Origin of the sequence: Butyrivibrio sp. NC3005 (assembly GCF_000424545.1) — a bacterium.
Classification (GTDB): Bacteria; Bacillota; Clostridia; order Lachnospirales; family Lachnospiraceae; genus Butyrivibrio.
Genome location: NZ_AUKC01000023.1, coordinates 6648 through 60528, shown reverse-complemented (window position 1 = coordinate 60528; position 53881 = coordinate 6648). Strand labels below are relative to the sequence as shown.

At 34.6% G+C, this 53881-nt stretch carries 42 protein-coding genes and 1 riboswitch; of the genes, 40 read left to right on the top strand and 2 right to left on the bottom strand.

The features are described 5' to 3' along the window. The first annotated feature begins 255 nt into the window (after window positions 1–255). The 4 genes from G634_RS0107580 to G634_RS0107560 all read left to right on the top strand — a co-directional run bounded on the left by G634_RS0107580 (window position 256) and on the right by G634_RS0107560 (window position 5358). On the top strand, window positions 256–1992 hold the full coding sequence (locus tag G634_RS0107580; RefSeq protein ID WP_026504790.1) for an ABC transporter ATP-binding protein: 1737 nt from the start codon (window positions 256–258) through the stop codon (window positions 1990–1992). A 53-nt stretch (window positions 1993–2045) separates the two neighbouring features. After that, window positions 2046–3173, top strand: coding sequence for an aldo/keto reductase (locus G634_RS0107575; protein WP_026504789.1), 1128 nt, complete (start codon window positions 2046–2048; stop codon window positions 3171–3173). A gap of 75 nt (window positions 3174–3248) precedes the next feature. Further along, window positions 3249–3710, top strand: coding sequence for a large conductance mechanosensitive channel protein MscL (gene mscL / locus G634_RS0107570; RefSeq protein WP_330364790.1), 462 nt, complete (start codon window positions 3249–3251; stop codon window positions 3708–3710). Window positions 3711–4083: 373 nt separating this feature from the next. After that, window positions 4084–5358, top strand: a complete 1275-nt coding sequence (locus G634_RS0107560) for a serpin family protein (RefSeq protein WP_026504787.1) — start codon at window positions 4084–4086, stop codon at window positions 5356–5358. Window positions 5359–5505: 147 nt separating this feature from the next. On the opposite strand, the gene G634_RS0107555 is transcribed toward G634_RS0107560, so the two are convergent. Next, complete coding sequence (locus tag G634_RS0107555; RefSeq protein WP_026504786.1) at window positions 5506–7620, bottom strand: Crp/Fnr family transcriptional regulator; 2115 nt, start codon at window positions 7618–7620, stop codon at window positions 5506–5508. A 71-nt stretch (window positions 7621–7691) separates the two neighbouring features. On the opposite strand from G634_RS0107555, the gene G634_RS0107550 reads away from it, so the two are divergent. The 19 genes from G634_RS0107550 (at window position 7692) to G634_RS0107460 (ending at window position 28471) form a co-directional block, all read left to right on the top strand. Beyond that, window positions 7692–8543, top strand: coding sequence for a LicD family protein (locus tag G634_RS0107550; RefSeq protein ID WP_026504785.1), 852 nt, complete (start codon window positions 7692–7694; stop codon window positions 8541–8543). A 20-nt stretch (window positions 8544–8563) separates the two neighbouring features. Next, window positions 8564–9571: an NAD(P)-dependent oxidoreductase gene (locus G634_RS0107545; protein WP_026504784.1), complete on the top strand. Its 1008-nt coding sequence runs from the start codon at window positions 8564–8566 to the stop codon at window positions 9569–9571. Then, the gene (locus G634_RS0107540) at window positions 9571–10311 is read left to right on the top strand and encodes a 2-C-methyl-D-erythritol 4-phosphate cytidylyltransferase (protein ID WP_026504783.1); all 741 of its coding nucleotides are present in this window, start codon (window positions 9571–9573) and stop codon (window positions 10309–10311) included. The genes G634_RS0107545 and G634_RS0107540 overlap by 1 nt, the downstream gene beginning before the upstream one ends. A 97-nt stretch (window positions 10312–10408) precedes the next feature. Continuing rightward, window positions 10409–11485 carry an ABC transporter ATP-binding protein gene (locus G634_RS0107535; protein ID WP_026504782.1) on the top strand — a complete coding sequence of 359 codons (1077 nt, stop codon included), beginning with the start codon at window positions 10409–10411 and terminating at the stop codon, window positions 11483–11485. Beyond that, window positions 11478–12299, top strand: coding sequence for an ABC transporter permease (locus G634_RS0107530; protein ID WP_026504781.1), 822 nt, complete (start codon window positions 11478–11480; stop codon window positions 12297–12299). The genes G634_RS0107535 and G634_RS0107530 overlap by 8 nt, the downstream gene beginning before the upstream one ends. Continuing rightward, the gene (locus G634_RS0107525; RefSeq protein WP_026504780.1) at window positions 12300–14177 is read left to right on the top strand and encodes an extracellular solute-binding protein; all 1878 of its coding nucleotides are present in this window, start codon (window positions 12300–12302) and stop codon (window positions 14175–14177) included. An 83-nt stretch (window positions 14178–14260) separates the two neighbouring features. Then, complete coding sequence (locus G634_RS0107520; RefSeq protein WP_026504779.1) at window positions 14261–14716, top strand: hypothetical protein; 456 nt, start codon at window positions 14261–14263, stop codon at window positions 14714–14716. Further along, the gene (locus tag G634_RS0107515) at window positions 14694–15530 is read left to right on the top strand and encodes a DNA-3-methyladenine glycosylase family protein (RefSeq protein ID WP_026504778.1); all 837 of its coding nucleotides are present in this window, start codon (window positions 14694–14696) and stop codon (window positions 15528–15530) included. Before G634_RS0107520 ends, G634_RS0107515 begins: the two co-directional genes overlap by 23 nt. Further along, window positions 15520–15849, top strand: coding sequence for an anti-sigma factor family protein (locus G634_RS0107510; protein WP_026504777.1), 330 nt, complete (start codon window positions 15520–15522; stop codon window positions 15847–15849). Before G634_RS0107515 ends, G634_RS0107510 begins: the two co-directional genes overlap by 11 nt. Before the next feature lie 37 nt (window positions 15850–15886). Then, window positions 15887–18838: a DNA polymerase I gene (polA, locus tag G634_RS0107505; protein WP_026504776.1), complete on the top strand. Its 2952-nt coding sequence runs from the start codon at window positions 15887–15889 to the stop codon at window positions 18836–18838. Between the two features lie 8 nt (window positions 18839–18846). Continuing rightward, entirely contained in the window at window positions 18847–19440 is a 594-nt protein-coding gene (coaE, locus tag G634_RS0107500; protein ID WP_026504775.1) for a dephospho-CoA kinase, read from the top strand. Window positions 19441–19515: 75 nt separating this feature from the next. Beyond that, window positions 19516–21648 (top strand): cell division protein FtsA, encoded by a 2133-nt coding sequence (locus G634_RS0107495; protein WP_026504774.1) that lies wholly within the window; start codon window positions 19516–19518, stop codon window positions 21646–21648. Window positions 21649–21806: 158 nt separating this feature from the next. Beyond that, window positions 21807–22604 carry an MBL fold metallo-hydrolase gene (locus tag G634_RS0107490; RefSeq protein WP_026504773.1) on the top strand — a complete coding sequence of 266 codons (798 nt, stop codon included), beginning with the start codon at window positions 21807–21809 and terminating at the stop codon, window positions 22602–22604. 37 nt (window positions 22605–22641) lie between these two features. Beyond that, the gene (locus tag G634_RS0107485; protein WP_026504772.1) at window positions 22642–22914 is read left to right on the top strand and encodes an ACT domain-containing protein; all 273 of its coding nucleotides are present in this window, start codon (window positions 22642–22644) and stop codon (window positions 22912–22914) included. A gap of 15 nt (window positions 22915–22929) precedes the next feature. Continuing rightward, on the top strand, window positions 22930–24294 hold the full coding sequence (locus G634_RS0107480) for a PFL family protein (protein ID WP_026504771.1): 1365 nt from the start codon (window positions 22930–22932) through the stop codon (window positions 24292–24294). A 303-nt stretch (window positions 24295–24597) separates the two neighbouring features. Then, window positions 24598–25449 (top strand): hypothetical protein, encoded by an 852-nt coding sequence (locus G634_RS0107475; RefSeq protein ID WP_026504770.1) that lies wholly within the window; start codon window positions 24598–24600, stop codon window positions 25447–25449. 327 nt (window positions 25450–25776) lie between these two features. After that, window positions 25777–27033 (top strand): GTP-binding protein, encoded by a 1257-nt coding sequence (locus G634_RS0107470; protein WP_026504769.1) that lies wholly within the window; start codon window positions 25777–25779, stop codon window positions 27031–27033. Between the two features lie 24 nt (window positions 27034–27057). Beyond that, window positions 27058–28008: a TIGR03943 family putative permease subunit gene (locus G634_RS0107465; RefSeq protein WP_026504768.1), complete on the top strand. Its 951-nt coding sequence runs from the start codon at window positions 27058–27060 to the stop codon at window positions 28006–28008. Between the two features lie 208 nt (window positions 28009–28216). Then, window positions 28217–28471, top strand: a complete 255-nt coding sequence (locus G634_RS0107460; RefSeq protein WP_026504767.1) for a hypothetical protein — start codon at window positions 28217–28219, stop codon at window positions 28469–28471. A 97-nt stretch (window positions 28472–28568) separates the two neighbouring features. Here G634_RS0107460 and rpsT read toward each other — a convergent pair whose 3' ends face one another. Next, window positions 28569–28829 carry a 30S ribosomal protein S20 gene (gene rpsT, locus G634_RS0107455; RefSeq protein WP_026504766.1) on the bottom strand — a complete coding sequence of 87 codons (261 nt, stop codon included), beginning with the start codon at window positions 28827–28829 and terminating at the stop codon, window positions 28569–28571. Window positions 28830–29169: 340 nt separating this feature from the next. On the opposite strand from rpsT, the gene lepA reads away from it, so the two are divergent. From lepA to G634_RS0107370, 17 genes are all read left to right on the top strand, one after another. Further along, on the top strand, window positions 29170–30987 hold the full coding sequence (gene lepA, locus G634_RS0107450; RefSeq protein ID WP_026504765.1) for a translation elongation factor 4: 1818 nt from the start codon (window positions 29170–29172) through the stop codon (window positions 30985–30987). 52 nt (window positions 30988–31039) lie between these two features. Beyond that, complete coding sequence (gene hemW / locus G634_RS0107445) at window positions 31040–32359, top strand: radical SAM family heme chaperone HemW (protein WP_242826786.1); 1320 nt, start codon at window positions 31040–31042, stop codon at window positions 32357–32359. 166 nt (window positions 32360–32525) lie between these two features. After that, complete coding sequence (gene argC, locus G634_RS0107440; protein WP_026504763.1) at window positions 32526–33458, top strand: N-acetyl-gamma-glutamyl-phosphate reductase; 933 nt, start codon at window positions 32526–32528, stop codon at window positions 33456–33458. 24 nt (window positions 33459–33482) lie between these two features. Further along, on the top strand, window positions 33483–35201 hold the full coding sequence (locus G634_RS18410; protein ID WP_035799318.1) for a hypothetical protein: 1719 nt from the start codon (window positions 33483–33485) through the stop codon (window positions 35199–35201). Next, window positions 35188–37083, top strand: a complete 1896-nt coding sequence (locus G634_RS0107430) for a sensor histidine kinase (RefSeq protein WP_026504762.1) — start codon at window positions 35188–35190, stop codon at window positions 37081–37083. The genes G634_RS18410 and G634_RS0107430 overlap by 14 nt, the downstream gene beginning before the upstream one ends. A gap of 5 nt (window positions 37084–37088) precedes the next feature. Further along, window positions 37089–38627, top strand: a complete 1539-nt coding sequence (locus G634_RS0107425) for a response regulator transcription factor (RefSeq protein WP_026504761.1) — start codon at window positions 37089–37091, stop codon at window positions 38625–38627. 840 nt (window positions 38628–39467) lie between these two features. Continuing rightward, window positions 39468–40406 (top strand): ABC transporter permease, encoded by a 939-nt coding sequence (locus G634_RS0107420; RefSeq protein WP_026504760.1) that lies wholly within the window; start codon window positions 39468–39470, stop codon window positions 40404–40406. Between the two features lie 46 nt (window positions 40407–40452). Next, a complete protein-coding gene (locus G634_RS0107415) occupies window positions 40453–41367 on the top strand; it encodes a carbohydrate ABC transporter permease (RefSeq protein WP_242826785.1) in 915 nt (304 codons plus the stop codon). Window positions 41368–41412: 45 nt separating this feature from the next. Beyond that, window positions 41413–43068, top strand: coding sequence for an extracellular solute-binding protein (locus G634_RS0107410; protein WP_026504758.1), 1656 nt, complete (start codon window positions 41413–41415; stop codon window positions 43066–43068). Window positions 43069–43262: 194 nt separating this feature from the next. Beyond that, a riboswitch (NiCo riboswitch) is annotated at window positions 43263–43367 on the top strand. A 67-nt stretch (window positions 43368–43434) separates the two neighbouring features. After that, on the top strand, window positions 43435–44307 hold the full coding sequence (locus G634_RS0107405) for a cation diffusion facilitator family transporter (RefSeq protein WP_026504757.1): 873 nt from the start codon (window positions 43435–43437) through the stop codon (window positions 44305–44307). A gap of 272 nt (window positions 44308–44579) precedes the next feature. After that, window positions 44580–46214, top strand: a complete 1635-nt coding sequence (locus G634_RS0107400) for an MBOAT family O-acyltransferase (protein ID WP_051233757.1) — start codon at window positions 44580–44582, stop codon at window positions 46212–46214. A 44-nt stretch (window positions 46215–46258) separates the two neighbouring features. After that, window positions 46259–47263, top strand: coding sequence for a hypothetical protein (locus G634_RS0107395; RefSeq protein ID WP_026504755.1), 1005 nt, complete (start codon window positions 46259–46261; stop codon window positions 47261–47263). Next, window positions 47229–48749 (top strand): amino acid adenylation domain-containing protein, encoded by a 1521-nt coding sequence (locus tag G634_RS0107390; RefSeq protein ID WP_026504754.1) that lies wholly within the window; start codon window positions 47229–47231, stop codon window positions 48747–48749. Before G634_RS0107395 ends, G634_RS0107390 begins: the two co-directional genes overlap by 35 nt. A 30-nt stretch (window positions 48750–48779) precedes the next feature. Next, on the top strand, window positions 48780–49007 hold the full coding sequence (locus G634_RS0107385) for a phosphopantetheine-binding protein (protein ID WP_026504753.1): 228 nt from the start codon (window positions 48780–48782) through the stop codon (window positions 49005–49007). A 166-nt stretch (window positions 49008–49173) separates the two neighbouring features. After that, entirely contained in the window at window positions 49174–50454 is a 1281-nt protein-coding gene (locus G634_RS0107380) for an O-acetylhomoserine aminocarboxypropyltransferase/cysteine synthase family protein (protein ID WP_026504752.1), read from the top strand. 156 nt (window positions 50455–50610) lie between these two features. Beyond that, a complete protein-coding gene (locus tag G634_RS0107375) occupies window positions 50611–51669 on the top strand; it encodes a hypothetical protein (RefSeq protein ID WP_026504751.1) in 1059 nt (352 codons plus the stop codon). A gap of 24 nt (window positions 51670–51693) precedes the next feature. Continuing rightward, window positions 51694–53676, top strand: a complete 1983-nt coding sequence (locus G634_RS0107370) for a hypothetical protein (RefSeq protein ID WP_026504750.1) — start codon at window positions 51694–51696, stop codon at window positions 53674–53676. Window positions 53677–53881: the final 205 nt, after the last annotated feature.

Genomic DNA, 53881 nt, shown 5'->3' with positions numbered 1-53881 from the left:
TGCGAGTTTCGTGAGAACAAAAGTCAAGCGGCAAACTGGTCCAAGGCGAAGCCTTTTTAAATGGCCAGTTTGCGTGGTTTTTGGAACGCAGTGACAAAAATCTATAATTTGTTGAGAATTAGGATAATCATCAGCAAGAATCCTTTTTTGCAGACCAAAATTCTATTGGAAAAACAGATTATATTTGAATAATAATCACCTATACATTGCAGATGTGATAAAATATAATTGTTTTGAGATAAAATGGAGGAAAATATGATTTTGTTAAAAAAATTTGTCAAGTACTATAAACCATATCTTAATGTATTTATCTTTGATCTTATATGTGCGACGATTATATCAATTGTTGATTTGGCATATCCGCAGATTTTAAGGAATTTAACCAGAACACTTTTTACTAAAAACAGCGATATTATAATGTCAAAGCTACCTATTATTGCAGGTATACTTTTAGCAGCATATATTGTTCAGGCTTTATGTAAGTATTATGTATCATGTCAGGGACATATAATGGGTGCTAAAATGGAAAGGGATATGCGAAAAGAACTTTTTGACCATTACCAGGCTTTGTCTTTTTCATACTATGATCAGAATAATACTGGTAGAATGATGAGTAGAATGGTTTCTGATTTGTTTGATATCTCTGAGATGGCTCATCATGGACCGGAAAATTTGTTTATTTCGGTTGTGAAAATAATTGGTTCATTTTTCTTTTTGTTTAGAATACAAAACAAATTGGCATCAATATTGTTGGTGGTAGTTGTTTTTATGGCACTGTTTTCATTCAAACAGAATAAAAGGATGAGAGCAACTTTTGCAGATAACAGAAAAAAAATCGGGGATATAAATGCAACATTAAATGATTCATTTTCTGGTATTCGCGTTGTTCAGGCTTTTGCAAATGAAGAGCTTGAAAGAGAAAAATTCAGAATAGGAAATGAAGCATTTCTTGAATCTAAAAAAGATAATTATAGGGCAATGGGAACATTTCAGGGTGGTAACACCTTTTTTCAGGGATTTATGTATTTGCTGACGCTTGTAGCAGGAGGCTTTTTTGTTGCTAAGGGCGAAATGACATCATCTGATCTTGCTATGTATGCTCTTTATATAGGGATATTTATTAGTCCTATTCAAATCTTGGTAGAGCTTACAGAAATGCTCCAAAAAGGTTTTTCCGGATTTGCCAGATTTAATGAAATCATGGAAACAGAGTCTGATATAGTAGATGATAATGATGCTGAGAATTTTAAAAATCCGGAAGGAGATATTCTGTTTAACAACGTTTCATTTTGTTACAAAGATGACATGGAAAATGAAGTGTTAAGTGATGTATCTTTTAAAGTTAGAAGCGGTGAGTCAATTGCTTTTGTAGGGCCTTCTGGAGGAGGAAAGACGACAATTTGCTCTCTTCTTCCAAGATTTTACGATGTTACAAGTGGTAGAATCACAATAGGAGGTCAGGACATAAGAAAAATAAAGCTCTCCGAGCTCAGAAAATACATTGGAATTGTTCAGCAGGATGTATATCTTTTTGATGGAACCATACGAGACAATATTGCCTATGGTAATCCGAATGCAACAGATAAAGAAATAGAAGACGCAGCGAAAAAGGCACATATGGATGAGTTTATTAATTCACTTCCAGACGGCCTAGATACTTTAGTTGGAGAAAGAGGAACAAGACTTTCTGGTGGTCAAAAACAACGAATTTCGATTGCTAGAATTTTTTTGAAAAATCCGGCAATTCTTTTGCTGGATGAAGCAACTTCTGCCCTTGACAATGAAAGTGAGCAGTATATTCAGGAAAGTCTTGAAGAATTAAGTAAGAACAGAACTACTATAACCATAGCTCATAGGTTATCAACAATTCGCGGTGCTGAAGAAATTCTGGTAATTGATGAGGGAGGCATAAAAGAACGTGGCTGTCATGAAGAACTTATGAAAAAGCAAGGCATTTATTCAAAGTATTATTCTTTATCGGTAGCAAGATAATTATTTAAAAAATGGCTATTGTCAGGGCCACTAAGAAATGGAGGGTTACGATTATGAAAGAGATTAAAAAGCTGGGTTTTGGTCTTATGAGACTTCCGCAGATTGATGACAAACACATTGATTTGCCACAGGTTAGTAAAATGGTAGATGCATTTATGGCAGCGGGATGCACCTATTTTGATACTGCGTATGTTTATGGGGGCGGTTTATCTGAAGAAGCTGCTCGAGAGACACTTGTTAAAAGATATCCAAGAGATAAATTTACACTTGCAACAAAACTTAATGCAAGTGTAGCTAAAAGCGAAGAGGATGCAAAGAATCAGTTTAATGTTTCGCTTGAAAGAACTAAGGCTTCATATTTTGACTTTTATCTTCTTCATGCATTATCCAAAGGAAATATAGATAAGTATGATTCTTATCATATCTGGGATTATGCTAAACAACTAAAAGAAGAGGGAAAAATAAAGCATTATGGATTTTCTTTTCATGATCAGCCAGAATTTTTGGATGAACTATTGAATAAACATCCAGATGTTGATTTTGTGCAATTGCAAATAAACTATGCTGACTGGGATAATCCAAATGTTGCTTCAAGAGCCAATTATGAGGTGGCAAGAAAACACAATAAGCCTATTGTTGTAATGGAACCTGTCAAAGGAGGAACTTTGGCTACACCGCCTAAGGCAGTTGCAAATATATTAAAGCAGGCAAATCCTGAGGTTTCTTTCCCATCCTGGGCGATAAGATTTGTTGCTTCACTTCCGGGAATATATACTGTTTTGTCAGGAATGTCGAACATGGAGCAGATGGAAGATAATCTTTCATACATGACAGATTTTGTTCCACTTGATGAAAAAGAAAAGAATGTTATAGAAGATGTAAAAAAGATTATTAACTCTTTTGACACAATTCCATGTACATCATGTAGATATTGTACGCCGGGGTGTCCGAAGCATATAAATATTCCTGAGATATTCAAGGCAAGGAATAACCTGACTATGTATGAGGATGTAGAAAAGTCAAAGAAAATGTATGAACTTGCAACTAGAGATAATGGAGGAAAGGCAAAGGACTGCATTACATGTGGGCAGTGCGAGAGACAATGTCCTCAGCATATCGAAATAATCAAGAATCTTGCACAATTATCAGAAATCTTTGATGCTGATGTTGAAAATAATTAAGCAAAAGATTAAAATTATGTAGTCGTAACAACTTTGGATTTTTTTGTAAAATTTTATTTTGTTGAGGAGGGAATTATGGCGGAAAAAAAGAAGATGATTTCCGAGTTTCGTGAGTTTGTAATGCGCGGAAATGTAATGGACTTGGCTGTCGGTGTTATTATAGGTGGTGCTTTTCAGGGAATTATTAATTCTTTGGTAAATGATATTCTGATGCCGGTTATCAGTGTTATTACAGGTGGTATTGACTTTTCAAACTGGTTTATATCACTTGATGGAAAGAGCTACGCAACACTTGCAAAGGCACAGGAGGCTGGAGCAGCAACACTTAATTATGGTGTATTTATTACAGCGGTTATTAATTTTATCATTATGGCATTTGTCATCTTTACAATTGTTAAGGGAATGAACAAGCTTCATGATAAACTAGCACCTAGTAAAGAGGCAGAGCCAAAGCATGTTAAGATTTGCCCTTACTGCAAATCTGAAATTGCAGAGGAGGCAACAAGATGTCCTCATTGTACATCTGAGCTTGCTTGAAAGTTATAGGTTTTGATATTATCTATTTTGTAGATGAGTTTTGCTGGCTTGTAATATTTCTTGAGCAGAACTGTTTATAAACGTTGGTACTTATGCGCTGTTTTTTAGCGCATTACGTACCACTACGTTTATAATCAAGCGAAAGCGTGTCTGCGACGAAATATATAAACAGCAAAACGGATTATAATAATATCAAAACCTATAATTAACAATAACTGTTTTTAGCTAAAAAGGAATGGCATATGCTGTGCTATTCCTTTTTTTGATGAAAAAAATTAATGTGTGACCTTAGCTTAAGTGATGGTGTCTATAAGAATAGAAGTTATAAAAGAGTTTCCAAAGCAATATTTACAATTTTGAAGGAGATTTTGATATGAAAAGAAGATTATTTATGTTTATAACCTCACTTACACTTATGGTAGGAACTTTGAGCGGCTGTTCTAAGGATTCAAACAATTTGCAAAAAGAAAGCACGAAAGATTATAAGAAAACTTTTGCAAATGATTTGAGTGCAGAATACAGTGATGTTAAAAAGATTAAGGTGGGAGGTGAATTTGAAAATTCGCTTGTGAGTTTTATTGAAAGTAATGGATATGAAAATGAAAACTATATGATTTCACCTACTTCCTATAGAGCTGCAATTGTACTTGCAACTGCAGGAGCTGATGCACAGACAAAGGATAAGCTTCTTAAAGCTATTGGATTTAAAGACATGGATGAGGCTAATAACTGGTACAATAGGGTTCTTTCTTCATCATTTGCATATAAAAAGAATGCTGATGGTAGTTTCGAATTTGATGAATCAAATGATTCATGTTTTTATGGTACTTTTAGGCTTGAGAACTCTGTTTGGAAAAACACAGACTATAAAGGAACTATAACTGACGAATATAAGGATTACGTAAAAAAGCATTACAATGCTGCGGCAAGGAATGTATCAGCAAACGAGATAACAGATGAAGTTAATAATTGGGTTAAGAAAAATACCAATAATCTTATTCCAAAAATAAGTGACGACTTATCGGGATCTAACCTTGTACTTGCTAATACTCTTTATCTTAAATCTTCTTTTATGGAACCATTTAAGGAATATGCAACCAAAGAAGATTATTTCGTAACTTGTGATGGAAAAACTGTATCAAAAGACTTTATGAATAAATGCGATTTTGCTGATTATTATGAAGATAAAAATGGAAAGCTTATTATTCTTCCTTTAAGAGGAAAGTTCAAAATGGTTGTAACGCTAGGCGACATTAAGGATTTGAAAAAAGCAATAGATAAAGTGCAGTCAAAAGAAGTTAGAATATCTATTCCTAAGTTTGAGATTGATTCATTTTTTAAAAACAAGGAATTAGTTAAGTTTCTAAAATATAGAGATGCTGAGATTGCATTGGGCGATAATGCGGATTTTTCTGTGATGTGCAAAGACTGTCCATTACTCATAGATAATGTTCTTCAGAAAACAAAAATAAAAGTAAATGAAGATGGAGTAGAAGCTACAGCGGCAACAATAGTTGAGATGAAAGAAACTTCATGTGCAATGGAAGAAGAAATCAAAGAGTTTAAGGCAGATAGACCATTTAAATTTATGATTTTAAATGGAAGTGATAATCCGGAAATATTGTTTTATGGCCAGCTTGTTGAGTAATGTTAAAGGGAAAAATTAAATGTTTAGAATTTATATGCTTTAATAAAATGATGATTTTTGTGAGATTGTCTTGATATTCATTATTTTTTAAACTAAAAAGCGTTGGTACAAATTTTGCAACTTTTGTACCAACGCTTATTTTAAAACTTATTTTTCCAAAAATGCTCTTTGAAGAAGAACCTCTTCTGGCATGATATTTCCTGACCGCTCAATCTTGGTTTCAATATTTTCAAGTGTATGAAGTTCTGTGTTGATTTTTAGATTAAATTTATCAATCAGTTCTTTGTATTGCGGATTTGCAAGAAGCTTTTGTCTTGTTCCTGCATCAAATGTGCAGTATTTGAACAAAGCTGTTCTTGATACTTTGTTAAGCCTCAAAGAACCATTGATTTCGAATTTCATGTATACTTGATAATCTTCTATAAACACATTTTTAAATCTGTTAGAATGCTTTTTAAGCTGCTGGTAAAGCTTTTCTTTTTGAGTTTCATTGAGTAGTCTGTTCTTTTTGTAGAACTGAAGATAGTCACAGTAATCAGCAGTAAGTGAAGGATCTGTAATGTCGTTCCAATAAATTCCCTGGACTGTTTTGCACATTTCCCATCTATAATCGCCAAATACTTTGATAAGTGATGACTGCAAATCTTCTGTATGGAAAATGGAAATAACAAATCGCGCTGGTGTATCACGTTTTTTGCCTTCGATTTCCTGCCACATGTAGGCTTGAGAGCCAACATTTGGAAGCAATATAAATTTTGGCAGAACCTCTTTTTGATAAAGGAACTGGTTGATTCCAAGTTTTTGGTCTGAGAATAGTACTTCTCTGCAGAAGAGACTATAATCAAGTTTTCTTATTTCATCTATAGTCGAGTTAAGCATTGGAGCTTGAAGATATGCATCTTCCAAGGCTTTTGTGATATTTACTTCGTCGAAAATAGGTATAAAAGCAGATGCTCTTCCAAAAGTTACTCTGTTACCCATTGAAAAGAGGTTTGTTACTTCGAACACGACTTTTGCTTTAGAATCATTGAGGAATTCTTTTACTTCTTTTTCTGTAAGATTTCCTTGTGTCTGTTGTTCTTTTAAATAGGCAGGATAATCAAGATTGAATTCATTACGTGAAGGTACAACCTCGTTATTATAAATCATGGTTAACCATTCCCTGATTGTAAATACTCTTCTGTAAGGATCAGGGACATATGACTTCATAAATCTGTATAATTTTGCAGTTACTTCAGGACTGACAAGATCTTCATCTGTATAACCAAAAGTAAGGAACATGGAAATGGCGTCTGGTACTATGCTGTCTTCTAAGCTCTTAATCAAAACTTCAGCGTATACTTTGTAGAAATATGTTGATAAATCACGTCTTATTCGTCTGTATTCATCAGAATAAACATCCTGATTGGAGCTTGTTTTATAGGCATATACTGCATTTGAAAATTCGGTCTTTAGTTCTTCATCAAGGTCTGCATAAGCAAGAATTGTCTTGCAGACATTTTTGAATTCAGGAACATCCATGCTGCTATCAGAAGAATTTCCCTGTTCAATGGTATCGGATTTTGCAGAAGCGATGTGAAATGCATTTTGGAAAGCAGAAGTTTGCCTTGAAAGTTCTTTTCTGTAATTCGTAATTGTCTGTGAGTGCTCTGTCATACTGACAATATATCTTATTGCCATCATAATAATGAAAATGTCAATATCAGCATTTAGCGTATATAGATTTGTACGAAGAGTCTGATCATTATTCATCATGGCTTTTAGTGCGTCAATAATCCAGGAGGGAGCAAATTCAATAGGTGCAATCGGAGAAGCTACCATTACTTCTGGAAAGACCTGAGCTGGAACACCAACTTTTGCACAGAGAATTGGATATTTTTCGTAATCATCTTTTAAAGTTTGAAATTGCTTTTTAGCATCATTAAATTGCTGTTCACAAGAATTATAAAAAGCAATGCAGGTTTTCACTATATTTGAAGATAGGATTGGTAGAATTTTTGGATTTGATTTGAACATATCTACCAGGTCATTTTGTGATTGATAAGGATAGCTTATAATAGTGGCATCAGATAGAGCTTCGTAAGAGAATAAAAAATCTTTTCCCGGAGTTTCAGACAAACCACATATTTGTCCACCTGTTAGATCTAAATTGCTGTATTCATTTGAAATACGAATAGTACCTTTGGATATTATTTCAATAGTTTCAACTTTCTGACCTTGTTTATGTAATACTTCACCTTTTTTTAGTTCCTGTACTTTCATAACATAATTACCTCATCATAAAAAGCATGTGTTATAATTTTTTAATACAACACACAAGGAGCAAAGATACTATGACAGATTCAAAAATAATATCGGATGAAAACAGTTATCTAAAAAGAGTGCATGATTCAAATAATGCAATTCTTTTGGAACTTGACCGTGTATGTCAAAAAAATAATATAAAGTATTTTCTGCATGGAGGTTCTTTTCTTGGTGCAGTTCGTCATAAAGATTTTATTCCATGGGATGATGATGTTGACATAACCATGCTTAGAGAAGATTATGAGAAATTTATTACTATTTGGGAGAAAGAAGCTGATAAAAGATTTAAACTTCTTTTAGATGATGCGTATCCTGAATTTTTTGATTTTATACCTAAGATTGCAGATGAAAAAGTCCGCTACAAACATACAGTTTATGGTGATGAAGATTTCTATAAGGGGAGATTTTCACATCCTACACTGGATATTTTCATAATAGATTATGTTGGAAAAAATCATAAGAAACAGCTTCTGATGCTGAAACTAATATATGCTCTTGCGATGGGGCATAGATTTCATGTGGATTATTCCAAGTTCAAAGGTGGAATGAAGATTGCTGCAAGAGTTCTTGTGTTTATCGGAAAACTGATTCCTTATAAATATATAGTAAACTGGTACCATAGGGTTGAAGTAATGGAAAATGATGAAAAAGACACTGCAACTCATCTATTCTTATCTAATGAACAACCAGATCCGCGCTACTGGGGCCTTATATTCCCAAGAAAATGGTATGAAAATCCGTCTACCCAAATGCTTCACGGAAAAATGTATCAGACTCCCAGCAATTACGATGAATGGCTTACTCTTATTTATGGTTCGTGGAGACAGCTTCCGCCAGAAGATAAGAGAGTTCCGCAGCATGTTAATGAGATTGAAGATTGATTGTAAGGAGTATTGCAACTATGTATAAAGCGCTTGTTACAGCTGAAGTTAATATAGAAACTTTGCGAAATACCATAAAAGATGTTGAATTTGATACTGCAGGTTATATAGTTTCTCATGAAGTTATGGAATCAGAAGATTTGGCAAAAATTATAGAACCTTACGATATACTGATTTCTGAGTTTGAAACAGTTACCCAAAAAGTTATTGAAAAAGCTGAAAACTTAAAACTTATCATTTGCTGCAGAGGTGGAGTTAAATCCGTGATTGACATGAAAGCAGCAGAGAAAAAGCATGTTTGTGTCATGCATAATGCAGGAAGAAATGCCAGTGCAGTTTCAGAAATTGTAATGGGATATATATTGGATTTATGTAGAAATATTTCAAAATCCAATCATCTTATTCACGAAAAAAAGATAACATCAGATAAACGAATGATTCCTTCTGAATATAAAGATACAATTTGGGGGTTAAATGATTCATCGCCGTATCATACGCTTAGAGGAAAAAGTCCGAGACTGATGACACTTGGAATTGTGGGCTTTGGGAATGTTGGTAGAGAACTTGCGAAAAAAGCTGAAGCCTTCGGAATGAAAATTTTAATTTATGATCCGCTTGATGTGGCTATTTCACGAACTGAAAATATAAAAGCTGTGAGTTTTGAAGAACTTTTAAAAGAATCTGATGTTGTATCACTTCATTGCCCTCTTACTGCAGATAATAAGGATATGATGAATGCAGAAACTTTTTCAATGATGAAAGATGGAGCATATTTCATAAATGCTGCAAGAGGCGGGCTTGTTGATGAAGATGCACTGTTTGATGCTCTTGTTTCAGGGAAACTTTCCGGTGCAGCGCTTGATGTCGTAAAAAAAGAACCAATTTCAAACGAGTATAAGCTTCTTGATGCTCCTAATCTTATAATAACACCGCATATTGCTGGGGCAAGTGATGAGGTTGTATATAAAGGAACAGAGATGGTTATACACAAGCTAATAAACTATCTTGGTGATGAAAGAGTTATGTGATGAATAATAATACTAGTACTAATAATAAATTTGTAGTAGATGAGCAATTATCTAAAAGTGAAGAATTCTCGAATAACCAAAAAAGTGTTAAGAATGTTGGGATACTTCTAGCAGCAGGTCTTGGAAGCAGATTTAATCAAAAAATGCACAAGCAGTATATAAAAATAAATGGAAAAGAAGCAATAAGCTATGGAATTAATTGCCTGAAAAGTTCAAAAAAGCTTGATAAAGTAATTGTGGTTCTCGAAGAAGAAATGCTGATAAATGGCAGGATAAAAAGGGAATATAACGTTGAAACTATAAAGGGCGGAAACAGCCGAGCAGAGTCTTTTCAAAATGCAATGGACTATATTGATGAAAATTACAAAGAATGTGAAAAAGTAATATTTCATGAGGCAGCTAGACCTCTTTTAAATAGCGATATTGTCGATAAATATATGGGAATATTAGATGAGTACGATTATGTCGAAACTTGTCAGCGTATTACTGATTCACTTGGAAGTTTCCTTGAAGGTATTCCAAAAAGAGAAGATTATTTCTTGATTCAGGCACCGGAAGCTTATCGTTACAGGATTCTTAGAGAGTATTTTGATGTTAATAGTGACGTTTATTTTGCTGCATATCAGCTTCCAAAGTCTTCAAAAGGATATAAATTTTTTGAAGTAGGTCCGAATTATAAACTTACATATCCGGAAGATTTGGATTTAATTGAATTTTTTTGCAGAAAAAATCATATTTAGGTTGTGAAAATCTGTAAAGATGATATAGTGTTACAAGTGGAAAGTTTCGGTAGCACTTACACTGAAATTTGAAACAAGGTTATGGGAGGTTTTTGCAATGCCAAGAAAAGAGTTAATCAGGCTTGAAAATATTTCTAAGTCATATAACGGTCAGATGATTCTTGATGATTTGAATCTGGTTATTAGAGAAAATTCATTTGTCACTATCCTTGGACCATCAGGATGTGGAAAGACAACAACTCTTCGTATGATAGGTGGTTTTGAGACACCTGATAAAGGAAGGGTTATTTTTGATGGAAAAGATATCACTAATCTTGCTCCTAACAAGCGTCAGCTTAATACAGTTTTCCAGAAGTATGCACTTTTTACGCACATGGATATTGCTGAGAATATTGCTTTTGGTCTAAAAATCAAAAATAAAACAGATGCTTATATAAAAGATAAGATTAAATATGCGCTAAAACTTGTAAATCTTGAAGGATTTGAACATCGTATGCCAGAGTCCTTATCTGGTGGTCAGCAGCAAAGAGTTGCAATAGCAAGGGCTATTGTTAATGAACCAAAAGTTCTTCTTCTTGATGAGCCTCTTGGTGCTCTTGATTTGAAATTAAGACAGGACATGCAGTATGAGCTTATTCGATTGAAGAATGAACTTGGAATCACATTTGTATATGTAACTCATGATCAGGAAGAAGCTCTGACAATGTCAGATCATATCGTAGTTATGAACCAAGGATACATTCAGCAGGAAGGTTCACCTGAAACTATTTATAACGAACCTGAAAATGCTTTTGTAGCTGACTTTATTGGTGACAGTAATATTATTCATGCAACTATGGTTAGGGATGAACTTGTTAGAATTCTAGGTACAAATTTTGCCTGTGTTGATAAGGGATTTGGAGAGAATAAACCAGTTGATGTCGTTATTCGTCCAGAAGATGTAGAACTTGTAAAACGTGGTGAGGGAACTTTGGCTGGAACAGTTAGCCATATGATATTTAAGGGTGTTCACTACGAAATGGAAGTTACTGCTGGTGGTTTCGAGTGGCTTGTACATTCTACAAAGATGTATGAAGTAGGAACACAGGTGGATATTAAGGTAGATCCATTTAATATTCAGGTTATGAATCGTCCTGCTTCAGAAGATGAGGAGGCTATTGAAATAGATGTTTAAGAAATCTAAGGCGTCAGTTGCACTTGCATCTCCATATCTTGCATGGTGTCTTATATTTATTTTGGTTCCTCTTGGAATGATATTTTTCTATGGTCTTACAGATAAGACCGGAGCATTTACATTGTCAAATGTAATTGCAATTACTGAGAAAAATAACTTGAAGTCACTGATTTTAGCCCTAATACTTGCTTTTATCAGTACTGTTGTATGTTTTTTACTTGCATATCCTCTTGGAATGATTTTAGCTAAAAACAAAGTCAATTCTAAAGGAATAATAACAACACTGTTTATTCTGCCAATGTGGATGAATTTTCTATTAAGAACATTGGCATGGATGACACTTTTAGAGAATAAAGGCGTTATAAATGGTTTACTTACACTACTCCATTTGCCCAATATAAATGTTATTAATACGCCTCTTGCGATTGTAATAGGTATGGTATATAACTTTTTGCCATTTATGATTTTGCCTATCTATAATTCTCTTGCAAGAATTGATGACAATGTAATTAATGCGGCAAGAGACCTTGGAGCTAATTCATTCCAGACATTTTTTAGAATTACACTTCCTTTGACTTTGCCTGGAATAATAAGTGGGGTGACAATGGTATTTATACCGGCACTTACTACATTTGCGATCAGTACCATGATGGGCGGATCCAAGATTTTACTTATCGGTAATGTTATTGAGCAGGAATTTACGCTTACATATGACTGGAATATGGGAAGCGGATTGTCTCTTATTCTGATGATATTTATCATTATTAACATGGTCGTTTCGGCTGTGTCAGATCAGAAGGAGGACCGTAAGTAAATGAAAAAGAAACTCGAAAAAATTTACATGGGAATAATACTGTTATTTATGTATCTTCCGATACTGACAATGATAGTGTTATCTTTTAATGAGAGTAAATCCCGTTCAAAATGGGGGGGATTTACGCTTAAATGGTATTTGAATCTTGCTTCTGATTCAGATGTCATAAATGCAGTAGCAAATACTCTTATCATAGCAATCATATCTACGCTTATTGCAACTATAATAGGAACAGTTACTTGTGTTGCTATGGTAGGACTAAATAAAAAGACAAGAGCAGTCATCATGGGAATGACTAATATTCCGATGATAAATGCTGATATTGTAACTGGTATCAGTCTTATGCTTTTGTTTAGAGTTTTGCATTTTAATACAGGTTTTATTACCGTTCTTATAGCGCATATTACATTTAACATACCATATGTAATGCTTAGTGTGATGCCGCGTATGAAGACGATTAGTCCAAGTGTTTATGAAGCAGCTCTTGATCTTGGAGCAGAACCTTTTTTTGCGTTTAGAAAAACTATACTTCCGGATTTGATTCCTGCGATTTTGTCAGGAGCTATGATGGCTTTTACTATGTCGCTTGATGACTTTATTATTACATATTTTACTAAGGGTTCAGGTTTTGATACTCTTTCTACTAAAATTTATAATGAGGTTAAGAGGGGTATTCAGCCAGAAATATATGCTCTTTCCACGATTATTTTTCTGGCAGTTATTATTCTTATAATGGCTAGAAGAGGACTTCGTGCACGCTCTATGCAGGCAGCAGGCAAAAAAAACGTATCATATGCAAAGAAGTCTTCAAAGGGCAGAAATTTTGCAATACTATTTGCAGTAATTATTACATGTATATTTGTTGGTTTGTCTTTTGGCGGTGTATTTAGAACAAAAGAAAATCAAGTATATGTCTACAATTGGGGAGAGTATATAGATCCCGATGTTGTAAAGCAGTTCCAAAAAGAAACTGGAATTGAAGTAGTATATGATGCTTTTGAATCAAATGAAATTATGTATGCAAAAGTAGCTTCAGATAATGCAGCATATGATGTTATATGTCCATCTGATTACATGATTGCACGTTTGATTAAAGAGAATATGCTACAGGAACTTAATAAGGAAAAAATTCCTAATGCTTATGCAAACATTGATCCTAACTATATGAAGACAGCGGCTTCATTTGACGAAGGTAACAAATATACAGTTCCAAACTTCTGCGGAACAGTAGGCATTTTGTATAACAAAAAGCTTGTAAAAGAACCTGTTGAGAGTTGGGATATTCTTTGGGACAAGAAGTATAAAGGTCAGATTCTGATGCAGGATTCAGTTAGAGATGCTTTTATGGTAGCTCTTGCTAAAAATGGTTATTCGATAAATTCAACAAATCCGGATGAATTAAAAGTCGCAGCTAAAGATTTGCTTAACCAAAAGCCACTTGTTCAGGCGTATGTAGTCGATCAGGTTAGAGATAAGATGATTGGCGGAGAGGCAGCACTTGGCGTTATATATTCAGGTGAAGCACTTTATACTCAAAGAGAGAACAAAGATTTGGCATATGTTGTTCCAAAAGAAGGATCGAATGTATGGCTTGATGGATGGTGTATTACTAAGAATGCAAGACATGTTGAAAATGCGCATAAGTGGATAGACTTTTTGTGCAGAGAAGATATAGCACTTAAAAACTTTGAATATGTCACTTATACAACTCCAAATCTAAAAGCTCAGCAGATGATAGAAGATGAATCTATAAAGAATTCTAAGGTTGCATTTCCGGATGAGGATACACTTAGTCGTTGTAATACTTATCTTTATCTTGGAAGCAAAGCAGATGAGATGTATAACAGGCTTTGGAAAGAAGTTAAGTCTGGAGAGTAAAAAAATATTAAAACATATACGGATTAAAGCTTAATGCAATTAAGAAGTGGATTATATAAGTCTATATTGTGGAGAAGAACGGTATGAATGAGATTGGGAAGCTGCTTAAGTATGAGCTGGGAGTAAACTTATTACTTCCGGCAGAAGGACTTGCATCTATTTTTTGGTTATGTATGACTATCAACGGGATGCTTGGTGATGGTAATCGTAGTGATTTAGGAAGTGCTATAGGTGTTTTTGGTGCGATGGGTCTTTTTATAGTTATATTTTTTATTGCGATATACCTTATACTTCAGGTTATAAATGCAGCTATTATTAGAATATCATGCTATAGGGCAAATTTTATCAGTTGGATATTTTGGGGGATTTCATCGATAATAAATGTTTTTGCAGCACTTTATGTTGTGTTACTTGGAACTGGTTATTCATTTTTTAATATGGTTGCTATTGAAATTGTTTTGATTATTCTAATTTCACTTAGGTTGAGAATGAAGATTTCTAAATGTGTGAGAGCTAATGGTTATTGTTATTACAGATGATTTTGATTTAAAAAAAATAGCGGAAAGCGGTCAATGTTTCAGATGGAAAGAAATTGACGATGAAACTTACCGAATAGTAGCTTTTCATAAAGTGTTATATGTACGCAAACTTTCTGATACGGAGTTTGATTTTTCGTGTACAAAAAAAGAGTGGGATACGATTTTTAAGTACTATTTCGATATGGATGAGAATTATCAGGCGATACGTGAAAACATTGATAGAAATGATTCATTTCTGCTGAAATCGTCAGAAAGTGCTAAAGGAATAAGAATCCTTAGGCAGGATCCTTGGGAAATGGTAATTTCATTTATCATTTCTCAAAGGAAAAATATACCAGCTATAAAAAGCTGTCTGGAAAAAGTCTGCAGAGTAGCTGGTAATAAATTAGGCAATTATGATGGCGAAGAAATATATGATATTCCAACGCCTTCGCAGATTTTAGAAGCCTATTATGATGATGACCAAAATAATTGTGATAATAATCTTTACAACTGTTCTCTTGGATATAGACTTCCGTATATAATTGCAGCTTGCAAATGGGCAGAAAATGGAGGTCTTGAAAGAGCATCAAGTCTTGATGATGATAAGCTTTGTGAAGAACTTATGTCCGTAAAAGGCATTGGTATAAAAGTTGCTTCATGCATAAGATTATTTGGATATCATAGAATGGATGCTTTTCCAATTGATGTATGGGTAAAAAGAGCAATGGAGAATTATCCGAAGGATTTTGATGTGAAAGTCTGGAGTCCTTATGCCGGACTTATGCAGCAGTATTTATTCATGGGTATAAGAAAGGATTATTATGACACATAAGCAGGCAGAACATGATATAGCAGCTTTTTTGGATGGCACTTTGGAAAATGATGAGCTTGCTGCATTTCTTGAACATATTGAGCAATGCGAAGATTGTAAAGAAGAATTGACAATACAGTTTATAGTCGGTACAGGAATGAAGAGACTTGAAGACGGCAATGCTTTTAATCTTGTAGCAGAACTTGATGAACAGATAAACATGGCAAAAAAAAGACTTCGTTCGTCTAGAAGACTTAAAATATTTGCACTTATTTTGCAGGTAATAGTTGTTCTTCTTGCAGGATGTCTATTAATTCTTGCTTTAAAAGTTCTTAGATAGAAACAATAATACAAAAACCTTTAGGAGGTTGGAATATATGAAAAAACTTTTGATATTCGATGGTGAAAGTATATTGGAAAAAGCATGGCTTTTGCTTCCTCGTGCTACCAAAGAGTATTCAAGTGGAATATATGGCTTTTTATATTTTATTTTAAAAGAATTTGAAAAAAATACAGACTCTGATTTTGTTGTTTGCTTTGATGGAGAAGAAAGTCTTGAGAGAAAGAAATCCTGTAAGTCATATAAGAAGAACAGTGATTTTTTTGTAAAAGAATTAAAAAAGCAAAGGCAAATCTTAATTGATTTACTTCCAAAAATATCTATTCCTCTTCTAAAATACAGTGATGCAGAATCTATTGATGTTATCAGAAAAATAGTAAGCCTGAAAAAGAATGATAACGATGTAGTTATCTATTCTGACAATGTAATTCTTCTCCAGGAAAAAAGTGAAAATGTTGTTATAGAAAACACAAGCACTGTTATATCTGAAGGTAGTGCATGGAGTGATTATCTAAATATCGAATCCAAATACCTGAATGCAGCTCTTGTTTTAACTGGACAATATTTTAGAAATGTTGAAGATGATGAAAGATGTTCTGAGATTTCATCGGATGATTTTCTTGGACTTGGTACTTCTTTAAGACTTCTTGAACAGTATGAATCTATAGAAGGAATATATACAAATATCGAAGAAATTTCAGGAAATTCTATAAAAGAAAAATTATTGAAAACTAAAGATATTGTATTGCTTATGAGCAACATTTTCTCTGAAAAAATATTTCTTTCAGATGAAAGCAATAAAGAGATAGACGATTATCTTCAAAAAGAGAATTTATCTTTCGAAAGAATAAGTATAAATACTGATGTCATAGAAATACTTAACGAGAATAAAGTTATCTTTTTGGCAAAGAAGTTCCCAGGTCTTTTTGAAAATGTTTCTTTAGAGAAAGATAATTTTGCAGAAGACAGCTGCGGAGAATTTATTAATGCAGATGAAAACCCGTTCGATGGTATAGTTGTTTCTGATGATGTAAAAGAATCCTTCGAAGAAGCAGATAATGATGAAATACTTACCAGAATAGATTTATCAAATGTTCCTTATGAGAAACATCTTGTATGTGGAATTAATGAAGCAGAAGAGATATTTAACAAAGCTTTAGAAAAGGGGAAAAACAAAGATACATTTGTTGGATATATGCTTCTTGAAGATTCTAAAAACACAGAAGACTTTATGGGACTTTCCTTGTGCTTTGACGAAAGGAAAGCATATTTTATCAAAAAAGATGATTCCATGTCTTTGGAATATTTTAGGAAAAAACTTGAACTATTATCAAAGGAGTGCAGACTTTCAACTTTTGATATAAAAAATACATATCACTTTTTTACACCATATGAAATTGATAACGAAAAAGAAGAAGGAAACTTTGATATCCTCCTTGGAGCATATTTGATAAATCCTTTGAAAAATGATTATACAATTAGTGATATTGCTTTAGAATATCTGAATCTTAGTGTAAAGAGTTATGAGGAATACTTTGGTAAAACAAAGCTTAAGGACTTTTTTGAAATACCTGTTCAGATGACTTTTGACTTTTTGTTAGAAACTCCAAAAGAGGATGAGAAACCAAAGAGAAAAAAGAAAAAAGAAGACAAGATAGAACTTGATCCAGAAAAAGCTTTAGAGAGGATGACTGAGTATTCCTGTGATAATGCAAGGGTTTTCTATGAAGCAGCAAGGGCTTTGGAGAAGTCATTGAAGGCTATAAATGAGCTTAATCTTATGAGAAAAATCGAAATGCCGCTTACATATGTTCTTTATGATATGGAGAAGGAAGGCATTATATGTAAGAAAGAAGCTTTGAAAGAGTATGGTGATAGCCTAAAACATGGTATTCTTTCGCTGGAAAAGGATATATATGAGGAAGTCGGCAAAGAGTTTAATATTAACTCGCCTAAACAGCTTGGGACTATTTTGTTTGAAGATATGAATATACCTGGCGGAAAAAAGACCAAGACTGGTTATTCTACATCTGCCGAAGTACTGGAAAGCCTTGCCGGAGATTATCCTTTTGTAAAAAAAATACTAGAGTATCGTACACTTACTAAGCTTAAGAGTACCTATGCAGATTCCCTTGCTGACTATATAGGTAAGGATAATAGAATACATACTAAGTTTAATCAGACAATAACAGCAACAGGAAGAATATCTTCATCAGATCCAAACCTGCAGAATATACCGATGAGAACAGAACTTGGAAGGGCAATAAGAAAAGTATTTGTTCCACGAGATGGCTATGTATTTGCAGATGCAGATTATAGTCAGGTTGAGCTTAGAATACTTGCAGATATTTCTAAGGATGAAGGACTCATTGAAGATTATAAGTCAGGAAAAGATATTCATAGAAGTACTGCTTCTAGGGTTTTCCATACACCATTTGAAGAGGTAACAGATCTTCAAAGAAGCAACGCTAAGGCTGTAAACTTTGGTATTGTATACGGAATCAGTTCATTTGGCCTTGCAGCAGATTTGGGAATATCCAGAACTGAAGCTTCAGGATACATGGATGAGTATTTCAAAATGTATCCAAAAGTTAAGGAATATCAGAAGAAGGCAATTGAATTTGCCAGAGAAAAAGGATATAGTGTGACAATGTTTGATAGAAGACGTCCTATTCCGGAAATAACTGATTCTAATCATAATAAAAGACAATTTGGTGAAAGAGTTGCCATGAATGCGCCTATTCAGGGAACAGCTGCAGATATCATGAAGATAGCAATGATTAATGTTTATAAAGAGCTTCGTACAAGAAATATGAAATCAAAGCTGATACTTCAGATACACGATGAACTTTTAATAGAAACAGCTAAAGATGAAGTAGATAAGGTAAAAGAGATTCTTACAGCACAGATGCAGAATGCTGCACATATGGCAGTACCACTTATAGCAGAGTGTAATATTGGAGAGGATTTTTTCAAAGCAAAGGGTTAAATTACAATATGAAAATAATAGGAGTAACAGGAGGCGTAGGAGCTGGAAAAAGTGAAGTCTTGCGCCATCTTGAACAAAAATACAATTGTAGAGTTATTTTTTCCGATGATGTAGCAAATATCATTAAGAAGAAGGGTATGGAAGCTTATGACAAATTGGTAGAGCTTCTTGGAACAGACATTCTTAATGAAGAAGATGGAGAAATTGACAGAAAGAAGATGGCTAATGCTGTATTCGGGAAGCCAGATGTATTAAAGAAAATAAATGATATTCTTCATCCTCTTACGAATGACTATATTTATGAGCAAATTGAAAAAGAAAAAAACGAAAAAAAATTACAAATTCTGTTTATTGAGGCGGCACTTTTGATAGAAACGGGTTATAATAAAATAGTAGACGAAATGTGGTACATTTTTGCAGACGAAGAAATAAGAAGAAAACGTCTGAAAGCATCTAGGGGCTATTCGGATGCCAAAATTGATAAAATTATTTCGTCACAGCTATCTGAAAGCGAATTTCGTGCCGGCTCGGATTTTATGATTGATAATAGCGGCAGTCTTGAAGATACGCTTCAAATTATAGATAACCATTTGAAAAAATAATTTATAGAACCTTTATTTGTATTCCGTTTTTACATGTAGCAATTACTACTTTCAAAAACAAAGGGGATTTCGCTAATGCAGAGTATGGAGCAGAAAGATCAGGGTGTTGTTTTTGGTTTGGATATTGGAACGCGTAATGTAGTGGGCACTATGGGATATATTAAAGATGGTAAGTTCACCATAATTGCGCAGAAAACCAGAGGTCATGAAACACGAGCCATGTTAGACGGACAGATTCATGACATTGGAAAAGTTGGTGCGACAATAACAGCTATCAAAAATGAACTTGAGCAGGAGACTGATATACATTTGACTGATGTGTGTATAGCAGCCGCTGGTCGTGTACTTCGCACTGTAGAAACTTCCTTGGAAGAAACATATGAAGGAGATCATACAATAACTGATGAGGATATCTACAACCTTAATTCTAAAGCTGTCGAGAAAGCTTATCAGGAGTTTCTTGCAAAAAATGATTCGGAATTAAAATTTTATCTTGTTGGATATTCTGTATTGCATTATTATCTAAACGACTATCAGATAATAAATCTTGAAGGTCATAAAGCGGGAACAGTGAAGGTAGAATTAATTGCTACCTTCCTTCCTGACGATGTCGTTGACTCTCTATATAAAGTTTGTGAAAGAGCAGATTTAAACGTTGTTAATCTAACGCTTGAGCCTATTGCAGCTATCATGGTGGCTATTCCAGAGAAATTTAGAATGTTGAATCTTGCGCTTATTGATGTTGGCGCAGGAACATCTGATATTTGTATTACGAATGAAGGAACAATTACAGCCTACGGAATGATTCCTGTTGCAGGAGATCATTTAACAGAGTCTATTGCAAAGCATTGCCTTGTGGATTTTAATACTGCAGATAACATCAAAGTATCTGCTCAGCATAATGATAGCATAAAGTATATCGATATTATGAATTTGGAAAAGACTATTACAAGGAAAGAAGTTGATGCAGTATTAAATCCTCTCGTAACTTCTATGGCAAAAGATGTAACTGCTGAGATTAAAAGGCTTAACGGGGATAATCCTGTAAGTGCAGTATTCGTAGTCGGTGGTGGAGGATGCGTTGATGGTTATACAACTCAGATTGCTCATTGCATGGGTATAGCAGAGGAAAGAGTTGCGCTTAGAGGTGAAGAGGTTATGAAAGATTTCGTTTTCATGAATGAAGACGGAATAAGACATGATTCTCTTATAGTAACTCCGCTTGGAATATGCCTTAGCTATTATCAGGACACAAATAATTTTATTTTTGTTTCATTTAATGGAGATTCAATAAAGCTTTATGATAATGGAAAGCTCCAGGTAGTAAATGCTGCAATGCAGGCATCTTTTCCTAATGAAGATTTGTTTCCGAAGAGGGGAACTCCTCTTAAATATACAGTTAATGGTAAAGAAAAAGTTGCTCCAGGAACTCTTGGTGAGTCTGCTGTAATTACTGTAAATGGTAAAATAGCAGATATTCATACAAAAATTAGAGCTAATGACATTATCGATGTAAAATCTTCAACAGCAGGTCAGGCTGGCGAGATGGATATTAATTCTTTACCTGAATTTAAATCTAAATTTAAAATTATAGTTAACGGTACGGAAGTAATGGCTTCCCATTTTGCAACAGTAAATGGAGAACCACAGACACCGTTATATCAGATTCAAAATGGCGACAATGTTAAAGTTTTGGATTATGTAACGCCTTCTCAAATAGCACAGTTATTGGACATAGAGATTGATGGAGACACTTTTGTAATCGTCAACAACGAAGAAGCGGATTTGGATACACCAGTTTATGAGAACTTTAAAGTTGAATTCAAGTCAAGAGAAGATTCTATTATGGAATATTATAGAGATATTCCGGATGCAGATGAAGTTGAAATGGAAATGGAAAATGAAGCCTCAGCTGAATCTGCGTTAGAAGCTGATGTGGCAGAAAAGAATAATTTTGAGATAGAACAGGTGGCAAATCCTCCGGTTAAAAATATTCTTGTACGAGATTTGCATGTTATTATCAACGGAAATGCTGTCACACTTAGAAATAAGGCTGAATATATTTTTGTAGATATTTTTGATTATATTGATTTTGATCTTAGTAAACCACAGGGACATGGAATAATAACCCTTCTAAATGGTAACAGTCCAGATTACATGCAAACATTATCTGAGGGAGATAAGATTGAAATACATTGGCAAAAATAAAAGTTGTCAAAAAGCACTTTGATGTGTTAAAGTGTACATGTTGTTTTTAATAAGAAAATGACCATGAAAATAAAACATGGTCTTTTTCTTTGTAACGATATGTAGTATTCTATAGAGAAGGTTTGAATGTCTGTTCAAACTAAGAGGATTATGGTGATATGAGATTTGTCAGTCTGGCTTCAGGAAGCAATGGAAACAGCACATACATTGGTACTGAAAAGACGCACATCTTGGTTGATGCAGGATGCAGCAGGAAAAAAATACTGGAAGGTTTGAATTTTCTGGAACTTGATTTTTCAGATGTTAGTGGAATATTTGTAACTCATGAGCATATAGATCATATAGCAGCTCTTAGGGTTATTCTTAAGAAAAATCAGATACCTGTCTATGCGACAAGGGGAACAATTGAAGGAATTAGGCTTTCTGACAAAAAGCATGAACTAGATGATGCAGATTTTCATGTGATACACCCTGATGAAATTGTTGAAGTAGGAGATATGACAATCAATCCGATGAAGATTTCTCATGATGCCAGAGAACCGGTAGGATTTAGAATATCTAGTGGAAATAAAAAGGTCGCAGTTGCGACTGATTTGGGATGTTATGATGACTATACGGTTAAGAGTCTTCAGGATATGGATGCTTTACTTCTAGAATCCAATCATGACTTGAGAATGTTACAGACAGGGCCTTACCCATACCGTTTGAAAGCAAGAATTGCAGGTAATAAAGGGCATTTATCGAATGATAAATCAGGGGAACTTATCTGCAAACTGTTAAATAATCATATAAAAGGAATTGTTCTTGGTCACTTGTCAGATAAAAACAATATGCCGGAACTAGCTTATGAGACAGTTCGTCTTGCAATTGATATGGGCAACAATCCATATAATAGCAAAGATTTTTTACTGCAGGTTGCAAAACGCAGTGAGATTTCTGAAGTTATAAATGTTTAAATTTTATTAAGTGCATTAGAGTTAAAGGAGAAGTATCATGAAAAGAGCTATCATTACAGTTGTCGGAAAAGATACTGTAGGTATCATTGCCAAAGTTTGCACATCTCTTGCAGAGGAAAACGTTAATATTCTGGATATCAGTCAGACAATCGTTTCTGGTTATTTCAACATGATGATGATTGTTGACATCACAGAAAGAGATGCAGATTTCGTAAAACTTGCCCATAAAGTTGAAAGTCTTGGAACAGAAATCGGCGTTGTAATAAAGATGCAGAGGGAAGATATTTTTAACTCTATGCACAGAATCTGAAAGGAATTGAAGTAAATGATCAATATAAGTGAAGTTTCGGAAACTAATGACATGATTGAGAAGGAGAATCTCGATGTCCGTACTATCACAATGGGTATCAGCCTTTTAGATTGTATAGACTCAGATTTGGACCGTCTTTGTGAAAAGATTCATAACAAAATTTATGAATCAGCTAAAGATTTGGTAAAAACAGGTGAGGATATTTCCAGAGAATTTGGTATTCCTATCGTTAATAAAAGAATATCGCTCACACCTATTGCACTCGTAGGAGGAGCAGCATGTAAGTCATCTGCTGATTTTGTACGTATTGCAAAGACATTAGACAAGGTAGCACATGAAGTAGGCGTCAATTTTATCGGTGGTTATTCAGCCCTTGTCAGTAAAGGAATGACAAAGGCTGATGAAATGCTTATTCGTTCTATTCCAGAAGCACTCGCAAGTACAGAACTTATTTGCAGTTCAGTAAATGTAGGTTCTACTAAGACTGGTATCAATATGGATTCTGTTAGACTTCTTGGAGATATTATTCTTGAAACTGCCGAGAAAACAAAAGATAAGGATAGTCTTGGATGTGCAAAACTTGTAGTATTCTGTAATGCTCCTGATGATAATCCATTTATGGCAGGCGCATTCCATGGCGTTACAGAGGCTGACAGAATAATAAATGTAGGTGTATCAGGACCGGGCGTTGTCAAGACAGCTCTTGAAAAAGTTCGTGGTGAGAACTTTGAAGTTCTTTGCGAGACTATAAAAAAGACTGCATTTAAGGTTACAAGAGTAGGTCAGCTGGTAGCAAAAGAAGCATCTAAGAGACTTGGAGTTCCTTTTGGAATTGTAGATTTGTCACTTGCCCCCACACCTGCAATTGGTGATTCAGTTGCTGATATTCTTCATGAAATTGGAGTTGAGTATGCTGGTGCACCTGGAACAACAGCAGCTCTTGCTTTATTAAATGATCAGGTTAAAAAAGGCGGTGTAATGGCTTCGTCTTATGTCGGAGGTCTTTCTGGTGCATTCATACCTGTAAGTGAAGATCAGGGTATGATAAATGCCGTAGAAGCAGGATGCCTTGTCCTTGAGAAACTTGAGGCAATGACTTGTGTATGTTCAGTAGGACTTGACATGATTGCTATTCCTGGAGATACAAAAGCTACTACAATAGCTGGTATTATCTCAGATGAAATGGCAATTGGAATGATTAATCAGAAAACTACAGCTGTAAGACTCATTCCGGTAATAGGAAAGAAAGTTGGCGAGACTGTTGAGTTTGGAGGTCTTTTGGGATATGCACCTATTATGCCGGTTAACAATTTTGACTGTAGCAATTTTGTTAACAGAGGTGGCAGAATACCTGCACCAATACACAGCTTTAAGAATTAAACAAAAAGTTTTTTAAGTATATTATGCATAATATATAAAAATCATCATGGGAATTTGGTAAATATTAATTTTGACTAAATTTTATGATAAAACATATGATAGCGTGGCTCTGGAATTAGAGCCACGTTTTTGCTAAAAGTGATATGTTATAATAATTGCTGGTTTTATCGGGCTTTATTTCGTTGTATTTTCCGTTGCGCAAGATGTTTTTTTACTATATATTGATAAACGCACTGTATAACAAACGGATTTGAAAAAGCCAAATATCCATGGGAGGATAGGCTATGAAAGAGGGAGAGGAAAATGGAACTTTTTAATTCTTTTAAGGCAATTAATAGCAAGGATGTAGATGGAATAGTTGATTTCTTTATTAAGAACGACTATGTGGTTGATAATTTTACTAATATTGTTGAAAATTTAGATTCCGCAGATGATGTTGCGAATCTTACAGCTTGTTACTCTGAGCTTGTACTTATTATGCAGACTATAAGAAGACTTGATTCCGGTACTTATATTAAAGTTCATGATGCATTCAGACGTAAATGTGGAAAAAATTCTCTGCCAAGATTATATAAACTTTGCATGATGATTGACAATAAATCAAAAATTGATTATGTAAACGAGCAGTGGGAAGCACTTGAGAAAAAAGATCCTGCTGCATTTGCTTCATTAGAAAGAGTATATAATTGGCTTGCTGTTAGATTTAATGAATATGCACTTAGAAATTATTATAGTGAACTTCAGTGCGATGTAGTTTCAAGCTGGGATAATGGAAAGCCTAATTATATTCACGAAAGAATTTGTGATTTTTATTTCCATGTAGTTACACATGATGAATCTGTTGATGGAAATCTTGACTTGATAAAATGGGCGCTTTTGAAGTTGTATGATGGAACATTCTTTACAATTTCACTTCTTGCACATAGCTATGCTATTAGACAGTCCGAAGTATTAACACTTGGATTTAAAGAAGGATATGTTATCGAGATGATTAATTCCTTTAATGGAATGCCTATTACATGCCTTCTACCTGATCTTGGAAAAGGAGTTTTGCAGATTCAGGGAAATAAGTATTTGAATTTCTGTTGTCCAAAGGAAGCAAAGCATGGCAAGGTATCTTGTCCTGATGCACTTAGACCAGCATTCGAATGCTGATTGTTCATTGCTTATTTGAAGTATAAAAATTAAAAAAAAGTAAATAAAACAAGCAAAAAGGCGCCAAAGTGATGCTAATACCGTTATATAATTTGCTATTTTAAAACGGATGGCATATACTTTGGCGTCTTTGTCACGTAAAAACGCTCATCTTACCAGCCTTGACGTATAGAATCTTCAATACTAAAATATGAAGGATGGGGTCGGAGTTATATGGAAATATACATGTTAGCAATTGACAACATGTATGAATCCTTGCTAATGTATTTGGTGTAAAAAAGAAAACTCTTGACTTTTGAATTATATTTCAAAGAAAGAAGGAAGAATATGACAAAGGTAGATATTATTTCAGGTTTTTTGGGTGCTGGAAAAACAACTCTTATCAAAAAGTTATTGTCTGATGCACTTAAGGGAACCAAGACTGTTCTTATAGAAAACGAATTCGGTGAAGTTGGTGTTGATGGAGGATTTCTCAAGGAATCCGGTATTGAAATCAGCGAGATGAATGCAGGATGTATCTGCTGTTCACTTGTTGGTGACTTTGATACCAACCTTACAGAAATCATGAATAAGTATGCTCCAGAAAGAATTCTTATTGAGCCTTCAGGAGTAGGAAAGCTTTCAGATGTAGCTGTTGCTATTAAAAATGTTACAGATAAATTCCCAGAGATGATATTGAACAGTGCAGTTACAGTTGTTGATGTCACAAAAGTTAAAATGTATATTAAGAACTTTGGTGAGTTCTATACAAACCAGATTGCAAGTGCAGGCACTATCATACTTACACGTACAGATAAAGCCGATGAGAAGAAGATTGAGGATGCTGTTGAACTTATCAAGTCTTTAAACAGCAAGGCTACTGTTATTACTACACCTATTGATATGCTTGATGGAAAGGAAATCCTTGATACTTTCGAAGGAAATCACGATTTAGAGAAAGAACTTCTTGAGGAAATGACAAGAGAACACCTTGAAGAGGAAGAGCATGATCATCATCATCACCATCATGACGAAGATGAAGATGAAGACGAGCATGAGCACTGCTGTCATCACCACCATGAAGATGAAGACGAGCATGAGCATCATCACAATGATGAAGATGAGCATGAACATTGCTGTCATCACCACCATGATGATGATGAAGATGAGCATGAACATTGCTGTCATCACCACCATGATGATGAAGATGAACATGATCATCACCATCATGAAGAAGACGAGGACGGCGTAGTAGTTCATCATAGCCATGATCATCACCATCATGGACATGAGCACCACCATCACCATGGCGGACATGATGCAGATGAAGTATTCCAGAGCTGGGCTCTTGAAACTCCTGCAAAGTATACAAAGGATGAGATTAAAGAGATGCTTGCCAAACTTGACAATATCGACGAGTACGGATTCGTTCTTAGAAGTAAAGGTATGGTAAGTGATGCAAGCGGAAAGTGGATTGAGTTTGATTATGTTCCAGAGGAAACACAGATTAGAGATGGTAATCCGGAAGTTACTGGAAAGATTGTTGTAATTGGTTCTGGACTTAAGGAAGATGCTCTTGAGAATCTTTTCCGTCATAGAAAATAATTTGTTTATGAAAGGATTGAAGTAATGAAGCCAGTATATATTCTTTATGGTTTCCTTGAAAGCGGAAAAACGGATTTTTTGCGTTATACAATTGCACAACCGTATTTTAAAATAAATGGAAAAACTCTTCTTATTGTTTGTGAAGAGGGTGAAGATGAGTACGAAGAGAAAGTACTAAGGGCAAATGATACAATAAAAGTTGTAATCGATGATGAAGAGAATTTCACAATCGGAAAGCTTACAAATCTTGAGAATCAATACAATCCTGATAGAATACTCATCGAGTTTAATGGAATGTGGGACTCCAGAAAAATACAGCTTCCAAAGAGCTGGCAGATTGAGCAGCAGATTACTATGATTAACTGCATGACTTTCGAAATGTATTTTAACAACATGAAGTCAATGCTGGCTGAACATATAAGAAGAGCAGATCTTATTCTGTTCAATCGTTGCGACGGTCTAAATGAGAAACTTCCTGTTTATAAGCGTAATGTTAAAGCTATCAATCAGGCTGCAGATATTATCTTTGAGGATAAAAATGGAGAGGTTGATGTAACTTTGGACGAAGATCTTCCATTTGATTTGAAAGCAGATCCAATTGAGCTTAACAATTATGGTTATGGAATGTTCTATCTTGATGCACTTGAGCATGTAGATCGTTATGAGGGAAAAAATGTTAAATTCCGTGCAATGGTTGCTAAGCCGCCAGAATTTCCAAAGACAAGATTTGTTCCTGGAAGAATGTCTATGACTTGCTGTGCGCAGGATATGCAGTTCCTTGGTTTTGCATGTGATTATGATAGAGCATCTGAACTCGAAGAAAAAAGCTGGGTTGATGTAACGGCAAGAATAGAGCGAGAATTTGTTAAAGAATATGGCGGTGAGGGACCGGTTCTCAAGGCTATAAGTGTAATACCTTCTAGCGAGCCGGAAAGTCCTGTTATCGATTTTTCTCAGCCTATTATGAGTGAATAAAAAGCTAAAAGTTTAAAATATATTTAAGGTGATTATAAGTTTGAAATGCAGTCTGTTTACTTTTGTGAGCAGGCTGTATTTTTGTGACTTTAGTTGTTAGTTAGTTAATTGTCTTGCTATCAATGTGGTGCAGTGGTATAGTATATGTAGTAATTAAAACTATATGAAGCTGGAAAGAATACCGCTTCGTTTTGAGGAGGCTATATCAATGAATATCAAGGATTTGAAACACTTTTTTAAGGAACATCTTGTTCCGAAGAAATATTATAAGATTGGAAAAGAACATAAAAATCGCATATGCCTGATAAAGTCTACTGATGGATGGGATATTTTCTTTAAAGATGATAAGGAAAAAGTTGGAACACAGCACTATAGTGATGAATCATCAGCTTGTGTTGCCATGATGAATGAGATAAGAAAGCTTATGGAGTCTGCAAATGGACTTACATGGGCTAGAAGATAAAATCTTACTAAAAAGGTGTGTAAAATGAAAATTCATTTTACACACCTTTTTAAGAAGTTTATTGTAATATAAAGTTTACAGTAAGAAAAGATGAAAATTACATCTTTGCTACAGCTTTAGCAAGGCGAGAAACTTTACGGGAAGCTGTATTCTTCTTGAATACACCCTTAGACTCAGCCTTATCGATAGCGGATGTAGCACAGATAAGAGCCTTAGCAGCATCTTCCTTGTTGCCAGCATCGATAGCGGATCTTACCTTCTTAATTTCTGTCTTAACAGCAGACTTGATAGCCTGATTACGATCTGCACGCTTAGCGCTTGTCAGAACTCTCTTCTTAGCAGACTTAATATTTGCCATGATTAGATTACCTCCAGATTAATATCCTATTAACTTAAAATAATTGCAGGAACATTCAAGCCGGACACGGACAGCGAACGTTCACATATGGCATAAATTTTAGAAGAAAATCATCAAAATGTCAATACTTATTGTAGAAATTCAACCCTAAATATGTTAGGATAGTAACTGTTCACAGGTAGCAGGAAACGCATAGCCGCTGACTGCATAAGAAAGAATTCAAATGTGAGGGATGATTTTGCGAAGCAAACTATAATATCATCCCGAATAGTTAATGTATCGAGCGAAAGCGAGAAACATTAACTAGAATTCATTAAATATAGTATAAGATGAGGATTATATGTCTGCAATAGAACAAAGTAAAATTAGAAATTTTTGTATAGTAGCTCACATTGATCATGGTAAATCCACTTTGGCTGATCGTCTTATTGAGAAGACTGGTGTTTTGACAAGCAGAGAGATGAGCGCACAGGTTCTCGATAATATGGATATCGAGAGAGAAAGAGGAATTACCATAAAGAGTCAGGCTGTACGAATGGTATATAAAGCAAAAGATGGTAATGAATATATTTTCAATATGATAGATACTCCAGGTCATGTTGACTTTGGATATGAGGTAAGCCGAAGTCTTGCTGCTTGTGATGGAGCTATTCTTGTTGTAGATGCAACTCAGGGAGTAGAAGCTCAGACACTTGCTAATGTATATCTTGCACTTGATCATGATTTGGACGTTTTTCCAGTAATCAATAAGATTGACTTGCCAAGTGCTCAGGCAGATGAAGTTAAGCAAGAAATAGAAGATGTGATAGGCATTGATGCCTCTGATGCTCCGCTTATTTCTGCCAAAAATGGAATCGGAATTGAGGAAGTTCTTGAGAAGGTAGTTACAGCTATTCCAGCTCCTGATGGAGATGATAAGGCACCATTAAAGGCTCTTATTTTTGATTCAACTTATGACCCTTACCGAGGAGTTATTGTATTTCTGCGAGTAAGAGATGGAATCCTTAAAAAAGGCATGAAGGTTAAATTCATGTCAACAGGTGCAGTTGAAGAAGTTGTTGAAGTAGGTTACTTTGGACCGGGACAGTTTATCGCCTGCGATGAACTTACACCTGGAATGGTAGGTTATTTCACAGCATCTATTAAGAATATCAAAGAGTCCAGAGTAGGCGACACAGTAACAGATGCTGACGCACCATGTGCAGAGCCTCTTCCTGGATATAAGCAGGTAATGCCTATGGTATATTGTGGAATATACCCTGCTGATTCTGCAAGATATCCTGAACTTAGAGATGCTTTAGAAAAGCTGCAGTTAAATGATGCGTCTCTTTTCTATGAGCCAGAGACTTCTCAGGCACTTGGATTTGGTTTTAGATGTGGATTCCTTGGACTTTTACATCTCGAGGTTATACAGGAACGTTTAGAAAGAGAATACAACCTTGATCTTGTTACCACTGCTCCAGGCGTTGTATATAAAATTCACAAGACTGATGGAACAGTTTTTGATTTGACTAATCCATCCAACCTTCCAGATCCATCAGAGATTGAATACATGGAAGAACCTATTGTTAATGGTGAAATAATGGTAACAACAGAGTATATCGGTTCTATTATGCAGCTTTGTCAGGAAAGGCGTGGAAAATATATCTCAACAGATTATGTGGAAACGACAAGAGCTATCTTAAAATATGAGCTTCCACTTAATGAGATTATTTACGATTTCTTTGATGCTCTTAAGTCTAGATCAAGAGGATATGCATCTTTTGATTATGAAATGAAAGGATATGAGCGTTCAGAATTAGTGAAGCTTGATATTCTTATCAATAAAGATAATGTCGATGCTCTTAGCTTTATCGTACATAAGGACGGTGCTTATGAGCGAGGAAGAAAGATGTGCGAGAAGCTTAAAGAAGAGATTCCAAGACACTTGTTCGAAATTCCTATTCAGGCTGCTGTTGGTGGAAAAGTTATCGCTAGAGAAACCGTCAAAGCTCTTCGTAAGGATGTACTTGCCAAGTGCTATGGTGGTGATATCAGCCGTAAGAAGAAACTTTTGGAGAAGCAGAAGGAAGGAAAGAAGAAAATGCGCCAGATTGGTAGCGTAGAAGTACCTCAGTCTGCATTCCTTAGCGTTCTTAAGCTAGATGAAGATAAGTGATAAAATATTCAAACAGCAAAACGGACTGTATTCAGTCGAATAATAAAAAATTATGATGAATTCATTTGATAAACCAATTGAACTTACAAATAATAACAACGGCCAGAAAGCAGCATGCGATCTGGCCATTTATATTCATATACCTTTTTGCGTTAGAAAATGTGCATACTGTGATTTTTTATCATTTCCAGCGGTGCTTAACAAGCAGGAGCAATATGTAAATGCGCTGATTGAAGAAATAAGGTTTTATGGAAAAAAAACAAACCACAGCACAGTCAAAACAGTTTTTATAGGTGGAGGGACACCTTCATCAATCCCAGTATCATTATTAGAGAAAATATGCAAAACTGTTCATGACTGTTTTACATACGCAAAGAATATCGAATTTTCTATCGAGGTTAATCCGGGAACAGTAACAAAAGAAAAGCTTTGTTTATATAAAAAGGCTGGGATAAACAGGATAAGTATAGGCTGTCAGTCATTAAATGATGATGAATTAAAGATTCTTGGAAGAATACACGATAGTAAGACCTTTTTAAAAACTTTTGAAGATGCAAGAAGTGCAGGTTTTGATAATATCAATATAGATTTGATGAGTGCAATTCCAGGGCAAAGCTTTGACTCATGGTCTAGAACATTATCGAAAGCAGTTAGTTTAAAGCCTGAACATATCTCTGCCTATAGTCTTATTATCGAAGAAGGAACACCATTTTATGAGCATTACAGTGAAGTTGTAGATAGAGATAATTATGATGTGGAGTCGGAACTGATATCCAAAGGTAAAGTTGCAGAGCTGCGTGAAAATAGTAAAAATGCGGATGTACAATGGCCTCCTCTTCCAACAGAAAATGAGGAACGTGCCATGTATGATTTTACAGAAGAATTTTTAGCTCAAAACGGCTATCATAGATATGAAATTTCAAATTATGCAAGAAATGATGGTGATTATGAATGCAGGCATAATAAAGCATACTGGACAAGAGGTGAATATCTTGGATTTGGAATAGGGGCGGCTAGCCTTTATAAAGAAAGTAGATGGTCCAATCCGCGAAGTATTGAGGACTATATATCATTTTGGCAAAATAAAAATACAGATTCATCAATTCCAGTTAAAAATTTTGTGGAAGACTATCAAGAATTATCTGTAAGTGAGCAGAAAGAAGAGTTTATTTTGCTTGGACTACGGTTATGCAGGGGGATTGCTTTAAAAGACTATGAGGATACCTTTAAAGAGCCAATTTATAAAGATTATGGCCAGAAAATTAATCAGTTTATCAAAGCATCTCTTCTAGATGAAAAAGATGGACGACTTTTTTTTACTAAAAAGGGAATCGCTGTAAGTAATGCTGTTTTAGCAGAACTTCTCTATTAAGCTACTTGAAAAGCCATCACTTTATTTCTATAATGTAGTAAAGTCAGACTGGTTCATAGGCTAACAAACTGGTTCAAGTTTAAGCATTTTTTAAATAGCTAGTTTGCATTGCTTTTTAAACGAAGTGACAAAAATCTTTAGATAATATCTTTGAAAGGATTTTACTATGAAAACTAAAGTTTATATTGATGGTCAAAGTGGAACAACAGGTCTTCAGATTTATGAGAGAATAAGCAGTCGTGATGATTTGGAACTGCTTCGAATAGATGAGGATAAAAGGCATGATATTGAGGAACGAAAGAAGTTTTTAAACAGCGCAGATATTGTCTTTTTATGTTTGCCTGATGATGGTGCAAGAGAGGCAGTTTCTTTAATTGAAAACGATAAAGTTAGAGTAATTGATGCATCTACAGCACATAGAACAGATGATAACTGGGTATATGGATTTCCAGAACTTTCCAATAAACAGAGAGAAAAAATCAGCAAAGGAAAGAGAATTGCAAATCCGGGATGTCATGCAACAGGCTTTATTTCAATAGTGGCACCACTTGTAAGAACAGGAATTCTTCCAGCTGACTATCCAATGACATGTACATCTTTAACTGGTTATTCAGGTGGCGGCAAAAAAATGATTCAGGAGTATGAAGAAGAAAATAGGGATTCTTTATTATCATCTCCTGCATTGTACGGTCTTGCTCTAAAACACAAGCATATTCCGGAGATGATGAAAATGACAGGACTTACAAATCCACCTGCATTTCTTCCAATAGTAGATGATTATTATAAGGGAATGGCTACGACAATTCTTCTTCAAAACAGTCTTTTGAAGGATGGAATAGACAGCAGAGGAATCTGTAAGGCTATGAAAGAGTATTATGCGGATTCCTGTTTTATTACTGTTAAAGATTTCGATGAACCAAAAGACAAAATTTATGCAAACTCTTTGCAGGGAACCAATAAAATTGATATATATGTCTATGGAAACGGAGCTCAGACAGGTATTACATCAGTATTTGATAATCTTGGGAAAGGTGCATCCGGCGCTGCAATTCAGAATATGAATATAATGCTGGGATTAGACGAAACAACAGGTCTATAATACAGGGCTTTAGGGGGAATATAGTTGAGCAAAAGAACTAAGAGGGTAGTTATTTCGTTCATTATTATAACTGTATGTCTATCAGCACATCTAGGATACAAATCTTTTGCAGATTGTAGGAAATCAAATAAAAAGGCGCTTGTACTGGATGTGTTCGATAGTCAGGCTAATTATCAAGGTTTGCAGTCAGGATGGTATGCAAAACTTATAAAAGATAAATTCAATATTGAACTTAATATCATTGCGCCTAACGTTGCAGGAGGAGGAAATAAACTTTTTCAGACGAGGTGTGCTAATGGAAATTTGGGGGATATCATCATTACAAACTTAGACCAAAGCCGGCTTAAGGATTTGGTTTCTTCAGATTTAATTCTTGATTTCACACCATATATGGATAATTGTCCCAATTTAAAAAAATATGAAAAAGCAATTTTAAAGGCATCAAGTCTTGCTGAAATAAAAGGAATGTGGGCAGTTCCTTCAGAAATTTCATCACTAAACAGTAGTAAGCCCTGTAATGCAATAGAACCAACAGTTGCACCGTCTATAAGATGGGACATATATACGGCTATTGGAAGCCCTAATATAAAAAATTCAAAAGAGTTTTTGAGAGTTTTAAAAAGAATGCAGGATTATGCAAATGCTCAAAATAATGGAGAAAAAATATATTCAATTTCTCTTTTTCATGACTGGGATAACGATTCTATGCAGAATACAGATGCAATTAGAGGCATGTACGGTTTTACTCAGATTGGATTTGCATTTCCGCGTGCAGACGGTTCATGCATTCAGAGCATAATCGACAATGATGGAATATATAAAGAGGCATTGAGATTTTTCTATGAAGCCAATAAGCTCGGACTTGTGGATCCTGATTCGTATAATCAGACATTTGATATGGTGGCGCAGAAATATAAAGAGGGAAGGATTCTATATTCTTTTTGGCCATGGCTTGGCGCAGGTCATTACAATACTGTCGAACATATAGAGGAAGGCAAAGGTTTTGCTACAGTTATTATTGATGATATGAAGTGTCTAGAATATGGATGCATGCCAGATGGAAAAGTTGGAACAGGAATAATGATGGGAAGAAACTGTGAAGACCCGCAGAGAGTAGCAGAGTTTATTGACTGGTTGTATTCTTTTGAGGGAATTATGGCATCAGAAACAGAAAACGGAAGTACAGCAGGACCTAAAGGAATATGTTGGGACATTGTAGATGATAAACCTGTTATTACCAGTCTTGGTGAAAAGCTAATTGTAAATGGTGAAGATATTCCTCTTCCCAAAAGCCTTGGTGAGGGTACTTGGAGAGATGGGTGTTGTGCACTAAATTATAAGTCTGTAGGAGTGTTGAATAAAGATGAAGATACGGGAATTTCCTATAATTATCTAACCTGGGATGATTATAAGAAAAAGACTGCAACAAAACTGTCACAATCCTGGCAAGCATACTATAATACATCGCTTCTTCCTATAGAATATCTGTCGAATAATAATATGCTTATGGTTTTCCCAGGAGATAATATTGCAATGCCTGACTATAGTCCGGAACTAGTGGCAATAAAAGAAAAATGTAGACAGATAATAATAGATTATAGCTGGAAAATGGTTTTTGCTAAGGATGATGAGAAATTTGAATCGTATTTTAAAGATATGGTTAAGATGGTAAAAAGTATTGGTTTTGATAAGGTTTTCGAAGAAGATTATGCAAGGAGCAGGTCAATAATTGATAAACACTAAGAATAAAAGCGTAAAATCTCAGATACGAATGCTGCTTATAGTGTTATGTGTACCGGTTTGGATACTGGGAGGGGCAGCATTAAAGCAGATGAACAAACAGCTTCTAAGAGAAAATGTCACATTAATAAATGCAGAGACAACTCGCATAAAGGCAATTATCTCAGATATTACTTCCACAGTGTATGAATTTTCTGAGACAATAGTAAGCAACACCAATTATATTGAAACACTCTCAAAGAAAAAGTTTGAAAGTGATTTGGAGATAAATGCACTTGAAAGTACTCTTAATCATTTCTATCAAGATCAGGCTAACGTTTCTTCTGTTACACTCTACACAAGTAACGTGGCGATTCCTAAAAGCAGTCACATAGAACACTTAGATAGAAAGACGTTGGCTAATTTAAGCCAGGAAAATCAAAGAAAAGAAATAGTCTCAGATGAACAATACCAGAATAATAGAATACTTGATAATACTTCAGTTACTGGAAAATGGTGCTATATTGTCAGAAAAGACAGTCTGGGAAAAGATGTTTATGAACTTGCACTTGTTCGTAGAATGTGGGTTGCATCGTACATTGATGATGCTTATCTTGTTGTTACACTTGATAATAATAATCTGCGAAACAGGATAGGCAGAAATGATTTTTCTGTAGAGATAACAACTGATAATGATTACTGTATGTATGCAGATGATATTCATAAAACAGGAAAGGTAAGTAGTATAAGAAACTGTATTCCGTATATTGATTTAGAGGCTACTAACGTATCTGATTACAACGATGAGAAAATATTAGGACATACAGATTTTATAAAGACATATCTTACTGGAAATAAGATTTTTATTTCTGTGTATGAGCCTTTTTCTAAAACAAATATTTTTGCTGTGACTTTCTTTTTCGTAATGATGATATTTCTACTTACTATTATTCCGGCAATTATTATCTGGAAATTTTCAGATTCTTTTGCAAAAAGAACTCAAAATCTGCGACAAGCAATGCATAAGGCAAGTATTGGCGATTATGATATTATTACGAATTTCAGTGGAAATGATGATGAGCTTAAGGAAACGTTTGCTGACTTACTAACGACTGTTAAGAGAATAAAAGAGCAGGAAGCTATTGTATATAAGGGAATTCTGAGAGAAAAAGAACTTCGCAACAGGCAGCAGGAAATAGAGTATAATCTTCTGGCAAGTCAGATAAATCCGCATTTTCTTTTCAATACCTTAGAGATTATAAGAATGCTATCGTTAACAGGAGACAGCAAACAAACTGCGGCTGCTATAAAACTTCTTGGAAAATCACTTCGGTATGTGCTGGAAAATACAGGTACTCGCAATGTTACCCTGTCGCAGGAACTTGATCAGGTAGAAACATATCTTAAAATACAGCATATAAGATTTGGGGATAGAGTTAACTATAATATAAATATTGCTAAAGACGTAGATACAAATGAAATCTATATTCTGCCGTTTCTGATACAACCCCTTGTGGAGAATGCAATAGTACACGGTCTTGAAGGTATTCTTACAGGAGGACAAATTAAGATTAGTATTTTCAAAGAAGTAATAATTCAAGAAAAAATAATAGATGAAAAAATTATAAATGAAAAAAATATAAATGAAAAACTGCCTAGTGAAAGAGTATTGGAAGAAAAGTTTTTGAAAATAGAAATAGAAGACAATGGTATAGGAATGAGCAAAGAGAAGATTCAGGATGTACTTTCTAAAATGCAGTATCATGACAATACCAGAAACAGCATAGGTTTATCTAATGTTTTTCAAAGGGTTAAACTATACTATGGAGAAGGGTGCTCCTTGAATCTTGAAAGTAAACTGAGCAAAGGAACTAAGTCTATTCTAAGATTAAAAATATGGGAGTAAAAAATATGGGAGAACGTATAAGCGTCCTTGTGGCTGATGATGAGAAAATTATCAGACAGGGAATAAAGGCTATGATTGAGTGGGAAAAACAGGATTTCTACGTCTGCGGTGAAGCAGATAATGGCGAAAGTGTTCTTGAGTATTTGCGTAAAAAGAAAATTGATGTAGTACTCCTTGATATTAGGATGCCGATTTTGGATGGAACAAAAGTTATAGAGATGGCTAGAAAAGAAGGATATGAGGGAGAATTTATAATTCTTTCTGGGTATTCGGATTTTAATTATGCCAAAACTGCGATTAAGTATGGAGCTTCATTTTATTTGACAAAACCGATTGATGAGGATGAACTTACAGATGCGCTTATACAAATCCGGGATAAGCTTTATAAAAAGAGAGAAAAAGAAAATTCCATTAACAATTATGCGATAAAAGCTAAAGATGTAATATTGCAGGAATTACTCCAAAAAGGGTACGATAGCTCGATAAACTATGAAGATTTTGGATTAAAGTCAAATAACTACCAGATAGTAATGTATGAAAGCTATTCACCATTTTATTATGTGTACAGTTTTGCGGATATTTTGGGAACTTGTATAAATGAAAACTGGTTTGATTTTTTGAAAATTGATAACAAAAATGTTGTCTTGCTGAAAGATGAAGCACTGGAAAGATTTAATAGAATACTCGAGCATTATAGAGACGGAATACAGAATAGGTCACCACTGGATGTGATTTTCCTCTCGTATAGTCCAGTTGTCCATAATCTATCAGAAATTAAAGAATCTTATGAATTATGCTTAAAGATGATGAGTAGAAGATTTTTTTCATCAAAGAAGGAACATGTGATTTCCTATGAGATGATAATGAATCCTGGAGAAGAATGTCATATTAATCTTGATGAACAGGAAGCAAGTAAATGGGCTAATATTTTTACTGATAAGGTGCAATGTTTCAATCGTGAAGGCATAGAAAATGACTTGCAGATGCTTACACATGAATTGACATTTTCTGGTAGAAAAGCTGAAGAAATAAGGTATTTTTTTATTGATGTTTTTATAAATATAAAGAAAAATGTTTCAAGTATTTATGGAAATATTGATATTCCATTGGAGAATAACAAAGTAATAATGGAAAACTTTAGCCATATGTATTATATGTACGAAATAATAGATTATATAAAAATACAGCTGGATGTGATATTAAAATCAGTAAATAATCTTAGCAATAAGAGTATTCTGGAAGAAATCTTGGCATATACATGCAGCAATTATACAAAGAATATTAAACTTGAGACTGTTGCAGAAATATTTGGATATAACAGTTCGTATCTTGGCAAGATATTCAAAGAGAACAAGGGAATGTCCTATAGAAGTTTCCTTGATGAAGTTAGAGTCAAAGAAGCAGCCAGATTACTGGATGAAACAGAAATGAAGGTGTATGAAATAGCTAGTAAAGTTGGATACAGTTCAGTGGATTATTTTCAGATAAAATTCAAGAAGATAAAAGGGGTAACACCAACAGAATATAGGTGTGAAAAAATATAAGGCAGGTAAGACATGAAATACAGATTAATGACATAACAGAATTTAGGGTATGTAGTTGAAAACATTTAAGAATGCAGAAAAGACTTCTAAAAGTTAGCACTATGGCATGACTTTTAGAGGCCTTTTTTGATGAGATTTCATAGGTTTTTGTTTTCATCAGGAAAATCAAAAACCGTACCAGACCAAAATTTGTCGTCAAGAGAAATTTTGTCCTGCGAAGCAGTATTCTTGCTGATGATTATCCTAAATCTCAGCAAGAAGTCATACACTATTTTTTCTAGATTTTTTACCTTAAAAATTCTTGCTCTACACTAAAAAATATAAAAAATACGCTTTATGTATCGAGTTTTTGTGGTGCATATAAAAAAGATATTCAGATATCATTATTACTATCAAGAAAAACGAGTCTGCAACAAAGTATAGATTTTTGTCACTACGTTCCAAAAACTACGCAAACTAGCCATTTGAAAAGGCTTCGCCTTGGACCAGTTTGCTACTTGACTTTTGTTCTCACGAAACTCGCAGTAAATGCGAGTTTCTGATTGTAAGTGACAAGAAGTCATACTTTTTTGTTATTTGAACTAATTAGATGAGTTCTGATGGCTTGTAATATTTCATGAGCAGAACTGTATATAAACGTTGGTTCTTATGCGCTGTATTTTAGCGCATTATGTACCACTACGTTTATAATCAAGCGAAAGCGTGTCTGCGACGAAATATACAAACATCAGAACAGATTATACAAAACAAAAAAGTATAGTTTACAAACAGCAAAACGAACTTATTCTTGATACCGCGATATAATTTCTGAAAATCTTTTTGGGAGGCGCTAGACAAAATATGGGGAAAAGTAAAAAAGAAAAACTCTATGCTAAAAAAAGATTTAGTCTTGCTCTAATGAAAAAGCAATCCATGCTTTTGATGATGTCAGTGCCATTTTTGATATGGCTCATAATCTTCAAATACATCCCGCTTTGGGGATGGACTATGGCTTTTCAAGAGGTTAAACCGGCAACATTTGCACTTTGCATGTGGGAGAGAAAGTTTGTTGGTTTTGACAATTTCGTTAAAGCCTTCACAGACAGAATTTTCGCCCAAACGATGATTAATACACTTGGAATCAGCATTATAGGGCTTGTGACAGGAACTGTTGCAGCTGTAATTTTTGCTTTGTTTCTGAATGAGCTATGTTTTACAAAATTCAAAAAAGTCACCCAGACAGTTTCATATCTTCCGCATTTTGTTTCATGGGTAATAATAGCAAGTATTGCCAAGATGATTTTCAATGATGGAGGGGCAGTTGACACATTTTTTAATACAAAGCTTCATTTGATGTCTAGTAATTCACCACTTTTCTGGTGGATAGTCAATATCATTGAGATTTGGAAAGAGTGTGGATGGAATGCAATCATTTATTTGTCAGCAATAGCAGGAATAGATACTACTTTGTATGAAGCTGCAAAAGTAGATGGTGCTAACAGGTTTCAGAGAATGTGGCATATTACACTATCCTCTATAAGACCTACGATTATAGTACTCCTTATTATGAACATAGGTTCAGCACTAAATGTCGGAATGGAGAGACAGATGCTTCTTTCTAATAGTCTTGTTCAGGATCATGCAATGGTTCTTTCATGGTTTGCTTATGTAAGAGGTATAGGCTCGAACAATTATGGCCTTGGTACTGCAATTGGAATGTTCCAGTCGGTTGTAGGAGTTATTTTACTTCTAATAGCTAATAAAATTGCTGGTATGGTCGGAGAAAATAAACTTATGTAACAGTAATTGTGCTTGAATCATGCAGGAAATAAAGGGGAAAAGGAAAATGGAAGTTGGTGTAACTTGTCGCAATAAAAAAGATATCACTCTATTAAAAATAATAAAGAAGAATTTATTTAATATTTTTCTGGCAATAATATTTTTCTTCATCATATGTATAACGCTTTATCCTTTCTTAAATGTACTTGCCATATCGTTAAATGATCCAATAGATACAATGAGAAGTGTAAATTTCATTATTCCTAGGAAATTCACTTTTAGTAATTACATTTATGTTTTTACTCAAAATGATCTATTAACACCATTTTTAATGTCTATAGCAAGAACCTTCATAGGAACACCTGTAAGTGTTATATGTACAGCAATGATAGGCTATGTTCTTAGTAGAAGAGATTTTTATTTCAATAAACTCTTTACATTTTTATTCATTATAACAATGTACGTAAGTGGAGGACTTGTTCCTGAGTATTTGCTGATGTCTAGAACGCTTCATCTAAATAACAGCTTTCTAGTATATATTCTGCCTGGGGTTGTGTGGGTATATAACATAATTCTAGTAAGAGCATTTATTGATGGACTTCCATATGCCCTTCAGGAAGCAGCCATGCTGGATGGTGCAAATGACTTTAAAATCTGGTATAAGGTTATTCTTCCGTTATGTAAGCCTGTACTTGCAACAGTTGCTTTGTTCTATGCAGTTGGACAGTGGAATTCATTCATGGATACATATCTTTATGCAAGGAAACTTCCAACACTTCAGTATGTTCTATATGAAATCATGGAAAGTGCCAAGATTCACATTGACCCGCATGCAGTAACTCAGACTACGCAAAATGCAGTTTCTCCGATGTCAGTTAGAATGGCTATTACCATAATCGCAACAGTTCCGATTTTGCTCGTATATCCGTTTTTACAAAAATATTTTGTAGGAGGAATGACAATAGGAGCAGTAAAAGATTAAAAAAATAAAGAGTAGTACTCAATGTTATAAGAGAAGGAGAGGGATATGAAAAGAAAAATTGTATCAATGTCATTAACGTTTTTAATGGCGGCATCCTGCCTGATTGGCTGTAAAGGAGGTGAAAAATCTTCTGCAATTAATTCCAGCAAATCTAATGGAGATGTAATTGAACTGTCTTTTTACAATGCAGATGGACAGGAAGATCCATGGACAGATCCGGTTGCACAGGTTTTGACAGAGAAAACCGGTGTGAAACTTGCAACAGATTATCCTGTAAGCTCTGATGACCAGAAAATTGCACTTATGATTGCTGAGAATAATTATCCGGATATGATATATGCAAAAGGTGATGTTCAAAGTCTTATTGATGCAGGTGCTCTTATTGATATGACTGAGCTTATTGACAAGTACGGTGAGAATATAAAAAAAATGTACGGTGATGAATTTGAAAAGTTAAAGTATTCAAAGGATGATCCGGCTATTTATCAGCTTTCTTCATATTCTATTGGAGGCACTAACTACAAGACCTCCGGTCCGGCACAGGTACAGTGGCAGGTTTTAAAAGAAAACGACTATAAGCTTCCGAAAGATATATATGAATATGAACAGATGATAAAGGATTTCATCGCTAAGCATCCAAAGACAGACGATGGACTTGATTATATTGGATTTTCTATTTCTGCATCAGACTGGCACTGGATGATTACTTTGGGAAATCCGGCAGGTGCAATAGCTGACTGTGCTCCAGACAATGGACAGTGGATTATTGATAAAGATAATAATGTTTCTTACAAATTCAAATCTGAGAAAGAAAAAGAGTATTTTAGATGGCTTAACAAGCTTTACAATGAAGGATTATTAGATCCTGAGTGTGCAACTCAGACACATGAAGACTATATTGCAAAGATTGCTTCAGGACGAGTTCTTGGTCTTTTTGATAAGGACTGGGATTATGGTGATGGCGAGAAGGTACTTATAGCAGATGGAAAAGTTGATCATTCCTATGCTCCAATTCCACTTGTGATGGATGAGAATACCAAGTGTCCTGAACTTCAGTATCAGGGACTTGTAACAGGTCAGGGCGTCGGAATTTCTACTTCATGTAAAGATCCTGTTGCAGCTATTAAATTCCTTGATTACATTTGCTCAGAAGAAGGTCAGATTCTTGTAAACTGGGGTATTGAAGGTAAAAACTACACTGTTGAAAATGGTAAGAGAGTTCGTTCTAGTAAGGAAATTCAAGAGTCCAAGACAAACAAAGACTATTCAAAGACAACAGGTGTTGGTTTCCATGCTTATCCATTCCCTTGTCATGGTAACGGGATTGAAGATTCAACAGGTAATACATTCGGAACAGATTCCAAAGAAAATGTAATTGCAGAGTATAATGAAGAACAAAAGGCTGCCTGCAAAGCTTGGAATGTTAAACTTCTGACAGAGATTTTCCCTTCTCAGGATCAGTTTGAAATTCCAAAGTATTCACCAGTATGGGCATATACAATGCCTCAGGAGGTTTCTGAGATTCAGACAAAGCTTGATGAATATGCACAGGCTCAGCTAATAGTATGTGTTATCGGAAAAGAAAAGGATTTTGACGCTAACTATGATAAGATGCTCAAAGAGTTCAAGAACATGGGCGAAGAGAAAGCAGAAAAGCTTGTTTCTGACATTATAAAGGAAAGAGTTGCTATAGTAGAATAAGATTTTGTGGATTTTTGGTTAATATTGCGCTCTAGAAGCTCATAGTAAATGTGGGTTTCTGGAGCTTTATTATTTCAAGTGAATATGTGTCTGTGTTTGAGAATTTTTTTCACTAATCTTATTTGACATACAACTTCTAAAATGTTATAAAAGAGTTAGACTCTTTGCACTGCAACTACACAAATGTGCCATCTACAGTACAAACTGAGCAGGCGGTATCTGTTAGGGTAACAGATAAGTGGCCGGGCCGGATTTTAACGGCAGCAGAGTGAGCTTTTTCGCACACCTGCGGGACAGTGGTATGTTCCGAGGGGTGCTATTTTTATACCCCTAGAGAGTGAATTCTATAAAACGGAGGGTTTTGAAATGAATGAAAAAGTAATCATTAACAGGCTGTCAAATATTGGAATTCTTGGAAATATTCTTTTGGCTTTATTCAAGCTATTATCAGGTATTTTCGGTCATTCAGGAGCAATGGTTTCCGATGCTGTACACTCGTTATCAGATGTTTTTGCAACGCTTATTGCATATATTGGTGTAATACTGTCAAAGCAAAAAGAAGATGAACAGCATCCTTACGGACATGAAAGATTTGAATGTGTAGCTTCTCTGATTCTAGGCGTGATACTTACAATGACAGGCCTTGGAATAGGATATACAGGAGTAAATAAACTTTTGTTTTCAAGAAATGAAATTGAAATTCCTACTGTTCTTCCTTTAATAGCAGCAGTTGTTTCTGTTGCAGTGAAAGAAGGGATGTTCTGGTACACTATGTTTTATGCCAAGAAGCTTGATTCAGCAGCTTTTAAAGCTGATGCCTGGCACCATCGTTCTGATGCGATTTCATCGGTAGGTTCTTTTATAGGAATTGGAATGGCAAAGATAGGTTTTCCCGTCATGGATCCTATTGCCAGTATAGTTATATGTCTTTTTATATTGAAAGTTGCTTATGATATTACCAAAGATGCATTGAATAAGATGCTTGATACATCATGTGACTGTAATTTTGAAAATCAGCTTAAAGATTTTATTATGCAGCAGGATGGAGTAAAACATATCGACCTTTTAAGAACGAGGCAGTTCAGCAATAAGATTTATGTCGACTTGGAAATAGCAGTTGAAAGAGATATATCATTAGTCGATGCACATACAATAGCCGAAAATGTACATAGTAATGTAGAGCAAAAATTTTCTAATATTAAGCACATCATGATTCATGTAAATCCGCTTGAACAATAATCTACAGTTTACAATTTTTCAAGACTTCAAAATATCATTGAAATAATGTAGAATAATAATTCTCTTTACTTTTTGTAACATATCTTTTACCAGATAATCAGGAAAAGATATGTCTCAAAAAGCAGAGAGAATTTTTTGTTGTAAAAATCTTTTTCCTTTAGCTTCGTTTAAGAAAACTTTTTTATATTGTTAAAGGCGAGGGAAAAAAGATAGAATTAGATAGTACTCTAAAATTCTTTTGGAGCTATCCCAATAAGTAAGGAAATACAAATATGAATATGGCTTATAATACTAATACTTTTTTTGCATTGTTTTTACCTTTTGCAATGCTAATATATCAGGTCACCAAAAAGAAATACAGATGGGTGGCTCTTTTATTGTCCAGCATAGTGTTTTTTATGCTTATAAGTAATATGCTGATAGGATTTGCATTTTTGACAACGTTGTTTACCTATGCGGGAGCGTTATTTATAGAAGATACACTAACTGCCAAAAAGCTAAAAAAAAGTGCAGAGAATATAGATGAATCGTCTACAAGTAAAACTCAAGACTTAAAGAAAAGGTTAACAAAAGAGGAAAAGCAGCTTAGAAAAAGAATTGCAAAGCGCTATATGATTTTAGCTATTGTGCTTGTTGTTTCAATTTTGGTAGTGCTTAAGTATTCGAATTTTTTCATTATGATTGTGAATAATGTTTTCGCACTTACCAGAACCAAAAACGAGATTTCCTATTTGAAATTGTTTGTTCCTATTGGAATTTCCTTTTATACTATGCAGGCAATTGGCTATCTTGTTGATGTGTATTTTGGGAGAATTGAAGCGGAAAAGAATTTCTTTAAATTGTTTCTCTTTATGATATTTTTTCCGACACTTATGGAAGGCCCCATTTGCAGATGGACAGATTTAAACAATCAGCTTTTCGAAGGAAAATCTATAAACTCTGATAGTTTTATTAATGGATTTATTCGAATTGTGTGGGGACTATTCAAGAGAATGGTAATCTCAGATAGATTGAATGCTGCAATTATTTTTTTCTATAAACCTAGTGCTAGTTATACAGGACTTATGATTTTTATATGTATGCTTGTTACGACAATTCAGCTGTATATGGAGTTTTCTGGTACTATAGATATTGTCATAGGAACTGCTAGAATATTTAATATAAAGCTTCCTGAGAACTTTAAACAGCCATTTTTAGCAAAGAGTGCTGCGGAGTTTTGGAGAAGATGGCATATTTCTCTTGGAACATGGTTCAAAAATTATATTTTTTATCCAGTATCCACATCTTCACTAATGAAAAAGTGGAATAAATATGGAAGAAAACATTGCGGGAAGTATCTTACAAATGTTGTGATTTCAGCAATTGCGCTGTTTCCTGTTTGGATGTTGAATGGTTTGTGGCATGGCCCGCAGACAACGTATATTATGTACGGGGTATATTATTTTGTTATTTTGTTATTGGAAGTAGCAATAGAACCCGTTGGAACAATGTTCTGGAACAGAATAGGATTTGATGAAAATGGAAAACTTGTAAGCGGATTCAAGATGGTTAGAACATGGATGATAATACTTATCGGCGAGATGCTCTTTAGGGCAAACAGTCTGAAGGCTTTTGGTATTATGATGAAAAATATGTTTACAGCACCTTATGATGGAGATTTTTTCTCAGGAAAAATCTTTGAAATAGGTTTGGATGCTGCAGATTATATAGTAGCTATTATTGGTATCATTATAGTATTTGCAGTTGAACTTAAGATGGAGAAGAATCCGGAATATTTGGAGAATATTCCAAAACTGTCAACTCCAAAGAGATGGGCTATATATTATGCACTTATACTAGCAATAGTAATATTTGGTGCATATGGAGCTGGATATCAGCCGGCAGATCTTATTTATGCGGGATTTTAAGAAAGTATTTAGATGATATAACGACACTTGGAAGGAGATATGATGTGAAGAAAATAGCAAAAAATTCATTATTTTTTATAATCCTTTTTCTGTTTCTTACAGTTTCTGGAAAAATTTTGAATTTCGATTTTATGGCTAAAAATGACCTTTCGCATGGAAAAACAGATGTATATGCCAAGCTAAAAAGTGAGCCCAAAAACTCTCTTGATGTCATTGTTATAGGAGATAGCGAGAGTTATACGACATTTTCACCTATGCTTATGTGGGAAAAATATGGCTTTACATCCTATTCAGCAGGACAGCCCGGTGCAAAAATATCTGATATAAAAGAGGTAGTTAATGCCTCTTTGAAATACCATCATCCTAAGGTTATTTTGTTCGAGACAAATGCGTTGTTTAGGCATGAAATCCCTAAAAATAAAGCTGAAAGTACGATTGCTCACTGTTTATATAAGCCTTTTCCAGTTATGAAAGAGCATAATTCATGGAAGTCTCTTATACTAGGAAGAAGAGAAAAGAATTATATGGGATTTACCATAAATGCAAAGGTAAGACCTTATTATGGCGGAGATTACATGAAGCCAACTACTAAAGTTGCTATCATAGATGAGAATAATATTAAGGTTCTTAGTCAGATAAAGAAAAAATGTGACAAGAATGGTGTTGAACTTGTATTATATTCGGCTCCTTCACCAAAGAATTACAATTATAAAAAGTATAACGCATTAAAACAGCTTGCTGATAAAGAGAAAATTAAGTATTTTGATATGAATACAGATGTAAGTGTTTCAATCGATTGGCTAAAGGATACAAGAGATAAAGGAGATCATTTGAACTATGAAGGTGCAAAAAAAACAACAATGTATATTGGAGAATACCTTCGAATGAATTATAATCTTCCTGATAGAAGAAATGAGAAACTTGCTGGAAATTGGAACAAGCTTCTGAAAGTCTATGACAAACATGGTAAAAAGGCAAGCAAAAAAATAGATGATTACGTAAGGAAAAGTGAAGATGAAGAATTATATTTCGGTTTTAGACGTCATTGATAAAACAGTGCAGCAGTTTGGAGAAAAAGATGCTGCTATGGACGAAAACAGTTCTTTTTCATGGAAAGAGCTTAAAAAAAATGCGTTAGGTTTTTCAAAGGCAATACTTGATACATGTAAGGTAGAAGAAAGCGGATATCCAATAGCTGTTTTTTCAGAAAAAAGTGTATGGTTGCTTGCTTCAATTATGGGAATAAATTATGCCGGTGGATTTTATGTATATATAAATCCTGAACAGCCTGCTGAAAGAATAAAGAAGATTCTTGAAGTGTTAGAACCTAAAATGTGTCTTGTCGATGATGATCTTCTTAAAAAGTTTGAAAAAGCAAACGATAACTTTAAAGTGATTTCTTTTTCAAAATGTAGAGAATATGTAGATAGAGAAGATTTGGATGAAAGGCTTTTAGGTATAAGAGATAAAATTGGTAGTACAACACCTTTATATGGAATATTCACATCAGGTTCAACAGGAGTTCCAAAGTGTGTAGTAGTTTCTCATCAAAGCGCGATAGACTTCATTTCTCACTTTGTTGATATCTTTGAATTTACCAGTGAAGATGTAATTGGAAATCAGGCTCCGTTTGATTTTGATGTATCAATAAAAGATATAGTTACAGCATACTTTACAGGTGCAAAACTTGTTCTGATACCAAGAACAATGTTTATTCAACCACCTGTATTGATGGATTATCTTGCTGATAATAAGGTTAGCAGTCTGACATGGGCAGTATCAGCACTTTGCATTATTTCAAGACTTAAATGTTTTGATTATAGAAAACTACCTGATGTAAAGAGAGTTATGTTCTCAGGAGAAGTAATGCCAGTTAATCAGCTGTGCATCTGGCAGGATAATGTTCCAAATGCTCGTTTTGTAAATCTTTACGGGCCATCGGAAATTACCTGTAATTGTACCTATTATGATATTACAAGAAGATTTAATGCAGATGAAAAGATTCCTCTTGGAAAGATTTTCCCTGGAAGAAAAGTCTTTTTGTTAGATGAAAATGGAAATGTTATTACTAAGCCTGATAATGCCGGTGAAATCTGTGTTACAGGTCAATCTCTGGCAATTGGTTATTATCACAATGAAGAGCAGACAAAACTCCATTTCGTTTCCTTCAAGCAGGAAGATGGAAGTGTAGTGAGAATGTACAAAACAGGTGACCTTGCCAAGATTTCTGAAGACGGCGAGATGTATTTTGCGGGAAGAAAAGATTTCCAGATTAAACACATGGGACATAGAATCGAACTTGAAGAAATAGAACGTGGTATAAATTCAATGCCAAACGTTGAACAAAGCGTATGCAAGTTTGATTTTGATAAGTCTAAGATAACAGCTTATTATGTAGGCAATATAGAAAAAAATGAGCTTAGAGCTTTTCTTAAAGAGAAGCTTCCAGCATATATGATTCCAAACAAGTTTGTTCAAATGAAGGAATTTGTTTTGAATAAAAATGGCAAAATTGATAGAACAAAACTTGCGTAAAATAAAAGTAAAAGAAAGAAGTGAAAGAAAATGGAAAAGATTATTGAGATTTTACAGGATATTGATGATAGCGTTGATTATGCAAATGAAAAGGCACTTATTGATGATCACATCTTGGATTCATTTGGAATTATCTCTCTTATAGGAGAACTTGAGGAGGAGTATGACATTTCTATCGATGCATCAGAAATGGTTCCTGCTAACTTTAACTCAGTTGAAGCAATAAGTGCAATGGTTAAAAGACTTCAGGAATCATAAATCTATAGGTTATTGATTTTCCTGATGAAAACTATAGATTTTTGTTTGGGTTCTTTTATTTGTTGCAACAATGTGATAAAGTAGTAAAGATGTTACTGATTTAAATAAAAAATAATAGTTTAAAGTAGCATATATATATGAAATGTCACTTGAGAGGAGAATTGCAATGGATAAGCAGGGAATTGGAACAAAATGTGTACAGGCTGGATATACCCCAAAAAATGGAGAGCCACGTCAGATACCAATAATTCAGTCAACCACTTTTAAATATGATACCAGTGAAGATATGGGTAAGCTTTTTGATCTTGAGGCTTCAGGATACTTTTATACAAGACTTCAGAATCCTACTAATGATCACGTAGCGGCTAAGATTGCTGCACTTGAAGGTGGAAAAGCTGCTATGCTCACATCTTCCGGACAGGCAGCTAACTTTTTTGCACTGTTTAATATCTGTGAGTGTGGAAGCCATATCGTTGCATCCTCTTCGATTTATGGCGGTACATTTAACCTTATTGCTGTGACAATGGCAAAGATGGGAATCGAAGTTACTTTTGTTTCACCAGATGCAAGTAAAGAAGAACTTGATGCAGCATTCAAAGAGAATACAAGAGCTGTATTTGGTGAGACAATTGCAAATCCAGCTCTTACAGTTTTAGATATTGAGAAATTCGCAACAGCTGCGCATGAACATGGTGTACCGCTTATCGTAGATAACACATTCCCTACACCAGTAAATTGCAGACCTATTGAATGGGGAGCTGACATTGTTACTCACTCAACTACAAAATATATGGATGGCCATGGAGCTGCTGTAGGTGGTGCAATTGTAGATTCAGGAAATTTTGATTGGATGGAACATGCAGATAAGTACCCTGGATTAACTCAGCCAGATGACTCCTATCATGGAATCGTATATGCCGAGAAGTTCGGAAAGGAAGGCGCATTTATTACTAAATGTACCTCGCAGCTTATGCGTGATTTTGGTTGCATTCAGTCTCCTCAGAATGCTTTCCTTCTTAATCTAGGACTTGAATCTCTTCATGTACGTATGCCAAAACATGTTGAGAATGGTCTTGCTGTTGCAAAGTTCCTTTCTACTCATGAAAAGGTTGTAAAGGTTAACTATCCTGGACTTGAAACAGACAAGTACTATGAACTTTCCAAAAAATACATGCCAAATGGTGGATGCGGCGTTGTATCATTTGAACTTGCAGGCGGCAGAAGTGCAGCAGAAAACTTCATGAAGAAGCTTAAAATTGCTGCAATTGAAACTCACGTTGCTGATGCACGTACATGCTGTCTTAACCCTGCAACATCAACTCATAGACAGATGACTGATGAACAGTTAGATGCAGCAGGAATTCCAGCCGGACTTATTCGTATCTCTTTGGGATTAGAGGATAAGGAAGATTTAATTAATGATATTGCTAATGCATTGAAGGATTAATGGAAACGGACAGAAAACAATTGTTTTTTGTCAGATAAAAACGCTTATTAGTCGGATCTCTTAATATTATATAAAAAGAAGTGTTATACTAGCTGGGTGTTATGTATAGCACTTCTTTTTAATTTATCAGCACAAATGAATAAGAGAGGATTTAGTATGAAGAAAAGTTTTTGGGGATTTAAGTTACTGATTGCATCTACAATCCTGTGTACCGGATGTTCTAGCTCTAAGCTTCCTGTAAGTGTACGAACCGATGAGACAGGGGCTTTAAAAGATAATAATAGCGAAAAAAACGATGATGAAACAAGTGATTTGCTTGCTACAGATACTTCAAAAAGTATGAATGATGAAACTTTGAAACTTTATACAAAGGTTTTGAATGATGAAGAAAAAATTCTATTTTCAGATGGGGAAGAGGTATTTGCTAGCAATTGGCTTGGATGTGAAGATAATAGCTACAACTACGTTTTTATGGATGTTAACGGTGATGAAGTTGACGAACTTATTTTGAAATATTTAGGAAAAATGCTCATTGTCACTGATAATAAAGGAACTGCAAATGAAGTGTACATTGGTTGCACATATGATATGCCTATTAGTAAGGGCAATGTTCATGGAGTATTCTACTGCCGTCCGGGCGGAGCACCAACACATTACAATTACGTGCTTAGTCTTATGGATAAAGATTTTAATGTGAAGTCTCCTCAGTATGGAAGCTGGTATGATGGAAATGAAAACGGCGAGATGGATGATGAAGACATGTTTTTCATTGATCAAGAAGAAAAAGAAGTTAGTAAGCAGGATTTTGTAGACAAATCCAAAAATCTGTTAGACTTGCAAAACTATTCTCCAGAGTGGAAAATAAACTGCAGCAAGTTTTTCTCAGAGCTTGAAGGAAAATATAACTATACAGACTGCAAACTTGATAATAAGAACGGAGTTCTGGAAATAAAGAAAAGTGATGAAATATACGGGGGCTATGAAATAAACGACTATATTGATGGAGATACTTCCAATTACAGGTTTTTAGCCATGGCGAGTTATTGTACAGGAGTAGATCAGGATAAAGCCTTTGTTAAGTATCCAAAGGAAGTCTATAGCGATGATACAACATTGTATTCTTACTATATTGTTGAGAAAAAGAAAGATGGAATAAATGTGTACTATAGTGAGATTTCATTTGGTGAGGCTGGACTTATTTATTCAGCAAAATAAAACTGGTAATGAAAGGTTTGGTTTATGAAAAGAAAAGTATTAAAAAAGGCAGCAATTATTTCTTTGGCGGTATTCAATATATCTGCATGTTCGAGTCCAAGTGTTATAGATAGCAGGAAAGATACAGGTAATGCGGAATCTTCGAAGGAAGAAAATAACAAAAAGTCTTTATCTTCTAGCGAAAATTTATCCAAAGAAAATCTATCCGTAACAGATGCATCCAATTCGGCCAATGAACAATTGGATGCAAAATATAAGGATTTTCTTGATAACAAGGAAAATATACATTTTGAAGAGTGTACTTTTTTGAATGTTGATTGTGACAGATATTTAGATAAGGAAAAGGGATATACTTTAAATGAACTTGTAGAAACGGTTAAGAGGAATACTAGCAGATATGATGAATCAAAAGGAAAAGAAGAGATAACTTCATCGGCTATCGACTGTGGAAATGATGGACAAAAAGAACTTATTGTAAAAATAAGATTCCCGGGAGCAGAGGATGAAGAATATGATACACCTTATCAAAGCTATAACCAGAAAATAGTTATTAAAGATGTTGATGGAAAGCTTATGGCATGTTTTTATGCAGAAGATAATAACTATACATCAACAAATATCAACGAATACGGATATGTTGAAACAAGCAGCAGAGGTTATCTAAGCGTAGTAGCGGATGAATGTGGTTATCTTGATGCAAATGCATCATGGCATTTGTATTACCACTATAGGTACTATCTTGACATGAATTCCTATATAAATGAAGTAACTAATTATAGAAGAGAACTTGGAATCACGGACATGAACTTTTCTGATGAGTGGAAAGGCTTCCAGGTTGAAGAGTACATTTTTGGCGACAAGTTTACAAAGGATAATACATGTACGATTTATTACAAAACAGATGATAACGGAGTAGATAAAAATCCGGAAATATATGAAGATGGTTCTTTGTATAAGAAAAAGTTTGATGAATACAATATTAAGACTTATTCACCAGAAGGGCTATCCGAGGCACTTAAGGAAAGAAGAAAAGAAATAGGTCTTGATGATAGTATTATAATTACTAAAAAAAATGATTCTAATCAGAATACTACAGATTCAGACATCAAGGATTCAAAAGAGTCAGGTTCAGCTCAAAATGCTGAAGGCATACAGAAAATATCTGTTGACTCATTAGAAAATGAGTTTACTAAAGCCATAGATACTGTAATAGATGATAATTATACTCTTCAAAGCTATGTTTTCGATTTGGATTGTAATGGTTTAAAAGAGGCAATCGTTGTTGAAGGAGCAGAGGACGATTATGTTAATCAGATAATTGAAGGTGCAGATTGCTTTAGTGTCAAAAGAGTTTGGTATGTTGATGAGAATAAGAAAGTAAGCGAACTTACAGAGTATGCGGGCAAATTTCTTTGTCATAATCAGGAAATCATGAAAGTAGATGGCAGGAATTATCTTACACTTAATGGCTATGAAGGTATAAATGGAAAAGGAAATGTCTACACATTAAACAATGGCGAGCTTGTTAAAGCTACAGGAGATAGAGTCTTTTTTGGCGGTCAAAAGAAGTTTGAAACAAATGGCGATATCAGCTGGATAATTGAAGATTATAGAAACTGCTGTGACAAAGAGAAAGGGATTAAAGTTAAAGATGGAAATATGACAGGACATTCTTACCTGCCTTATTCAATGCATCTTGTTGGAGATAAATTTGAATTATACAATGGAAAAGAAATCTCAAAAGACGAAGCTATAAAGAAAGCAAGCCTCGATTTGACGGATTTAGAAGGCAAAAACGTTGTCGATGTTCAGTTTATCATTCGTGATAATAATAGGCTTGATGTAAATTATGTAACAGAAGAAGATAAATTCTATTTGTTTTTTGCAAAGAGCTTTGTTATTTCAAAGGATGGTACAAGCTGGGAACAAATAAGGGAAGATAAAGGTTATTTTGATATAAATCCTGATAATAAAGAATATTGGAAATTCCTCGATAAAACAATGTAAAAAAACAATAAACAAATCGTTTCGGTGTTGAAACGGTTTGTTTATTTTTTTTATAGCATGTTTCTCTTATAATAAATATCAGCTGGTTAATTTTATAACAAACAATAACCTATAGATTTTTGTCACTACGTTCCAAAAACTACGCAAACTAGCCATTTGAAAAGGCTTCGCCTTGGACCAGTTTGCTACTTGACTTTTGTTCTCA

What these genes read in the sequence shown, in the direction of transcription:
- G634_RS0107495 (WP_026504774.1), top strand. Translation starts at nt 19,516, where the DNA reads ATGCAGAGTATGGAGCAGAAAGATCAGGGTGTTGTTTTTGGTTTGGAT.
- G634_RS0107545 (WP_026504784.1), top strand. Translation starts at nt 8,564, where the DNA reads ATGTATAAAGCGCTTGTTACAGCTGAAGTTAATATAGAAACTTTGCGA.
- G634_RS0107470 (WP_026504769.1), top strand. Translation starts at nt 25,777, where the DNA reads ATGACAAAGGTAGATATTATTTCAGGTTTTTTGGGTGCTGGAAAAACA.
- G634_RS0107380 (WP_026504752.1), top strand. Translation starts at nt 49,174, where the DNA reads ATGGATAAGCAGGGAATTGGAACAAAATGTGTACAGGCTGGATATACC.
- G634_RS0107510 (WP_026504777.1), top strand. Translation starts at nt 15,520, where the DNA reads ATGACACATAAGCAGGCAGAACATGATATAGCAGCTTTTTTGGATGGC.
- G634_RS0107560 (WP_026504787.1), top strand. Translation starts at nt 4,084, where the DNA reads ATGAAAAGAAGATTATTTATGTTTATAACCTCACTTACACTTATGGTA.
- G634_RS0107420 (WP_026504760.1), top strand. Translation starts at nt 39,468, where the DNA reads ATGGGGAAAAGTAAAAAAGAAAAACTCTATGCTAAAAAAAGATTTAGT.
- lepA (WP_026504765.1), top strand. Translation starts at nt 29,170, where the DNA reads ATGTCTGCAATAGAACAAAGTAAAATTAGAAATTTTTGTATAGTAGCT.
- argC (WP_026504763.1), top strand. Translation starts at nt 32,526, where the DNA reads ATGAAAACTAAAGTTTATATTGATGGTCAAAGTGGAACAACAGGTCTT.
- G634_RS0107555 (WP_026504786.1), bottom strand. Translation starts at nt 7,620, where the DNA reads ATGAAAGTACAGGAACTAAAAAAAGGTGAAGTATTACATAAACAAGGT.
- G634_RS0107410 (WP_026504758.1), top strand. Translation starts at nt 41,413, where the DNA reads ATGAAAAGAAAAATTGTATCAATGTCATTAACGTTTTTAATGGCGGCA.
- G634_RS0107525 (WP_026504780.1), top strand. Translation starts at nt 12,300, where the DNA reads ATGAAAAAGAAACTCGAAAAAATTTACATGGGAATAATACTGTTATTT.
- G634_RS0107400 (WP_051233757.1), top strand. Translation starts at nt 44,580, where the DNA reads ATGAATATGGCTTATAATACTAATACTTTTTTTGCATTGTTTTTACCT.
- G634_RS0107520 (WP_026504779.1), top strand. Translation starts at nt 14,261, where the DNA reads ATGAATGAGATTGGGAAGCTGCTTAAGTATGAGCTGGGAGTAAACTTA.
- G634_RS0107425 (WP_026504761.1), top strand. Translation starts at nt 37,089, where the DNA reads ATGGGAGAACGTATAAGCGTCCTTGTGGCTGATGATGAGAAAATTATC.
- G634_RS0107550 (WP_026504785.1), top strand. Translation starts at nt 7,692, where the DNA reads ATGACAGATTCAAAAATAATATCGGATGAAAACAGTTATCTAAAAAGA.
- G634_RS0107390 (WP_026504754.1), top strand. Translation starts at nt 47,229, where the DNA reads ATGAAGAATTATATTTCGGTTTTAGACGTCATTGATAAAACAGTGCAG.
- hemW (WP_242826786.1), top strand. Translation starts at nt 31,040, where the DNA reads ATGATGAATTCATTTGATAAACCAATTGAACTTACAAATAATAACAAC.
- rpsT (WP_026504766.1), bottom strand. Translation starts at nt 28,829, where the DNA reads ATGGCAAATATTAAGTCTGCTAAGAAGAGAGTTCTGACAAGCGCTAAG.
- G634_RS0107475 (WP_026504770.1), top strand. Translation starts at nt 24,598, where the DNA reads ATGGAACTTTTTAATTCTTTTAAGGCAATTAATAGCAAGGATGTAGAT.
- G634_RS0107535 (WP_026504782.1), top strand. Translation starts at nt 10,409, where the DNA reads ATGCCAAGAAAAGAGTTAATCAGGCTTGAAAATATTTCTAAGTCATAT.
- polA (WP_026504776.1), top strand. Translation starts at nt 15,887, where the DNA reads ATGAAAAAACTTTTGATATTCGATGGTGAAAGTATATTGGAAAAAGCA.
- G634_RS0107465 (WP_026504768.1), top strand. Translation starts at nt 27,058, where the DNA reads ATGAAGCCAGTATATATTCTTTATGGTTTCCTTGAAAGCGGAAAAACG.
- G634_RS0107490 (WP_026504773.1), top strand. Translation starts at nt 21,807, where the DNA reads ATGAGATTTGTCAGTCTGGCTTCAGGAAGCAATGGAAACAGCACATAC.
- G634_RS0107580 (WP_026504790.1), top strand. Translation starts at nt 256, where the DNA reads ATGATTTTGTTAAAAAAATTTGTCAAGTACTATAAACCATATCTTAAT.
- G634_RS0107405 (WP_026504757.1), top strand. Translation starts at nt 43,435, where the DNA reads ATGAATGAAAAAGTAATCATTAACAGGCTGTCAAATATTGGAATTCTT.
- G634_RS0107515 (WP_026504778.1), top strand. Translation starts at nt 14,694, where the DNA reads ATGGTTATTGTTATTACAGATGATTTTGATTTAAAAAAAATAGCGGAA.
- G634_RS0107370 (WP_026504750.1), top strand. Translation starts at nt 51,694, where the DNA reads ATGAAAAGAAAAGTATTAAAAAAGGCAGCAATTATTTCTTTGGCGGTA.
- G634_RS0107480 (WP_026504771.1), top strand. Translation starts at nt 22,930, where the DNA reads ATGATCAATATAAGTGAAGTTTCGGAAACTAATGACATGATTGAGAAG.
- G634_RS0107385 (WP_026504753.1), top strand. Translation starts at nt 48,780, where the DNA reads ATGGAAAAGATTATTGAGATTTTACAGGATATTGATGATAGCGTTGAT.
- mscL (WP_330364790.1), top strand. Translation starts at nt 3,249, where the DNA reads ATGGCGGAAAAAAAGAAGATGATTTCCGAGTTTCGTGAGTTTGTAATG.
- G634_RS0107460 (WP_026504767.1), top strand. Translation starts at nt 28,217, where the DNA reads ATGAATATCAAGGATTTGAAACACTTTTTTAAGGAACATCTTGTTCCG.
- G634_RS0107575 (WP_026504789.1), top strand. Translation starts at nt 2,046, where the DNA reads ATGAAAGAGATTAAAAAGCTGGGTTTTGGTCTTATGAGACTTCCGCAG.
- G634_RS0107485 (WP_026504772.1), top strand. Translation starts at nt 22,642, where the DNA reads ATGAAAAGAGCTATCATTACAGTTGTCGGAAAAGATACTGTAGGTATC.
- coaE (WP_026504775.1), top strand. Translation starts at nt 18,847, where the DNA reads ATGAAAATAATAGGAGTAACAGGAGGCGTAGGAGCTGGAAAAAGTGAA.
- G634_RS0107415 (WP_242826785.1), top strand. Translation starts at nt 40,453, where the DNA reads ATGGAAGTTGGTGTAACTTGTCGCAATAAAAAAGATATCACTCTATTA.
- G634_RS0107530 (WP_026504781.1), top strand. Translation starts at nt 11,478, where the DNA reads ATGTTTAAGAAATCTAAGGCGTCAGTTGCACTTGCATCTCCATATCTT.
- G634_RS0107375 (WP_026504751.1), top strand. Translation starts at nt 50,611, where the DNA reads ATGAAGAAAAGTTTTTGGGGATTTAAGTTACTGATTGCATCTACAATC.
- G634_RS0107540 (WP_026504783.1), top strand. Translation starts at nt 9,571, where the DNA reads ATGAATAATAATACTAGTACTAATAATAAATTTGTAGTAGATGAGCAA.